This is a genomic window from Aestuariibaculum sp. M13 (genome assembly GCF_024723255.1).
Taxonomy (GTDB): domain Bacteria; phylum Bacteroidota; class Bacteroidia; order Flavobacteriales; family Flavobacteriaceae; genus Aestuariibaculum; species Aestuariibaculum lutulentum.
The window spans coordinates 1-57,671 of the sequence record NZ_JANIAC010000006.1 but is presented as its reverse complement, the minus strand read 5'-3'; the positions used below and the strand labels follow the sequence as shown (position 1 = coordinate 57,671).

47 protein-coding genes, 1 tRNA gene and 1 rRNA gene (1 of these 49 running past the window's edge) are annotated in these 57,671 nt (G+C 35.5%); 26 read left to right on the top strand and 23 right to left on the bottom strand.

Annotated features, from left to right (window positions below; genetic code table 11):
• The 3 genes in view from NO995_RS17310 to NO995_RS17300 are tightly spaced (at most 43 nt apart) and all read left to right on the top strand, a layout consistent with a single transcriptional unit that may run on beyond the window.
• On the top strand, nucleotides 1-462 hold the final stretch of the coding sequence (locus NO995_RS17310; RefSeq protein WP_240575176.1) for a chloride channel protein. 1,332 nt of this gene lie to the left of the window's left edge; only the last 462 of its 1,794 coding nucleotides appear in the window; its start codon lies off the left edge, out of view; it ends in the stop codon at nucleotides 460-462.
• A 43-nt stretch (nucleotides 463-505) separates the two neighbouring features.
• Complete coding sequence (locus NO995_RS17305) at nucleotides 506-2,296, top strand: chloride channel protein (RefSeq protein WP_240575175.1); 1,791 nt, start codon at nucleotides 506-508, stop codon at nucleotides 2,294-2,296.
• Nucleotides 2,297-2,299: 3 nt separating this feature from the next.
• A complete protein-coding gene (locus NO995_RS17300) occupies nucleotides 2,300-2,536 on the top strand; it encodes a hypothetical protein (protein WP_258228585.1) in 237 nt (78 codons plus the stop codon).
• A gap of 44 nt (nucleotides 2,537-2,580) precedes the next feature.
• Here the strand turns inward: NO995_RS17300 and NO995_RS17295 are convergent, their stop codons facing one another.
• A complete protein-coding gene (locus NO995_RS17295; protein WP_240575173.1) occupies nucleotides 2,581-3,030 on the bottom strand; it encodes a nucleoside deaminase in 450 nt (149 codons plus the stop codon).
• A gap of 76 nt (nucleotides 3,031-3,106) precedes the next feature.
• On the opposite strand from NO995_RS17295, the gene NO995_RS17290 reads away from it, so the two are divergent.
• The 4 genes from NO995_RS17290 (at nucleotide 3,107) to NO995_RS17275 (ending at nucleotide 7,319) form a co-directional block, all read left to right on the top strand.
• Nucleotides 3,107-4,069 (top strand): energy transducer TonB, encoded by a 963-nt coding sequence (locus tag NO995_RS17290; protein ID WP_258228584.1) that lies wholly within the window; start codon nucleotides 3,107-3,109, stop codon nucleotides 4,067-4,069.
• Nucleotides 4,070-4,087: 18 nt separating this feature from the next.
• Entirely contained in the window at nucleotides 4,088-5,869 is a 1,782-nt protein-coding gene (gene dxs / locus NO995_RS17285; protein WP_258228583.1) for a 1-deoxy-D-xylulose-5-phosphate synthase, read from the top strand.
• A gap of 159 nt (nucleotides 5,870-6,028) precedes the next feature.
• On the top strand, nucleotides 6,029-6,265 hold the full coding sequence (locus tag NO995_RS17280) for a thioredoxin family protein (RefSeq protein WP_240575171.1): 237 nt from the start codon (nucleotides 6,029-6,031) through the stop codon (nucleotides 6,263-6,265).
• Between the two features lie 76 nt (nucleotides 6,266-6,341).
• Nucleotides 6,342-7,319: a permease gene (locus NO995_RS17275; protein ID WP_258228582.1), complete on the top strand. Its 978-nt coding sequence runs from the start codon at nucleotides 6,342-6,344 to the stop codon at nucleotides 7,317-7,319.
• 36 nt (nucleotides 7,320-7,355) lie between these two features.
• Here the strand turns inward: NO995_RS17275 and dgt are convergent, their stop codons facing one another.
• On the bottom strand, nucleotides 7,356-8,696 hold the full coding sequence (gene dgt / locus NO995_RS17270) for a dGTP triphosphohydrolase (RefSeq protein WP_258228581.1): 1,341 nt from the start codon (nucleotides 8,694-8,696) through the stop codon (nucleotides 7,356-7,358).
• 191 nt (nucleotides 8,697-8,887) lie between these two features.
• Between dgt and NO995_RS17265 the strand changes: the two genes are divergently transcribed.
• The 3 genes from NO995_RS17265 to NO995_RS17255 all read left to right on the top strand — a co-directional run bounded on the left by NO995_RS17265 (nucleotide 8,888) and on the right by NO995_RS17255 (nucleotide 13,734).
• On the top strand, nucleotides 8,888-9,271 hold the full coding sequence (locus NO995_RS17265) for a carboxypeptidase-like regulatory domain-containing protein (protein WP_258228580.1): 384 nt from the start codon (nucleotides 8,888-8,890) through the stop codon (nucleotides 9,269-9,271).
• Between the two features lie 280 nt (nucleotides 9,272-9,551).
• A complete protein-coding gene (locus NO995_RS17260) occupies nucleotides 9,552-12,323 on the top strand; it encodes a TonB-dependent receptor (RefSeq protein WP_258228579.1) in 2,772 nt (923 codons plus the stop codon).
• A gap of 214 nt (nucleotides 12,324-12,537) precedes the next feature.
• A complete protein-coding gene (locus NO995_RS17255) occupies nucleotides 12,538-13,734 on the top strand; it encodes a hypothetical protein (RefSeq protein WP_258228578.1) in 1,197 nt (398 codons plus the stop codon).
• A 74-nt stretch (nucleotides 13,735-13,808) separates the two neighbouring features.
• On the opposite strand, the gene NO995_RS17250 is transcribed toward NO995_RS17255, so the two are convergent.
• A complete protein-coding gene (locus NO995_RS17250; protein WP_258228577.1) occupies nucleotides 13,809-14,159 on the bottom strand; it encodes a toxin-antitoxin system YwqK family antitoxin in 351 nt (116 codons plus the stop codon).
• Between the two features lie 391 nt (nucleotides 14,160-14,550).
• Between NO995_RS17250 and NO995_RS17245 the strand changes: the two genes are divergently transcribed.
• The 3 genes from NO995_RS17245 to NO995_RS17235 all read left to right on the top strand — a co-directional run bounded on the left by NO995_RS17245 (nucleotide 14,551) and on the right by NO995_RS17235 (nucleotide 18,692).
• Entirely contained in the window at nucleotides 14,551-15,741 is a 1,191-nt protein-coding gene (locus NO995_RS17245; protein ID WP_258228576.1) for an OprO/OprP family phosphate-selective porin, read from the top strand.
• A gap of 69 nt (nucleotides 15,742-15,810) precedes the next feature.
• Nucleotides 15,811-18,117: an inorganic phosphate transporter gene (locus tag NO995_RS17240; RefSeq protein WP_258228575.1), complete on the top strand. Its 2,307-nt coding sequence runs from the start codon at nucleotides 15,811-15,813 to the stop codon at nucleotides 18,115-18,117.
• Nucleotides 18,118-18,410: 293 nt separating this feature from the next.
• Nucleotides 18,411-18,692, top strand: a complete 282-nt coding sequence (locus tag NO995_RS17235; RefSeq protein ID WP_258228574.1) for a pyrimidine/purine nucleoside phosphorylase — start codon at nucleotides 18,411-18,413, stop codon at nucleotides 18,690-18,692.
• Nucleotides 18,693-18,808: 116 nt separating this feature from the next.
• Here the strand turns inward: NO995_RS17235 and NO995_RS17230 are convergent, their stop codons facing one another.
• The 3 genes from NO995_RS17230 to NO995_RS17220 form a co-directional block, all read right to left on the bottom strand.
• Complete coding sequence (locus tag NO995_RS17230; protein ID WP_258228573.1) at nucleotides 18,809-21,295, bottom strand: ribonucleoside-diphosphate reductase subunit alpha; 2,487 nt, start codon at nucleotides 21,293-21,295, stop codon at nucleotides 18,809-18,811.
• A 202-nt stretch (nucleotides 21,296-21,497) separates the two neighbouring features.
• Nucleotides 21,498-22,478 carry a ribonucleotide-diphosphate reductase subunit beta gene (locus NO995_RS17225; RefSeq protein ID WP_258228572.1) on the bottom strand — a complete coding sequence of 327 codons (981 nt, stop codon included), beginning with the start codon at nucleotides 22,476-22,478 and terminating at the stop codon, nucleotides 21,498-21,500.
• A gap of 279 nt (nucleotides 22,479-22,757) precedes the next feature.
• The gene (locus NO995_RS17220) at nucleotides 22,758-23,324 is read right to left on the bottom strand and encodes a DUF3109 family protein (protein WP_240575289.1); all 567 of its coding nucleotides are present in this window, start codon (nucleotides 23,322-23,324) and stop codon (nucleotides 22,758-22,760) included.
• 110 nt (nucleotides 23,325-23,434) lie between these two features.
• Here NO995_RS17220 and NO995_RS17215 point away from each other — a divergent pair, with 110 nt between their 5' ends.
• Genes NO995_RS17215 through NO995_RS17205 form a run of 3 tightly spaced genes read left to right on the top strand, consistent with a single transcriptional unit; the run spans nucleotide 23,435 to nucleotide 24,852 of the window.
• A complete protein-coding gene (locus NO995_RS17215; RefSeq protein WP_240575153.1) occupies nucleotides 23,435-24,022 on the top strand; it encodes a MarC family protein in 588 nt (195 codons plus the stop codon).
• 13 nt (nucleotides 24,023-24,035) lie between these two features.
• On the top strand, nucleotides 24,036-24,239 hold the full coding sequence (locus tag NO995_RS17210) for a hypothetical protein (protein WP_240575152.1): 204 nt from the start codon (nucleotides 24,036-24,038) through the stop codon (nucleotides 24,237-24,239).
• Between the two features lies 1 nt (nucleotide 24,240).
• Entirely contained in the window at nucleotides 24,241-24,852 is a 612-nt protein-coding gene (locus tag NO995_RS17205) for an FAD-dependent oxidoreductase (protein WP_258228571.1), read from the top strand.
• On the opposite strand, the gene NO995_RS17200 is transcribed toward NO995_RS17205, so the two are convergent.
• The 4 genes from NO995_RS17200 to NO995_RS17185 form a co-directional block, all read right to left on the bottom strand.
• Nucleotides 24,853-26,445 carry a S41 family peptidase gene (locus NO995_RS17200; RefSeq protein WP_258228570.1) on the bottom strand — a complete coding sequence of 531 codons (1,593 nt, stop codon included), beginning with the start codon at nucleotides 26,443-26,445 and terminating at the stop codon, nucleotides 24,853-24,855.
• Complete coding sequence (locus NO995_RS17195; protein WP_240575139.1) at nucleotides 26,445-26,876, bottom strand: dCMP deaminase family protein; 432 nt, start codon at nucleotides 26,874-26,876, stop codon at nucleotides 26,445-26,447. Before NO995_RS17195 ends, NO995_RS17200 begins: the two co-directional genes overlap by 1 nt.
• Nucleotides 26,877-27,091: 215 nt before the next feature.
• Nucleotides 27,092-27,682 (bottom strand): HupE/UreJ family protein, encoded by a 591-nt coding sequence (locus tag NO995_RS17190; protein WP_240575137.1) that lies wholly within the window; start codon nucleotides 27,680-27,682, stop codon nucleotides 27,092-27,094.
• A 38-nt stretch (nucleotides 27,683-27,720) separates the two neighbouring features.
• Nucleotides 27,721-28,692: an NAD-dependent epimerase/dehydratase family protein gene (locus NO995_RS17185; RefSeq protein ID WP_258228569.1), complete on the bottom strand. Its 972-nt coding sequence runs from the start codon at nucleotides 28,690-28,692 to the stop codon at nucleotides 27,721-27,723.
• A 156-nt stretch (nucleotides 28,693-28,848) separates the two neighbouring features.
• Between NO995_RS17185 and NO995_RS17180 the strand changes: the two genes are divergently transcribed.
• On the top strand, nucleotides 28,849-29,367 hold the full coding sequence (locus tag NO995_RS17180; RefSeq protein ID WP_258228568.1) for a hypothetical protein: 519 nt from the start codon (nucleotides 28,849-28,851) through the stop codon (nucleotides 29,365-29,367).
• A 116-nt stretch (nucleotides 29,368-29,483) separates the two neighbouring features.
• Entirely contained in the window at nucleotides 29,484-31,577 is a 2,094-nt protein-coding gene (locus NO995_RS17175) for a M13 family metallopeptidase (protein WP_258228567.1), read from the top strand.
• 56 nt (nucleotides 31,578-31,633) lie between these two features.
• Here NO995_RS17175 and NO995_RS17170 read toward each other — a convergent pair whose 3' ends face one another.
• Complete coding sequence (locus NO995_RS17170) at nucleotides 31,634-32,347, bottom strand: hypothetical protein (RefSeq protein ID WP_258228566.1); 714 nt, start codon at nucleotides 32,345-32,347, stop codon at nucleotides 31,634-31,636.
• Between the two features lie 189 nt (nucleotides 32,348-32,536).
• Between NO995_RS17170 and NO995_RS17165 the strand changes: the two genes are divergently transcribed.
• Nucleotides 32,537-33,004, top strand: a complete 468-nt coding sequence (locus NO995_RS17165) for a CBS domain-containing protein (protein ID WP_240575120.1) — start codon at nucleotides 32,537-32,539, stop codon at nucleotides 33,002-33,004.
• Between the two features lie 122 nt (nucleotides 33,005-33,126).
• Here the strand turns inward: NO995_RS17165 and NO995_RS17160 are convergent, their stop codons facing one another.
• The 3 genes from NO995_RS17160 to NO995_RS17150 all read right to left on the bottom strand — a co-directional run bounded on the left by NO995_RS17160 (nucleotide 33,127) and on the right by NO995_RS17150 (nucleotide 35,294).
• Nucleotides 33,127-34,182 (bottom strand): NAD(P)-dependent alcohol dehydrogenase, encoded by a 1,056-nt coding sequence (locus tag NO995_RS17160; protein ID WP_258228565.1) that lies wholly within the window; start codon nucleotides 34,180-34,182, stop codon nucleotides 33,127-33,129.
• Between the two features lie 142 nt (nucleotides 34,183-34,324).
• Nucleotides 34,325-34,672: a hypothetical protein gene (locus NO995_RS17155; protein WP_258228564.1), complete on the bottom strand. Its 348-nt coding sequence runs from the start codon at nucleotides 34,670-34,672 to the stop codon at nucleotides 34,325-34,327.
• A 115-nt stretch (nucleotides 34,673-34,787) separates the two neighbouring features.
• Entirely contained in the window at nucleotides 34,788-35,294 is a 507-nt protein-coding gene (locus NO995_RS17150; RefSeq protein ID WP_258228563.1) for a hypothetical protein, read from the bottom strand.
• Nucleotides 35,295-35,482: 188 nt separating this feature from the next.
• Between NO995_RS17150 and NO995_RS17145 the strand changes: the two genes are divergently transcribed.
• Entirely contained in the window at nucleotides 35,483-35,815 is a 333-nt protein-coding gene (locus NO995_RS17145; RefSeq protein ID WP_258228562.1) for a single-stranded DNA-binding protein, read from the top strand.
• Between the two features lie 56 nt (nucleotides 35,816-35,871).
• Here the strand turns inward: NO995_RS17145 and nadB are convergent, their stop codons facing one another.
• From nadB to NO995_RS17130, 3 genes are all read right to left on the bottom strand, one after another.
• The gene (nadB, locus tag NO995_RS17140) at nucleotides 35,872-37,431 is read right to left on the bottom strand and encodes an L-aspartate oxidase (RefSeq protein WP_258228561.1); all 1,560 of its coding nucleotides are present in this window, start codon (nucleotides 37,429-37,431) and stop codon (nucleotides 35,872-35,874) included.
• A gap of 77 nt (nucleotides 37,432-37,508) precedes the next feature.
• Nucleotides 37,509-38,447: a quinolinate synthase NadA gene (gene nadA / locus NO995_RS17135; RefSeq protein WP_258228560.1), complete on the bottom strand. Its 939-nt coding sequence runs from the start codon at nucleotides 38,445-38,447 to the stop codon at nucleotides 37,509-37,511.
• Nucleotides 38,448-38,671: 224 nt separating this feature from the next.
• Complete coding sequence (locus NO995_RS17130) at nucleotides 38,672-40,483, bottom strand: hypothetical protein (RefSeq protein ID WP_258228559.1); 1,812 nt, start codon at nucleotides 40,481-40,483, stop codon at nucleotides 38,672-38,674.
• A 268-nt stretch (nucleotides 40,484-40,751) separates the two neighbouring features.
• On the opposite strand from NO995_RS17130, the gene NO995_RS17125 reads away from it, so the two are divergent.
• A complete protein-coding gene (locus tag NO995_RS17125; RefSeq protein ID WP_258228558.1) occupies nucleotides 40,752-43,340 on the top strand; it encodes a phosphoenolpyruvate carboxylase in 2,589 nt (862 codons plus the stop codon).
• A 284-nt stretch (nucleotides 43,341-43,624) separates the two neighbouring features.
• On the opposite strand, the gene NO995_RS17120 is transcribed toward NO995_RS17125, so the two are convergent.
• The 4 genes from NO995_RS17120 to NO995_RS17105 form a co-directional block, all read right to left on the bottom strand.
• On the bottom strand, nucleotides 43,625-44,851 hold the full coding sequence (locus NO995_RS17120) for an ammonium transporter (protein WP_240575107.1): 1,227 nt from the start codon (nucleotides 44,849-44,851) through the stop codon (nucleotides 43,625-43,627).
• Between the two features lie 35 nt (nucleotides 44,852-44,886).
• Nucleotides 44,887-45,225 (bottom strand): P-II family nitrogen regulator, encoded by a 339-nt coding sequence (locus tag NO995_RS17115; RefSeq protein WP_240575105.1) that lies wholly within the window; start codon nucleotides 45,223-45,225, stop codon nucleotides 44,887-44,889.
• Nucleotides 45,226-45,385: 160 nt separating this feature from the next.
• Nucleotides 45,386-46,690: an ammonium transporter gene (locus tag NO995_RS17110; RefSeq protein ID WP_240575103.1), complete on the bottom strand. Its 1,305-nt coding sequence runs from the start codon at nucleotides 46,688-46,690 to the stop codon at nucleotides 45,386-45,388.
• Nucleotides 46,691-46,802: 112 nt separating this feature from the next.
• The gene (locus NO995_RS17105) at nucleotides 46,803-47,804 is read right to left on the bottom strand and encodes a porin (protein ID WP_258228557.1); all 1,002 of its coding nucleotides are present in this window, start codon (nucleotides 47,802-47,804) and stop codon (nucleotides 46,803-46,805) included.
• A gap of 464 nt (nucleotides 47,805-48,268) precedes the next feature.
• On the opposite strand from NO995_RS17105, the gene gltB reads away from it, so the two are divergent.
• The 5 genes from gltB to NO995_RS17080 all read left to right on the top strand — a co-directional run bounded on the left by gltB (nucleotide 48,269) and on the right by NO995_RS17080 (nucleotide 57,179).
• Nucleotides 48,269-52,783 carry a glutamate synthase large subunit gene (gltB, locus tag NO995_RS17100; protein WP_258228556.1) on the top strand — a complete coding sequence of 1,505 codons (4,515 nt, stop codon included), beginning with the start codon at nucleotides 48,269-48,271 and terminating at the stop codon, nucleotides 52,781-52,783.
• A gap of 5 nt (nucleotides 52,784-52,788) precedes the next feature.
• Nucleotides 52,789-54,252: a glutamate synthase subunit beta gene (locus tag NO995_RS17095; protein ID WP_258228555.1), complete on the top strand. Its 1,464-nt coding sequence runs from the start codon at nucleotides 52,789-52,791 to the stop codon at nucleotides 54,250-54,252.
• A gap of 236 nt (nucleotides 54,253-54,488) precedes the next feature.
• The gene (locus NO995_RS17090) at nucleotides 54,489-54,743 is read left to right on the top strand and encodes a hypothetical protein (RefSeq protein ID WP_258228554.1); all 255 of its coding nucleotides are present in this window, start codon (nucleotides 54,489-54,491) and stop codon (nucleotides 54,741-54,743) included.
• 82 nt (nucleotides 54,744-54,825) lie between these two features.
• The gene (locus tag NO995_RS17085; protein ID WP_258228553.1) at nucleotides 54,826-56,418 is read left to right on the top strand and encodes a SulP family inorganic anion transporter; all 1,593 of its coding nucleotides are present in this window, start codon (nucleotides 54,826-54,828) and stop codon (nucleotides 56,416-56,418) included.
• A gap of 131 nt (nucleotides 56,419-56,549) precedes the next feature.
• Nucleotides 56,550-57,179, top strand: coding sequence for a carbonic anhydrase family protein (locus tag NO995_RS17080; protein WP_258228552.1), 630 nt, complete (start codon nucleotides 56,550-56,552; stop codon nucleotides 57,177-57,179).
• A gap of 216 nt (nucleotides 57,180-57,395) precedes the next feature.
• Here NO995_RS17080 and NO995_RS17075 read toward each other — a convergent pair.
• A tRNA-Lys gene (locus NO995_RS17075) sits at nucleotides 57,396-57,468 on the bottom strand.
• A 79-nt stretch (nucleotides 57,469-57,547) separates the two neighbouring features.
• Nucleotides 57,548-57,656 (bottom strand): 5S ribosomal RNA (gene rrf / locus NO995_RS17070).
• Nucleotides 57,657-57,671: the final 15 nt, after the last annotated feature.

Sequence of the window (57,671 nt, the reverse complement as noted above, 5' to 3'; positions counted from 1 at the left end):
GGTAGAAAAGGAGAACTGATTACTCACGATAAAGACCACGCGGTTTTAACCTTAATGGATATCGATAAAGTTATTGAAACTAATTTTATTGCCATTACACCTAATATGACTCTTGAAGAAATGATTCATGAAGCCGTGATAAAATCAAACCGAAATATTTTCCCTGTTGTTAAAAAGGATACGCAAAAACTTCAAGGCATTATACTATTAGACGATTTGCGTCCTATCATGTTCGATCAATCGCTTTATCAGGAAGTAAAAGCTACAGATATTATGCAAAAGCCACCGGCAGTTATCAATTTAGATAAAGATAAAATGACTGACATTATGCAGAAATTTCAAGATAGTAGCGCATGGAATTTACCGGTTACAAAAAACGGCATCTACTTTGGTTTCATTTCAAAATCTAAATTATTAACGGCTTACCGTCGTCAACTAATTACGCTACAGGTAAATTCTTAATATAGAATAGCTTCAAAAGCATTTATTTATTAACTTTATAAATATGTCCTTTGAAGCTAAAAGCCTGCTACGAAAATTTTTAATCTGGAAATACAAACACATTTCCGAACGACAATTCATTTATATTTTAAGTGTACTGGTTGGCATGCTTGCAGGTATGGGAACGGTTGTTTTAAAAAATCTAACCCATTTTATTCGGTCGCTTCTCGAACTCAATCTATTTAAAAACTATCAAAATACCTTATATTTCATCTTTCCAATAATTGGATTGGTTTTAGTTTTCATTATAAAGCAAACCTGGCTAAAAAAACATATTGGCCATGGCATTTCTACAACACTATATGGATTATCTAAACTTAACGGTATTCTCCCCAGCTATAATATTTATGCCGCTTTAATTACTGCTCCGTTAACAGCCGGTTTTGGAGGATCGGTAGGTTTACAAGGCCCTGCGGTAAGTGTTGGTTCGGCATTAGGATCTAATACCGCTCAGCTCTTTCATATGAATACTAAAACCCGGTTACTTTTAATAGGTTGTGCATCGGCCGGAGCCATGGCATCCATGTTTAAAGCACCCATTGCAGCCATAGTTTTCGCCGTTGAAATTTTTAGTCTCGATATTGCATTTACCTCATTAGTACCATTACTACTGGCATCTGTTTCAGCGGTTATAACTTCGTATATGTTTTTAGGAACAGATGTTTTGCTGCATGTTATTATAAAAGATTCCTTCAATTTTAACGACATTCCTATTTACATCCTGTTGGGTGTTGTTACTGCGTTTACATCGGTTTACTTTTCAAAAGTCTTTTTTGGCATTACAAACTTTTTCAAACAGTTTGAAAGCCGAGCCAAACGCTTATTAATTGGCGGACTTGCTATTGGCACCATGCTATACTTTATTCCACCACTTTATGGTGAAGGTTATGGCATTATGAACAACCTCTTAAAAGGTGATCATCTTTCTGCAATAAATACCACACCATTTAAAAGTTTAGACCTCGATAATATCTGGATTGTGATTGCTATGCTTTTGGGAATTACGATATTTAAAGCCATTGCCATGACCACCACTTTTGGTGCCGGTGGTGTTGGCGGGATCTTTATTCCAACACTTATTATGGGTAGCGCCTTAGGCAACGCTTTTGCTAAAATTGTAAATAATATTGGACTTGGGTTCTCGGTTAACGAAGCTAATTTTACCCTTTTAGGGATGACCGGACTCATGGCAGGTGTACTTCATGCACCGTTAACGGCTATATTCCTAATTGCCGAAATTACAAGTGGCCACGAGCTATTTGTGCCCTTAATGATTGTTGCTGCTATTTCGTTTGCCATTACAAAATATTACGTATCGCATTCTATTTACACCATGAAACTAGCCGAACGCGGCGAACTCATGACGCATGATAAAGATCAAAATACCCTCATGTCATTAAATATCGATAAAGTTATAGAAACCAACTTTGTTAAACTAAAACCCGAGATGTCTCTGGGGTATATTTTAAATGAAGCCGTGGCGAAGTCTTCAAGAAACCATTTTCCTGTAGTAAACAACGAAAATGAATTTTTAGGTGTAATAAGACTCGATGATATACGACATATGATGTTTAATGCCGATCTTTACACCAAAGTTAGCGTAGCCGATTTGATGCATGCCGATGCCGGAATCATTAATTACGATGAAGATACCATGAACGACATTATGGACAAGTTCAAATCTACCGGAGCCTGGAATTTACCCGTAGTTAAATCCGGAAAATATTTCGGTTACATTTCTAAATCAAAATTATTAACAGCCTACAGAAGGCAACTATTAAAATTCACACAATAACCCATGAAATATGCCATCATTATCATATTTATTCTAGTATTTGCAAGCATTATTACCGGCTTTGTATTGGACACGCCATATTCTCAAAAACTTATTGGTTTCGGCGTTATGGGTCTCTTTTTTATAGCCTTTCCCCTATTTGCCTATTACCGTTGGAAAGACAAAAACATAAAAGACTACATGCTCACTAAAGAAAATTTAGAAGAAATGCGTAAGTCGCAAAAAGACAATAGACTTTAATTATTAAGGCGTTACCCTTCGGGTCAGGCCATTCGCCTAATCTATCAATTCAAATTTCGTTTTTCAATAAAAAAACGTTTCATTAATTCAGATGCTTCAGCTTCTAAAACACCGCCTTTCATAATAGTTTTCGGGTGTAATCTGGTATTTAAATTAATGCATCCACGCTGCTCATCTCTGGCACCATAAACTATATTAGAAATCTGACTCCAGTACAACGCGCCTGCACACATCTGGCAAGGCTCTAAAGTCACGTATAAGGTACAATTCTGAAGATACTTGCCCCCTAAAAAATTAGCCGCCGCTGTAATAGCTTGCATCTCGGCATGTGCCGTCACATCGTTTAAGGTTTCAGTTAAATTATGACCGCGAGCAATAATTCTATTATCAATAACAACAACAGCTCCAACAGGTATTTCACCTTTATCAAAAGCCAACTCTGCCTCCTGCAGGGCTTTTTTCATAAAATACGTATCATCAAACGGGTTTTCCATAATTCAAATATACGATTTCAAAACACTCAAAAATGATTCGGCAAGAATTTTGATGCTATTCAAAAAAACTTCCATCATGCAAAAACACTATTCTATATCCATTCCAAAACCTTGCCATGAAGACTGGAATAAAATGTCTCCCAACGAGAAGGGCAGATTTTGTAATTCCTGTGTTAAAACGGTTGTGGATTTTACAAAAATGAATTCCGAAGAAATACAACAGTACATAAAATCTAATAGTCATAAACATATTTGCGGACATTTTAAACAAACCCAGATAGACAGTATTAACCTGCGGATTTCTTCAAAAACAATCACCGCAACCAAAAGCTTTCATAAAACTTTTTTACTGGCCTTACTTTTAGTTATGGGAACTACTTTAATGAATTGCACCAACAACATAGGCTACAAACAAAAAATTGACAGTATAGAAGTTTTCGATACGTTACAAAATAAAGTTTTGGATTCTGTAAAATTTATAAACGCAGTAACAAAAAATGACACTATAATTAAAAATTGCATAAAAAACACAAATATACCAGCTCCAAATCCAACAGGTTTTGTTGAAATTGAAACACTTGGTGAAATTATTACAAGCCCTGTTTCTCCGGATGACGACATTGAAGATGAAATTGACATTTTATGTAAAGGGTTTTCCGGTGAAAACATTGAAGAAGATTTAACATTTGGTATGATAGTAATAGAAGACGTTCCCAAATTTAAAGACTCGCCATCCAACTTAAATTATGCTGAGAAAAAAGAACTTTTTCAAAAACGTATTTCTAAAATAATACAGGATAACTTTAACACTTCGGTTTGTTCAGAATTAAAAGGAATACAAAATATTGCCACAAGATTTAAAATTAATAAAGAAGGTAAAATAGTCGATATTCAAGTCAGAGCTCCACATCCCGATTTAGAAAATGAAGCCATTCGGGTACTTAAACTTTTACCCGAATTTATTCCCGCAACACAAAGAAATAAACCTATAGATGTACTATACAACCTCCCTATTATTTTTAATGCAGATGACCAATAAAATCTGTACTTTTGCCACGTGCAAAACACCTTATTACATAGCATTAATTCTCCTAAAGACTTACGTCTTTTAAAGCCCGAGCAGTTGCCTCAACTTGCTCAGGAATTGCGTGAGTTTATTATTAACATTGTCGCGACTAAAGAAGGACATTTAGGTGCTAGTTTAGGTGTGGTAGAATTAACCATTGCACTGCATTATGTTTTTAATACCCCAGAAGACCAACTCATCTGGGATGTTGGTCACCAAGCTTACGGACATAAAATATTAACCGAACGCAAAACGGTTTTTCATACCAACCGACAATTAGGTGGTATTTGCGGATTCCCTAAACGCGACGAAAGTATTTACGATGCCTTTGGTGTCGGGCATTCGTCAACTTCCATTTCAGCAGCTTTAGGCATGGCGATTGCCTCTAAACTAAAAGGTGAAACCGAAAAACAACACATTGCCGTTATTGGCGATGCTTCGATTGCAAGTGGTATGGCCTTTGAAGGTTTAAATCACGCGGGAGTGACCGATGCTAATCTGTTAGTTATTTTAAACGACAACGCTATTGGCATTGACCCAAGTGTTGGCGCTTTAAAAATGTACTTAACCAATGTTAAGAAAGGAACTCAAAAACAGGACAATATTTTTGAAGCCTTGAATTTTGATTATTCCGGACCGATTGATGGTCATGATTTAGATGCCGTAATTTCGGAGTTAGAGCGATTAAAAACAGTTAAAGGCCCAAAGTTTCTGCACGTTATTACCACCAAAGGCAAAGGTTTACGTCAGGCCGAAGAAGATCAAGTAAAATACCATGCCCCAGGAAAGTTCGATTCTGAAACCGGAGAATTGATTCCTAAATCTGCTTCAAAAATCCCTAAATATCAGGATGTATTTGGACACACTATTGTAGAGTTAGCCAAACAAAATAAAAACATTGTCGGTATCACACCAGCCATGCCAACAGGAAGTTCATTAAAATACATGATGGACGAACTACCTGATCGCGCTTTTGATGTTGGTATTGCCGAACAGCACGCGGTAACACTTGCAGCAGGTATGGCAACACAGGGCCTAATTCCTTTTTGCAATATCTATTCTACGTTCTTACAACGCGCTTACGACCAGATTATTCATGACGTGGCTATACAAAATTTACCTGTAATTTTTTGCTTAGATCGTGCAGGATTGGTTGGCGAAGATGGTGCTACACATCATGGGGTTTACGACTTGTCGTATTTACGATGCGTCCCGAACCTGATTATTTTCGCGCCGCGAAATGAAATGGAATTACGCAATATCATGTACACCGCCCAATTAGGACTGAACCATCCTATTGCCATTCGTTATCCTAGAGGCAGTGGTATTACAGCAAACTGGAAACAACCTTTTGAAACCATTGAAATTGGAACCGGAACAATACTGAAAGAAGGTGATAAAATTGCCGTTTTAAGTATAGGAACTATTGCTAAAAATGTTACCGATGCCATAAATGGCTGCAATAATCCAGAAACTATTGCTCACTACGATTTACGCTTTGTTAAACCTTTAGATGAAGCCTTACTACATCAAATATTCAAAAAACATAATGTGATAATCACCATAGAAGACAACTCGGTTAAAGGTGGTTTCGGGTCGGCGATTTTAGAATTTGCTTCAGCCAATAATTATAAGAATAACATTAAAGTTTTAGGTATTCCTGATGTAGTTATTGATCATGGTAGCGTAACAGAACTGCAACAACAAATAGGTTTAGATGCAACACATTTAGTAAAACTATTAAACAACATATTGATTGTAAACAATCAATAATGTTAATTAGAAACTAAATTCCACACAAAAGTTATTCGTTTCCTCTTCCGCAAAAACGTCTAAAACGTGACAAAAGTCACCTATCATTTTAAATCTCTATCGTAATTTTACAATTGATCGATATCCCTGTATCTATCATCCAAAATAATACATTTAATCATGAGTAAAGTAATTAAAATTTTAGGAACCGGTTGCCCTAAATGTCAATCGATGACCAATGTTGTTAAAGACGTGGTTACCACCAATAACATTGATGCAACCATTGAAAAAGTTGAAGATATCGTAGAAATTATGAAATTCAATATCATGACGACACCTGCTTTGGTAATTGATGATGTTATTACCATAAAAGGAAGAGTCCCTTCAAAAGATGAAGTTCTTGCACTTTTAAACTAGAAAAAACAGCAATGCATTATTCTAATAAATCATGGTACATAGAAAATTGTAAAACAATTTTCGAATAGGAGTAGCTATGTTTAATTGGTTACAACAAATAGCAGATTGGTTGGTTTATGATGTCTTGAATTTAGACCAGAAACAACATCTGGCTGAAGCCTTAAACTTCTTCATTTACGATACTGTTAAAATTCTAATCCTTCTTGTTATTGTCATCTTTTTTATGGGCATCGTTAACAGTTATTTCCCCATAGACAAGGTTAAAAATTATCTGTCAAGAAAAAAACTATACGGACTGGAATACCTTATGGCAAGTCTTTTTGGAGTTGTCACTCCGTTTTGCTCTTGTTCATCGGTTCCGTTATTCATTGGTTTTGTAAGAGGCGGTATTCCGTTGGGAGTTACGTTTGCTTTTCTAATTACCTCTCCTTTAGTTAATGAAGTCGCCATTGGCCTTTTTATAGGTTTGTTTGGTATAAAAACCACAATTATATATATCATTAGTGGCGTATTGCTTGGCACCATATCCGGAATCATTCTTCAAAATCTTAATCTGGAATGCTACCTGACACCTTGGGTCAAAGACGTTTTAGCAAATGCTAAAAAAGAACAAGATATATTTGAAGCTGAAAAGCAACCTTTCACGAAGCGTTTACCAGTAATATGGACTGAAGTTGTAAACATTCTTAAAGGTATTATACCTTATGTAATTGTTGGAATTGCCATTGGCGGATTCATGCACGGATATATTCCTGAAGGTTTTTTTGAAAAATTTATGGCTAAAGACAATCTTTTTGCTATTCCTCTTGCCACCATATTATCTGTTCCCATGTACTCAAACGCATCAGGTATACTTCCTATAGTTCAGGTATTAGTTTCTAAAGGTATACCATTAGGCACAGCCATCGCCTTTATGATGGGGGTTGTTGGCCTATCACTACCGGAAGCCATGCTCTTGAAAAAAGTTATGACTTTTAAACTTATTGCTATATTTTTTAGCGTGGTAACTCTATGCATTATCATTTCAGGATATCTATTCAATATTATCTTATAACTTGAGTAATGCAACAGACAAGCCTGCATTGCAATTCTAGAAAGTAATACCCTTTATCTTTTTATAATCTAAAATAGCTTTACTATCGGATAACAATGACACATAGTAACACACACTTGATAAGCGTGCATATAAACTGGAACTATCGATCTTTATATTTTTAGGCAAACCTTTTAAAATCAGTTTATCGTAATTGGAAGCCGTACCGTTAAAACTATTATTTACCGCTGCAGTATAGGTTTCTAACAAGGTATTAATAACGCCATAACCCGCAATTTCTTTATCTATGACTTCGGTTGATTGATATATATTTTCGATACTTATTTTTATGATATCATTAATCTGCGCTTCGTATTTGCATTTATCCATTAATGCACAGTCGAAATCGCCATTTAAAATAGCTTCTTCATTTTCCATGAAAATATGGACCGCTTCGTTAATTAAAGAACCGATGGCCAGTGCTCGCAAATACCCAATTCGGTCGGCTTTAGTCGATAACGCATAATAATTTTCAGGACGGATGGTATGACGAATAATTTTTGACAAATACTCCAAGGCGTATTCCTCCTGAATAAGCCCAAGATTGATACCATCTTCAAAATCGATAATGGTATAACAAATATCGTCGGCTGCTTCTACCAAAAATGTTAGCGGATGGCGCGCGTAACTAACACTGTCTTCACTACGCTTTATCAATCCGAGTTCTTCGGCAATATCAATGTAAGCTTCCTTTTCACTTTGGAAAAACCCATACTTTTTATCTGCAATATGAGCTGTTGGCTTTTTGGGTAACGATTCTTTTGGATACTTAGTAAACGCCCCAAGAGTAGCATAACTTAGTCGTAATCCTCCAATACGTCCAGCACGATCTTCAGTTAAAATTTTAAAACCATTGGCGTTTCCTTCAAAATCACATAAATCCTGATACTCCTTTGCGGTTAATTCGTCTTTATATTTTAATCCTTCTCCGGTTTTAAAGAATTCTCCAATAGCCTTTTCACCTGAATGTCCAAATGGCGGATTACCAATATCGTGAGCTAAAGCTGCCGCAGCCACAATAGCACCAAAGTCGTTAGCCTGATAGCCATGAACATTTTGTAAATGCGGATGTTTTTCAAGTAATTTTTTTCCAACCAATCGCCCTAAAGAGCGTCCAACAACACTAACTTCCAGACTGTGTGTTAGGCGGGTATGAACAAAATCGGTTTCCGATAAAGGAATAACCTGCGTTTTATCTTGTAAACTTCTAAATTCTGATGAAAATATAATACGATCATAATCAACCTCAAAACCCAGACGCGTTTCGTCCTGCTCTTTTCTAAGTCGTTTATTAGTATCACCAAATCGCTTTAAAGATAATAGTTGTTCCCAGTTCATAGTAAATTATTAATGCATGGCAAGATAGTTAAATTCACCAATATTTACGGGGCTTTTATTCGCTACAAATATTCTAAACCTCACTTCTATTAACATTAAGATAACATTAAGTAAATATTCTTTAATATTGAGATAACACAATACTTGTATTTAAGCTTTTAATTTGCAGTCTATTAAAAAAACACATATAAATGAAACGTTTATTTTTTGTAGCCGCAATGTTAATTTCAGCAATATCTTTTAGCCAAAACACTGGCTTAGTTGTTGGAAAAATTATGGATGCCGAAGTAAATAATGCGCCTTTAGTATTAGCTAATGTAACTATTAAGGGTACTGAAACTAAAGTTGATACAGATCAAACAGGTTTATTTGTATTTGAAAACTTAGAAGCAGGAGATTACACCTTAGTATGTAGCTTTGTGGGTTACGAAACAAAAGAAATTAATATTCATGTTGACGCTTTTGAACCTACAGAACTTAAATTTTCATTAGCAGCAAGCACCATTTCATTTGATGAATTAGCGCTTCTTACTGCCACTGCCGAAAACAATAATAAAACCTTACCTCAAGGATAAAAAATATAAATATATTAGGGATTAATATATTCGAGTAGTCTGCAAAGCCAATAACCAAGTTATTGGCTTTGCTATTTTTAAAACAAAACCTTTCACCAAAAAACAAGCGTACCTATAGAATTTCATTGATTTGTTTCCATACTTCAATGTTAAGTTAACGTTTACAAACATTAAATCTCATAACATTAACATAACGCTTTTATTACTATTGTTTAACTTCTAGATAACGATGCGTTCATACAACGTAACGTTCTTTGCAGCAGATAAAAACTAACATTTTATGAAAAAATTTACTGTATTGCTAATGCTATTAGTAGGAGCAATATCATACGCACAAACCACTGGTTCTGTGGTTGGTAAACTTACTGATAAAGAATATAATGACGAGCCATTAGCCTTTGCTAACGTCCTTATTAAAGGAACCACAACCGGTACAACTTCAGACTTTGACGGACTATATAGTCTTGAAAATCTAGAAGCTGGTAATTACACTTTAGTTTTCAGTTTCGTAGGTTACGAAACTCAAGAAATTGCTGTTACAGTAACAGCTGGAAAAGTAACAGAAGTTAATGTACCTATGGGTGCCAGCGCTGCTTCATTAAGCGAGGTTGTTATTACAACTACTACAAAACGTGAAAGCGAAACTGCCTTATTATTAGAACAAAAGAAAGCGGTAGAAATCAAAACTGCTATTGGGGCTCAAGAATTAAGTAAAAAAGCTGTTTCTGACGCTGCTGATGCAACTCTAAAAGTTACTGGTGTTAACAAACAAGAAGGATCTAGTAAAATTTATGTAAGAGGATTAGGTGATAGATATAACTCCACCACACTTAACGGTTTACCATTACCTTCAAACGACCCTAGAAACAAAAACATCGATTTATCATTATTCAGTTCAGATATTATAGAAAGTGTTGGTATTGGTAAAGCATTTTCTTCTTACATGTCTTCTGATGTTGCTGGAGCAAGTATCGATATCGTAAGTAAGGCTACAAACGAAAAATCCTTATTTAAAGTTAGTCTTTCTTCTGGAGCTAACACTCAAACAACATTTAAAGATTTCAAAACTATTGATGGAGCAAATTGGTTTGGAGTAAACTCAAATACACACCACAAAGTTAGAAATCTTAATACTTATAGCTTCGACAATAGCTTTACTCCAGATTCTGGAACAGCAAATCCTAACATGGGATTATCAATCAACTATGGTAGAAAAATAACTTTGTCTGATGATAGTAACATTAGCTTCTTTTTAGTTGGGTCTTTCGATAACAAATATGCTTACCAAGAAGGAACATCTGATGCTATTGTGGACGTTTATGATGATGGTTCTCTTAACGTGGGTTCTATTTTTGACACAAAAACCTATAGTTATAGCGCTTCAAAAATGTTAATGGGTAATGTATCTTACAAAATTAACAACAACCACAAATTAAGTTACAATCACTTATTTGTACACTCAAATTCTCAAAAAATTGAGGATTTCCTTGGAACAACTACAGATATAGGTAGACCTGAAGACGACAACAGATTAGTAAACCTTGTTTTGCAGACAGAAGTACAAAACAAACTTTTTGTTAACCAATTAATGTCTGAAAATCAATTTGGAGAATCATTTGATGTTAATGCTGCTGTAAGTTATAATGCTATCTACAACGATGAACCAGATAGAAGAAAAAACACATTCATTATTGATAATGATGCTAACACAACTAGAATTTCTCAAAATGCCGTAAGGGATAACAGTAGATTTTACGGAAATCTTTTTGAAAACAGCATTGCAGGAAACTTAAGCGCCGTTAAATATTTTGGTGAGCGTTTCGAAAATAAAGGAAAAGTAACTTTGGGATATAATGGAAGTGTTACAGACAGAAAATTTGATGGTATCTATTTCGATCACAACTTCACAAATCCAAGAACAACTTTTGTTGATGTAAATAATTTAGATGCAACCTTCAATCAAATCAATTTAGACAATGATGTATTTGGTGTAGAAACATCACGTGGTAGAAACAGTGACGATCCTGAAACTTACTTGCCACAATTGTATGATGCAACGAAAACAATTCATGCAGCATATATTGATGCCGTATATAACTTTAGCGATAAATTCACTGCAAATATAGGTTTACGTGCTGAGGATATTAAAATGGATGTTGAATGGGATACCAACATTAGTTTCCCTGGTTTCTCAAACAACAGTCAAATTGCATTAGATAAGCAATACGTTTTGCCTACACTTAACTTAAAATATCAAGTAAACGATAAAATTAATTTAAGAGCATCTGGAAGTATGACTTATACTTACCCTCAGTTTAAAGAAATTGCTCCTTTTACTTACGAAGGTATCAACTATCAAGAAAGTGGTAATCCAGCATTACTTCCTTCAGACAACTATAATGGAGAACTTAAATTTGAAATGTTCCCTAATAAAACGGAGTTAGTGTCTATAGGTGTGTTTGGTAAATTAATCCAAAATTCTATCAACCGATTAGAAAGAAACTCAGCGATTGAAAGAGACTTTACATTCGACAACTCTGGAGATGCTACCGTATTTGGTTTAGAATTAGAAGGAAAAGTAGACTTATTATCTATAGAATCTGATGATGACAAATCACAGAATCTTACTTTAGGTGGTAATGCCACTTTAATGAAAACAAAGCTTAAATTCAATAAGGCAAATACGTTATTCAACTATACTGGCGATAGTTCTGAATTAGAAGGAGCAGCACCGTTTACAATTAACGCCGATGTTTCTTACAGATTTAAAGTAAATGAAAAAGAAACCATGTCGACTTTAGTTTTCAACTACCAAAGCGATAAAGTTTATAGTGTTGGTACTAACTTTAAAGAAAATATTATTGAAAAAGGTGTGCCTTTATTAGATTTCGTTTTCAGCCACAAATTCAATAAAAACTTAGGAATGAAATTCAATGTTAAAAATATTTTAAACCCAAGTTTCGACAGATACAGAGATATACCAGAAAAGCTAACCATGAATTCATACAAAAGAGGAACATCTTTCTCAGTTGGAATCGCTTACGAATTATAATCTCAAATAAAATTCAACTATTAGCCCCTCTATTATTAAAAATATACTAGAGGGGTTTTTATTAAAATAAAGCACTTAAAGCCATAGTAAACATTAACTTAACATTAATCAAATTTCTTAACCTAATACTAATGTTAGCTTCAAACTAGATTTAAACTAACGACTTTAATTTGCAGAACAATAAAAACTAGGAAACTAAAAAATAGAAAACAAAATGAAAAACTTTAGAAACTTATTAATCGTTGCAGTTGCCGCTTCAATTTTCTCTTGTTCAAGTGATGATGACAACAGAACTATAGACCCAGGAACTGGAGGAGGAGTTATCACTGATAATGAATTAAAAGGTGAAATTTCTGAAAATGCTACTTTATTAGCATCTGTTGAATATACATTAACTAGCTCTTTAACTGTAAAAGAAGGAGCAACTTTAACTATCGAACCAGGAACTGTAATTAAAGCGAAGAGCGGAAGAACTGATGTGTTTTTAGCTGTTGAAAGAGGTGCTAAATTAATCGCTAAAGGAACTGCTGCATTGCCAATTACTTTCACTTCAGATGCAGCGTCTCCAAAAGCTGGTGACTGGGGAGGATTAGTTCTTGCCGGTAAAGCTAAAACAAACAAAGGAACAGACGTACAGTCTGAGGTTGCTGGATTACTTTATGGCGGTACTGATGATGCTGATAGTTCTGGTGAATTAAGCTATATTATTGCTGAATATACAGGTGCTAAAATTAACGGAGAGCAAGAATTTAACGGAATTTCTTTCTTTGGTGTTGGTAGCGGAACAATCGTTAACAACATTGTAGTAAACAACGGAAATGATGACGGTGTTGAGTTCTTTGGAGGAACTGTTAATGTAACAAACGTTTATTGTGCTAATATTGCAGATGATATGTTTGACTGGACAGAAGGTTACTCTGGAACAATAAACAATGCTTTTGGTGTTCGTAATGATGGTTTTGACGCTGCCAGTGAAGATCCAAGAGGTCTTGAAGGAGATAGCAATAGTTCAGATCCAACTGCTGCACCAATCTCTACTCCTTCTTTAAAAAATGTAACAATCTTAAACCTTAATCCAGACGTTGCTTTAAAAGCTGGTGCTGAAATTAGACGAGGAACTGTTGCTACTGTAAATAACATATTGTTTGCCGCTTATGGTAATGCTTCTTTCGGAAACAGAATTGATACTGACGATTCTTCTGGTAACGGTACGGTAACTATCACTAATGCTGTTGCTCAAGGAAACGTAGGCACCGATAAAGTAGGTGGAGACATCAATGGTACTGTTACAGAAATTACAGATGGAATCACTGTTACTGCTGACAATACAATTTCTACTAAGGCTGGTGTTGGAGCTGACTTATCAGTTTTCTCATGGGCTAACCAAAGCTTTGTGGTAATCAAATTATAAGAAAATTTCAACCTTATAAAACATAAAAAAAGCATCTCAATTGAGATGCTTTTTTTATGTTTAGTATTTACGTTTTAAAGACCCTTATCGTTCTTCACGTTTGTTTCTTTTAAACTTGCTATTTCATTAGCGTTGTAATCTACTTCTTTTATAGTTTCACCAGTATAGTAAAACCATTTGCCGACTTTTTTCCCATTATCATAATTACCTGAAACTGTTTTCGTGCCTTCTTCGTTGTAGCTTAACCATTCACCTTGTAATTTACCATCTGTAGTGTAAAACCCTGTTTGGGCTACCACTCCATTGTCATGATAGTAAGTTACCTCAATTAAATTAGTATCTTTATTAAGCTTTAAGTCTCTTTTTTGTTGTCCAAAAGAAACCACAGTAACTAAAAAGGCCAGAGATAAAATAAACTTCTTCATAATCATGGGGTATTAAACATTTATACAGTAAATATACGCATTTCATAACATTTAATCAACAGTTAGATAACATTAATTTAACATTGAATACATTTAACACTGAATACCAATCCGTTATATGTTAAAATTTAACATACGTGAATTAATAATTACTTAATATTACCGTTACATTTAAATCATGCAATTACGTTTTATTTGCGTGAGTCTTAAGACAACATTTAGTATTTCATATAATCTATTAGTTTTTGTCGACTACATTATTATGATTTCTATGGAGACTACCTTCGGCCAAGGTAGTCTCTTTTTTTTTACGTACATTTAACATTAAGGAAACATTGAAATCGTTTTAAAGTTAGACTTTTGCCGGCGACAAAAACTTAGAATAAAATTTATGAAATTTAGATGGAGCCTGGTAGCTATTTTAATGTTAGCTACAAGCACTTATTATGCGCAAGAAACTAATGCCCCAAAGTTTGGCAAAGGACTTTTTAATCTAGTTGGCAAGGACAGTTCATTTACAATGAAAGTTGGATTTCGTATGCAACTTTTAGGAACTTCAACATGGCAGGATGGAGAATCTTTAGAAACCAGCATGTTAATTAGACGTTCGCGTTTAAAATTTGACGGTTTCGCCTTCTCTCCAAAACTTCAGTATAAAGTAGAGTTAGGATTAGCCAACCGCGATATGTCTGGCGCTTCCCAATACACCAGTAATTCTCCAAGATACGTAATGGATGCTGTTTTAAAATGGAATTTTGCAGGAAACTTTGTATTATGGGCGGGACAAACCAAATTACCAGGGAATCGCGAACGTGTAATCTCATCTGCAGATTTACAATTGGTAGACCGTTCGTTAGTAAACAGCCGTTTTAACATTGACCGTGATATGGGACTTCAGTTAAGACACCATTTCAACCTAACAAATAAATTTATTGTTAAAGAAATAGCTTCTATTTCTCAAGGTGAAGGTCGTAATGTAACAACAGGGAATGAAGGAGGTCATCAATATACCGGACGTGTAGAATTATATCCTTTTGGAGATTTTCAAAGTAAGGGAGACTATAAAGGTTCTGATTTAAACCGCGAGCAAACTCCTAAATTAGCTGTAGGTGCTACGTATAACTTCAATAACAACGCCGTAAGAGACCGAGGAAATCTGGGATCTTACATGGAAACTAATGAAGGGCTGTACGAAACAAATATTTCTACTATCTTTATAGATGCCATGTTTAAGTATAAAGGATTCTCTTTTATGGGTGAATATGCCGATAGAACAGCTGATGATCCAATAGCTAAAAATGCCGATGGTAGTTTAACAGGAGCTGAAGTACAAGTTGGTAAAGGTTTAAACCTTCAATCAGGCTATTTATTCAAAAATAACTGGGAAGTTACTGGTCGTTATACCAACGTAGAATTAGATAAAAATATTACAGGTAAAAATCCTGAAACACAATATACATTAGGACTGTCTAAATTTATTGTAGGACATAAATTAAAAGTACAAACCGATATTAGCTATTTAGATGTACCAACCAACAACGGTCAGGTGATGTACAGACTACAGTGCGATATCCATTTCTAAAAGTTAACATTAATATAACATTACATACAGAAACACTAAAGATATTTGCAAACTATTTCTAATTAAAAAATGGAAAATATTTATTTATTTATGATTATTGCCCTGGCCATTTTAGCCATTGCCGATTTGGTTGTTGGGGTTAGTAACGACGCGGTAAACTTCTTAAACTCCGCTATCGGTTCGAAAGCCATTTCGTTTAAAACGATAATGATTGTTGCCAGTATTGGTATTGCCGTAGGAGCTATTTTCTCAAGCGGTATGATGGAAGTTGCCCGAAAAGGGATTTTCAATCCGCATGAATTCATGTTCAATGAAATTATGATCATTTTCATGGCGGTAATGATTACAGACATCCTCCTTTTAGACTTTTTTAATACGGTGGGTATGCCTACCTCTACAACAGTTTCTATTGTATTCGAATTACTTGGAGCTTCTGTTGCTATGGCCCTTATTAAAATTGCACACCAAAACGGAAACTTTTCCGATGTTGTAAACTACATTAACACCTCGAAAGCGACGTCCATTATTTTTGGTATTTTACTCTCGGTAGTAGTTGCTTTTTCAATAGGAGCCATTGTGCAGTGGATTACCCGTTTATTATTGTCATACAACTTTTTAAATAAAGCTAAATGGGTTGGTGCTGTTTTTGGTGGTTTAGCCTTAGCTTCAATTACCTACTTTATTTTCTTAAAAGGAATTAAAGGAACTGCATTTGCCAGTCAGGAATTAGAAATGCTTGGCGGTATGAAAATCAGCAAGTTCTTAGAAGAAAAAGTACTACTTATTGTGTCTTTAAGTTTTGTGTTATGGAGTTTAATTTCATACGCATTAATGACCTTCTTAAAAGCTAATATTTATAAAGTAATTATTGCTGTTGGTACCTTTGCGTTAGCATTAGCTTTCGCTGGAAACGATTTAGTAAACTTTATTGGTGTGCCTATCGCTGGTTACCAGTCTTACAACGCCTGGGTTAGTTCTGGTGTTGCTGCCGATGCATTTAGCATGGGTGTATTAGCTGAAAAAGTACCTACGCCAACCATTATGCTTGTTATTTCAGGTTTAGTAATGGTAGCTACGTTATGGTTCTCTTCAAAAGCGAAGAAAGTAACTGAAACAGAAATTAATTTATCTAGAGAAGGTGAAGGGAAAGAGCGTTTTCAACCAAACTTCTTATCTCGTGGTTTCGTAAGATCGGCTATTGCTATGTCGCAAATGTCATCGTTTATCTTACCAGGATCGTGGCAAGAAAAAATTGAAAAACAATTTGAAAAACCAGAAGTGTCAACTTCAAAATCGAAAGCAAAAGATTTACCGGCTTTCGATATGGTTAGAGCAGCCATTAACTTAACAGTTGCTGCAGCTTTAATCTCTTTAGCGACTTCTATGAAATTACCACTTTCTACAACTTATGTAACCTTTATGGTGGCCATGGGTACCTCTTTAGCCGACAGAGCCTGGGGTAGTGAAAGCGCTGTATATCGTGTTGCCGGAGTATTAAACGTTATTGGAGGTTGGTTCTTTACCGCATTTATCGCCTTTATCGCTGCCGGATTAATTGCATATTTAATTAACTGGAATGTATCAGTAATGGTACCGGTTTTATTATTATTTGCTATTGTTTTATTAGCGAGAAACTATATTTCACATAGAAAATCATCTGCGGAATCTAAAACTGAAGACAGCTTAACCCTTTCTGAAAACAGTTCTATTCAAGGTGTTATTCACGAAAGCTCTAAAAACATTGCCAATGTTGTAAAACGCGGAAACAAAATTTACACCAATGCCATTAACGGTTTAGCAAAACAGGATTTAGTTTTATTGAAAAAGAACAAAACTCAAATTATCAAACTATCGAATGAAGTTGATGAATTGAGAGATAATATCTTCTATTTTATTAAAAACTTAGATGAATCTAGTGTTGGCGCAAGTAACTTCTACATTCACATTTTAGGTTATTTACAAGATATGGTTCAGTCTTTAGAGTACATTACTAAAGTGAGTCATAAACACATAAACAACAACCATAAAAAGTTGAAGTTTAATCAGATTAAAGAACTTAAAGAAGTAGATGAGCGTTTCGAAAGATTATTCACTAATGTTCACAATGCATTTAACACAGAATCTTTCGATCAACTTTCTGTAATTTTAGGAAGAAAATCTGAAATCACTTCTTTAGTTACAACTAAAATTCAAAAACAGGTTGAACGTACTCGTACTGAAGAATCGAGTCCGAAAAACACAACCTTATACTTTAGCTTACTTTTAGAAACTAAAGATTTATTAAATGCAACTATGAATCTTTTAGAAGAATACGACCAGGCACACGACGCATCTGTAGCTCCTGCGACTATTAAAGCTGAAGAAACAAAAGCATAAGTAACATATTACTTCATATAAAAAAAGCCTGTGAAAATTTCACAGGCTTTTTTGTTTTATGTCTTTTATAAATAAGATAAAACTATCTTAATACTAAACCCCTATTTACTTAACATAATGCACCTAATTTGGCGCTCACAAAGTAAAGGGAAATCCTTTTCCATAACATTTGAATCGTTGAGTTAGATGAAAAGCACCTGTTCTGGGTGCTTTTTAATTTTTATAACATCCTAAACACGAATACTATTTAATTCCTACCTATTTTGTATACATTTGCAAAAAACAAACCAATTATGATATCAGAAAACAGTTATTTTAACAATAATGTAAAATCCTTAGGCTATACCACAGCTGAAGGAAAATCAACTTTAGGCGTTATGGAACCGGGAGAATACGAATTCTCAACCTCACTACATGAAACTATGACCGTCATTGAAGGTGAGATGACCGTAAAACTTCCTAATTCAAATGAATGGGCAACATATAAAGCAGGTGAAGCCTACGAAATTGACGCAAATAAAAGCTTTTTAGTAAAGGTTAGCACACAAACCTCATATTTGTGTCAGTACCAATAAAACCAGACCTTAATCAAACTAAAAAAGCACCTCCAAAGAGGTGCTTTTTTTGTAATATAACACTTAATTAAAAAATCATTCTCAGCCAATTAAAAGCTCATATAGAATGCATATTATTATGAACCACACATCACACAATCGTCGTCACCTTGACCAGCTTTAGCTTGTGCAATTAGGGCTTTCATTTCTTCTGGAGTCATTGGTTGAACATCAACCTCTGCCTGTGTTTGTTTTGAAAATTTAGCTGCATTTTTTGCTGCTACATTTTGCTTTTGATCCTGCTCCTGAACATTAACCTCTTTAACTTCTACAGTCTGAGCAACAGGTTCTTCTTTTTTAGTGGTTTGAAGCGTAAATTTAATGGCATCAACAGCACTCTTAGTACGTAAGTAATACATACCTGTTTTTAAGCCGCTTTTCCAGGCATAGAAGTGCATCGATGTTAATTTAGCCATGGTTGCACCTTCCATAAACAAGTTAAGCGATTGCGACTGATCGATAAAGTATCCACGTTGACGAGACATATCGATAATATCTTTCATACTTAACTCCCAAACCGTTTTATAAAGTTCTTTAATATGCTGAGGAACATCAACATTTTGTACTGAACCATTAGCACGCATTATATCTTGTTTTAAACTTTCATTCCAAAGACCAAGTTCTACCAAGTCTTCTAATAAATGTTTGTTTACAACGATAAATTCACCCGATAATACACGACGTGTATAAATGTTAGATGTGTAAGGCTCGAAACACTCATTATTTCCTAAAATCTGAGATGTTGAAGCTGTTGGCATTGGTGCTACTAAAAGCGAGTTACGAACTCCGTGTTTTAATACCTGCTGACGTAATTTATCCCAATCCCAGTTACCGCTTAATTCTTCATCTTTAATATTCCAAAGATTGTGTTGGAACTGACCTTTACTAATAGGAGAACCTTCGTAAGTCTGGTACGGTCCGTCTACCTTAGCTTCTTCCATACTTGCCGTTACTGCAGCATAATAAAGGGTTTCAAATATATCCTGGTTTAATTGTTTTGCTTCATCACTAGTAAAAGGCATACGTAATTTAATAAACGTATCTGCCAATCCTTGTACTCCTAATCCAATTGGACGGTGACGCATGTTTGAGTTTTCAGCTTCAATTACCGGATAGTAATTTCTGTCGATTACTCGGTTTAAGTTTTTTGTTACACGTTTTGTAATACGGAATAATTCCTTGTGATCGAACTCTCCGTTTTTAATAAACATTGGTAACGCAATCGATGCTAAGTTACATACGGCAACTTCATCTGGAGATGTGTATTCAAGAATCTCTGTACATAAATTAGAAGAACGAATGGTACCTAAATTCTGTTGGTTCGATTTACGGTTCGCTGCATCTTTATACAACATGTACGGTGTACCCGTTTCGATTTGAGATTCTAATATTTTCTCCCAAAGTTCACGTGCCTTAATCGTTTTACGACCTTTACCTTCGCTTTCGTATTTTAAATATAATTCTTCAAATGCTTCACTGTGCACTTCGTCTAATCCTGGACATTCGTTAGGACACATTAAGGTCCAAGATCCGTCTTCCTGAACACGTTTCATGAATAAATCTGAAATCCACATCGCGTAGAATAAATCACGCGCACGCATTTCCTCCTTACCGTGGTTTTTCTTCAGGTCTAAGAAATCCATAATATCGGCATGCCAGGTTTCGATGTACATCGCGAAACTTCCTTTACGCTTTCCTCCTCCTTGATCTACATAACGTGCTGTATCGTTAAATACTTTTAGCATTGGAACAATACCATTTGATGTTCCGTTGGTTCCGGCAATATAACTTCCTGTTGCACGGATATTGTGAATAGCTAAACCAATTCCTCCGGCAGATTGAGAAATTTTGGCCGTTTGTTTTAATGTATCGTAAATACCATCAATACTGTCATCTTTCATTGTTAAAAGAAAACAAGACGACATTTGTGGTTTTGGCGTTCCTGAATTAAATAAAGTTGGCGTCGCGTGGGTAAAGTATTTTTTAGACATCAACTCGTAAGTTTCTACTACCGATTCGATATCGTCTAAGTGAATACCAACTGCTACACGCATTAACATATGTTGTGGACGCTCAGCAATCTTTCCGTTTAATTTTAACAGGTAAGAACGCTCTAAGGTTTTAAATCCGAAGTAATCGTAACCAAAATCGCGGTTGTAGATAATGGTAGAATCTAACACCTCTTTGTTATCCATAATCACTTTGTATACATCATCAGCTAAAAGCGGTGCTTCCTGCCCGGTACGCGGATTGATGTAAGTATAAAGATCGTGCATAACATCACTAAAACTCTTCTTCGTGTTTTTATGTAAGTTAGACACAGAGATACGTGCCGCTAAACGTGCATAATCTGGATGTGCCGTTGTCATGGTTGCAGCAATCTCAGCAGCTAAATTATCAAGTTCGCTCGTGGTTACACCATCGTAAAGTCCTTCAATTACTCGCATTGTTACTTTTAATGGATCTACTAACTCGTTTAATCCGTAACATAATTTTCGCACCCTGGCGGTGATTTTGTCGAACATCACTTGTTCTTTTCTGCCGTCTCTTTTGATTACATACATAGTTTTACACGTGTTTTGGTTTTCCTGATTACAGCTTCAGAAAAAGGGTTAATTAGATATTTCCAAATACCGATCAATAAAAAGATCAATACTTAGATGATTTAGTTGGCTATATAAAATCTTACTTAAACCCCATTCCCCAGAAGGGAATGAGATGATACTTTTATGGATTAATAAGTTGGTTTTTCAACCGGATTTTTAATTAAAAATCTTCGTCGAAAGAGAACTTATCTTTGTCTTCTTCTTTGTTAAGAACACCCGCTTTTTGATATTCGGACACACGTTTTTCAAAGAAATTTGTTTTTCCTTGTAACGAAATCATATCCATAAAATCAAACGGATTGCCCACATTGTAAACTTTCTCACAGTTTAATTCCACCAGTAATCTGTCGGTAACAAATTCAAGGTACTGGGTCATTAATTTAGAGTTCATACCAATTAAACTAACTGGTAAAGACTCTGTGATAAATTCGCGCTCGATATCTAAAGCATTAACAATAATGTCTCTGATACGTTCTTTTGGCACTTTGTTTACTAAGTGATTGTTGTGTAGGTGCACCGCAAAATCGCAGTGTACACCTTCGTCTCTTGAGATTAACTCGTTAGAGAAGGTTAAACCTGGCATTAAACCACGTTTCTTTAACCAGAAAATAGAACAGAACGCTCCGGAGAAGAAAATACCTTCTACTGCTGCGAATGCAATTAAACGCTCTGCAAAACTTGGTGATTCAATCCATTTTAAAGCCCAATCTGCTTTTTTCTTAATCGCCGGGAAATTTTCAATAGCATTGAATAAAATGTCCTTTTCTTTTTCGTCTTTTACGTAAGTATCAATTAATAGGGAGTAGGTTTCACTGTGAATATTTTCCATCATGATTTGAAATCCGTAGAAAAATTTGGCTTCACTGTACTGAACTTCATTAACGAAGTTTTCAGCTAAATTCTCATTTACAATACCATCGCTTGCTGCGAAGAAAGCAAGAATGTGTTTAATAAAATAACGCTCATCATCAGTTAACTTATCTTTCCAATCGGTTAAATCCTGATGTAAATCGATTTCCTCTGCGGTCCAGAAACTTGCTTCTGATTTTTTATACCATTCCCAGATGTCATGATGCTGAATTGGGAATATTACAAAACGATCTTTATTTTCTTGGAGAATGGGTTCGATAGCCTGAGACATTGTTTTTGAGAGTTTTAATTTTAAAGTTTAACGAAAATTTTTAATCGATTTGGGAGTAACAAATATTGGAAAATGATGTTAAAAATGAAAGCTTTAGTTATAAACATTGTGCAAAAGTTTTTAACAATAATGAAAATTACTGAGTATAAGAAGTTTACAAATAAAAAACACTTAATTACTGATTAACAGTGTTTTACGTTTTTTGTTTTTTCAAAAAGTTTACAGAAATTAAAAGTTTTCCGACCGGAAAACCCTTTATTTTACAGGTGTTTTAAGCAATTATTTAGCCTCGGCGATTTTCTCTAACTCAGCATACCAGTCTTCACCAAATTTTCTTATCAAAGCATTTTTAACAAATTTGTAAACAGGCACCTGTAATTCCTTTCCAAGAGAGCATGCATCGTCACAAATTTGCCATTTATGATAATTAACAGCCGAAAATTCACTGTAATCCTGAACACGAATTGGATACAGTTCACAAGACACTGGTTTTTTCCATGACACGTCACCATTTCGATAAGCCGCTTCAATACCGCAAAGTGCTACGTCCTTCTCATCATAAATAACATAAGCACAGTCGGCACCATTAATAAGAGGCGTTTCTAATTCACCATCATCTTCCGACGTCACAAAAGCACCTTGCGCTTCAATAGCATCAATACCCTCCTGACGTAAGTAAGGTTTCACCTTTGGGTAAATATCTTTTAAAATCTGAGCTTCTTCCTTATCCAGTGGTGCTCCTGCATCACCATCAACACAACACGCTCCTTTACATGCCGAAAGATTACACACAAATTCTTTTTCTATAATATCTTCAGAAACAATTGTTTTCCCTAATTGAAACATACCTTTACTACCATTTTTCGGGTGCAAAAATAACGAAACTTTATGTTTAAAACACTATTGTAATTTATGATATTGCTATACATTTGTTACGAAATTTAAAACATGAACTTATGCAATTCAACTTTAAAGAAATATTTACTGCCTTTATGGTTCTCTTCGCTGTTATCGATATTATTGGAAACATTCCAATTATTATCGATTTAAGAAAAAAAATGGGACACATTCAAAGTGGTAAAGCTTCCATTATTGCAGGAGTTATTTTAATCATGTTTTTATTTTTAGGTAAAAGCATTTTGAATCTGGTTGGTATTGACGTTAATTCCTTTGCGGTTGCCGGTTCATTTATACTATTCTTTATTGCTTTAGAAATGATTTTAGGCATTACCCTTTACAAGGAAGAAGAGCACAGCGCTATGTCTGCCACGGTGTTTCCTTTAGCTTTCCCATTAATAGCAGGCCCGGGAAGTTTAACCACATTATTATCGCTAAGAGCAGAGTTTAGCACCGAAAATATAATTGTTGCGGTACTGTTAAATGTTATTATTATTTTTGTAGTGCTTAAAACATCAAAAAAGATTGAGCGCCTTATAGGGCAAAACGGAATTAATATTATCCGTAAAGTATTCGGGGTTATTTTATTGGCTATTGCCGTTAAATTATTCGCTCACAACATTAAAGCCTTATTCGCTTTAACCTAAAAACATTCTTAAAATGAAAATAGCAACCATAGTTATAAGTGTATTAGCATTAGCCCTTGTGGTTTTTAATGCTACAAAAATTAATTTCAGCGCCCCATTACAAGGCGAAAGTTCTGTTGCGATAATTACCATTTTAGCTTCGCTTTGTGCCATTCTTATTATGCTTATTTTATACACCTCTAAGCGCATAGAACAAAAAGTAAAAGAACGCCGTTAACATGGAGTTCGACGCATTTATTATTGGAGGTGGCGCAGCTGGTTTATCCTGTGCTTTAGTTTTAGGCTCCGCAAAGAACAAAGCCTACGCTAAAGACAAACACATTGGCATTGTTGTTCACCAAAAAACATCGCATCTGCAAACCGCCTTATTCAACAATGTTCTGGGATTAACGCCTGGAACAACCGGCGAATCTATTCTTGAAAGCGGGAAACAGCAACTTACGGAGCTTTATCCGCATGTAGAACAAATTGAAGGTGAAAAGGTTCTTGAATTAGAAAAAATTAAAAACGGTTTTAAAATTAAAACCAACAAACACACCTACCAATCTAGAATTGTTGTTGTTGCGGTTGGCTATACCAATTTAATGCACATTAAAGGTTTAGAACAATATGTTGAGCCTCACCCAAGATCTGCAATTGAAAAAGACCGTATATGGCTAAAAAACACCGACCATTTAATTGAAGAAAATCTTTATGTTGCCGGATCTTTAGCAGGATGGCGCAGTCAGTTTGCTATTTGTTCAGGCAGTGGCGCTCATGTCGCTACAGACATTCTAACCCTTTGGAATGATGGAATTCATGCTAAAGTACACGATAAAATAGAAGAGTAATTACTCCCCTACCTCACTTAACCGAATTACCTCATCAATCATAATATCACTCTGATTGATAATTTGCTCAAATGCACCATCACCATACAATTGATCGGCTAAAGCAGCTTTAATGTATTGCTTCACCTCGTCGTGATAAGCCACAAAAGTAATTTTAGTATTGGTACGAAGATTTACATAATCCTGAAAGTCGAAAACCATTTCATCGCTCACCATGTAGCTATCAATAAAATCTTCTCGAGACATAATGCCATAAGCCTTTCGATCTTTATCCAACTCTACGAACACAAAATTACTTATAAAACCACTGCGCTGTAAAAAGGTTAAGGTTTCGTTTTGTAAGCTTGTATCGATAGGAACAAATACATCAGGAATAATACCTCCGCCTCCATAAACCACTTTACCTTTTGGTGTTGTAAATTTTAGGGAATCGGCTACTTTAATCTTATCGGAATCAAATAACTCTCCACTCTCAATACGATCGAAATAATCATGATAATAATCGTCGTTTCCTTTGTTATAAGAACGTTGAATAGAACGTCCTGTAGGGGTATAATACCTAGAAACTGTTAAACGCACAGCACTGCCATCACCTAAATCCATTTCACGTTGCACCAGGCCTTTACCGTAACTTCGGCGACCAACAATAGTCCCTTTGTCGTTATCCTGAAGCGCTCCGGCCACAATTTCACTTGCCGATGCCGAATTCTCATTAATTAATACAAATAACTTACCGTCTTCAAAATCGCCTTTGCTGGTTGCAAAGTTTTTTTCAATATGACCTCGTTTATTTTTAGTGAATAATATTAGCTTTTCATCTTCTAAAAACTCATCAACAATTTGCTCGGCAATCCCAAGAAAACCACCCGGATTATCACGTAAATCTAAAGCGATTTCTGTCGCGCCTTCATCCAGTAATTTATCTAAAGCTGTTTTAAACTCTTTATAAGTCGACTCCGCGAAGCGGTTAATTTTTATATAACCCAGCTTACCAGTTAACATATAAGCCGCATCAACACTTTTAATAGGAATCGCAGAACGCTTCACTGTAAAATCTAAAAGTTTCGATTCGCCCTTTCTATAGACCGTTAATTTCACTTTAGTGTTTTCAGGTCCTTTTAGCTTATCGACCATATCACTATTGTTCAGCTTCGCTCCAAAAAGTGTATCGCCATCGGCCATTAAAATACGATCACCGCCTTTAATACCAGCCCTTTCACTTGGTCCGCCTTCAATAGCACGAATAACTGCAATACTATCTCTAAACGGATAAAAACTTACGCCAATACCAATAAAATCGCCTTTCATGTTTTCTGAAACGCGCTGCATATCTTCTTTTGGAATATACACCGAATGCGGATCGAGATTCTCCAGAATGCCATTTACTGTAACATCTACAATGCTATCGGTGTTAATGTCATCAACGTAATCGTAATCGATATAATCGATAAGTCGGTTAAGCTTATCTTTTTTGCTGTTTGTAGAAAACAACCTGTCCGGCGAATCGCTAAAATTTAACTTTCCGCCAATAAAAATCCCTGCCGCAATAGCAACACCAAGTATTAAGGGCAAGTATTTTTTATTATTAGACATTAAGCTTCTATATCTTCAATTTGTTTCAGTTCGATGCCAGCTTTAGCTAAAAATTTAAGACCAGAATCGTCTTTGTAAGCATCCTGATAAACCACTTTTACAATACCTGCTTGGTGTATAAGTTTACTACATTCTTTACACGGTGACATGGTAATGTATAAGGTAGCACCTTTACATGATTGTGTCGATGCCGCAACTTTTAGAATCGCATTGGCTTCGGCATGCAAAACATACCATTTTGTGTAGCCTTCATCATCTTCACAAAAATTTTCAAACCCCGATGGCGTACCATTATACCCATCAGAAATTATCATTCTATCCTTTACAATAAGCGCTCCAACCTGTCTGCGGTTACAGTAAGACAATTTTCCCCACTCTTTAGCAATTCTTAAATACGCTTTATCGTACTTAAGCTGTTTAATCTTCGGCATGAATCTGTATTTGTTTTTGGCGTGTTGCTTTTAGCAACCAGGCTTTCGGTAGTCGCTTTTATTTTTACAAAATAAAGAGCTCCAACAACTACCTCAATCCTTCACGCGAAATATTATAACGAATATACTTGGTTCGTATTTTAATTACAACCCTACTTCGTTAAACTTTTACGAAAGTTTATATAATTTTAGATGTTAAGTACTTAATTTTTAGATTAAGCCAAGAAATCGCTGTTTAAAATCATAGGAATAACGAGCCCAACCACAATGGCCGAAATCACCATAATCCAGTCGCGTTTTGAAAAACGGAAAATGGTTTGCACCAAATACCCTAAAAACAACACGATAAACACAATAATAATCTGTGCGATTTCTATTCCTAATGCAAATTCTAATAACAATACAAGTTTACTATCAGAATCTCCAAGTAACATTTTAAACTCTCTGGCAAAACCCAATCCGTGAATTAATCCAAAAAATAAAGTCGATAAAAACAAGACACCAACTTTTTCCTTCTGCGCGCCTTTACCTGAGGTAAACACATTAAACAAGGCGACCACTAAAATGGTAATAGGTATTAAAAATTCAACAATCGTAGCATTTACACTCACCATCCCATAAGATGCCAGAACCAAAGACAAAGTATGTCCTAGGGTAAACATAGAAACCAATAAAAACACACGCTTCCAGTCTTTAAACAGATAAGGAACCGTTAGTACGATAAGAAACAAAACGTGATCGTAGGCTTTGATATCAAGGACATGGTTTATACCATACTCTACGTTAAACCAAAAATTCTCTAGCATAATAATTAATTAAGATATGGGAAATGTCAAAGATACAATTAATTCGATTTTTTCAGAGGCGTGTTATACTTTTTATCCAACTGAAAGAGCATCTCTTTAGTAATATCCTGAAGATCAAAACTATGATTCCATCCCCAGTCTGCTCTGGCACGCGAATCATCAATACTTTTAGGCCAGCTATCCGCAATGGTCTGCCTGTAATCCGGACTGTAGGTTATTTTAAAATCGGGATGCGATGCCTGAATACTTTCTGCAACGTCTTTTGGTGTAAAGCTAATAGCCGATAAATTATAAGACGATCTTATTTTTATTGCTTCGGCAGGTGCTTCCATAATATCAACAGTTGCCTTTATAGCATCATCCATATACATCATTGGTAATTTTGTGTTTTCAGACAGAAAACATTCATAAGCCCCATCGGTTATCGCTTTATGATAAATTTCAACGGCATAATCGGTAGTTCCTCCACCAGGCATGGTTTTCCAGCTTATAATTCCAGGGTAACGTAAACTCCTGACATCTACCCCAAATTTATTAAAATAATACTCACACCAACGCTCGCCCACCTGCTTGGTAATACCATAAACGGTTGATGGCTCCATAACAGTATACTGAGGTGTATTTTCAACCGGAGTTGTGGGTCCAAACACCGCAATACTCGATGGCCAGAATACTTTTTTAATCACATTGGCTTTCGCCAGATTTAGCACATGAAACAGCGATTCCATATTTAAATCCCAGGCTTTCATTGGGAATTTTTCTCCCGTAGCGCTAAGCATAGCCGCCATAAGATAAATCGTGTCAATCTGATATTTATCGACACATATTTTAATACTGGAATAGCTTCGCGCATCGACCACTTCAAAAATACCTGTATTAACAACACCTAAATTGCTGTAACTAATATCGCTTGCAATAACATTCGTACTACCATACAAATCACGTAGCTTAAATGTTAATTCTGAACCAATTTGTCCGCAAGCCCCTATTATTAATATTTTAGGTTTCATTTAACCAAGGTTTTATGTGTACTACTTAAAATTACTAAGATTTTATTGAAAACTTTTCATTTCTACATGAAAACATTTTAAACTTCATCACCATCTATTTTAAAGATTAATAAACTATTCCTATATCTTTGTCGTTGTATTTATATTTAAAAACCTATGAATTTTAAATTTTTAAGTCTTTTAGGCATTTTCATCATAATCATGAGTTCTTGTAAACAATCTGAAAACCAGGAACAAAATACCGATAGTTCTAAAAACACTAACGAAGTGACCGAAAGTGATATTGCCAAACTTAAATACACCGAATTCTTATTAGATAATCAAACAGAAGAAGCCATACAGAGCTGGAACGAATACACACAAATTAACGATGTTGTTAACAACGTAAAAAAAGGCGACCTCAGCTTTTTCAATGACAACGATGAAGCCATCACTGTTCTCCTTAAAGATTTTAATAAAAATATTCCCGAAAAAGTAAATACCGATGCTGTTAAAGCACGTATTACCGCTTTTGAAACCAAACTTTATAAACTACAAAGTTTTTCCGGGTTATCAACAACCAAACGAGATGAGTTGCTTGCAACGATTAAAGAATTTCTAGTTTCATTTTCAAATTTAAACCTTCAAATGAATAAAAAAATGGAGGCCGACAAAAACGTTTTTGAACGTCCTTAATCTACTTTTCATTTTAACAGGTTTGTTCTTTCAATTTGTGTTAAGATTTTCATAATCAACCCCCTGTTAATAGACAAGTATGCTACCTTGGGCTCATTATTTAACCAAATCAGCATATGAAAACAAACTTAAATCTTAAGCCTTTCTTAGGCTTATCGTTGGTCTTGGCTGTAGCTTCGTGTAAAAACGAAACAAAAACCGAAACCACCGAAGTTGCCCAGACACCTGGCATTAACCTTGAGTTTATGGATCCTTCTGTAAAACCACAGAACGATTTCTTCAAATTCGTTAATGGTAAATGGTTAGCAACTACCGAAATTCCGGATGACCAAACCCGTTGGGGAAGCTTTAACGAATTAAGAAAGAAAACCGATGAAGACGCTCTAACCATCTTAAAAAATGCCATGTCTGACAACAAAGACATTAAAAAGAGTGAAGTACTTCCGGGATCTGACCAACAAAAAGCTATCGAACTTTTTAAAACCATAATTGATACTGTAAGCAGAAATAAAATGGGTATCAATCCCATTAAAAAAGACTTAAAAAAGATTGATGCCATTCAGAATATAGAAGACCTTCAAAACTTTTTAATTGAAATGGAACCTACCGGAGGCATTGGTTTCTTTGGTTTTCATGTAGGTACCAACCCAAAAAACAGTAATATTAACTCTGCCTTTTTAGGTTCGGGTCGTTTAGGACTTCCTGATAGAGATTATTACGTTAAAGATGATACAGACTCTAAAGAGAAAAGAGAACTTTACGTGGCACATGTTACTAAAATGCTTCAATATTTAGGAGATACCGAAGCCGAAGCTAACGACCAGGCTAAACGTATTTTAGCTTTCGAAAAACGACTTGCCGAACCAAAAATGGATAAGGTAGAACGTCGTGATGCCCGCAAACGCTACAACCCTAAATCTATCGCCGAATTACAAAATATGGTTCCCGCTATTAACTGGAATACTTATTTTAAAGGTATCGGCGTTAAAAGTATCGACACCATTATTGTTGGCGAATTAAAATATACCGAAGCATTACAAAACATTCTTGCTGAAAATAATGTAGACGACTGGAAAGCGTATTTACGTTGGTCTTTATTCAACCGATCGGCAGGTGCATTAAGTACCGAAATAGAAACTGCTAACTGGGAATTCTATGGCAAAACATTACGTGGTGCAAAACAACAACGTCCTTTAGAAGAACGAGCGCTTTTAACTGTTAACGGTGCTGTTGGCGAAGCCTTAGGCAAACTTTATGTAGATGAAGTTTTTCCTCCTGAAGCTAAACAGCGTGCAGAAAAAATGATTGCTAATGTGATTAAAGCTTTTGAAAATCGCATTAGAAATGCAGCCTGGATGACTGAAGAAACGAAAGAAAAAGCTGTCGAAAAACTTTTAGCTTTAACCGTTAAAATCGCTTATCCTGATAAATGGAAAGATTACTCCGATTTGGAAATCAGTTCAACAGATGAAAACGGATCCTTTTCTCAAAACATGCTTAACGTTAGCGCCTGGAACCATAAAAAGAATTTAGAAGATTTAGGCCAGCCAGTAGATAAAAGCCGTTGGGGTATGTCTCCACAAACGGTTAATGCCTACTTCAATCCATCGTTTAACGAAATTGTATTCCCTGCAGCTATTTTACAGCCACCATTTTTCAATTTTCAGGCAGACGATGCTGTTAACTACGGTGGTATTGGTGCGGTTATAGGTCATGAGATTTCACACTGTTTTGATGATTCTGGTGCGAGATATGATAAAAACGGAAACCTGAACAACTGGTGGACAGACGAAGATTTAACACAGTTTGAAGCTTTAGGAAAAGATTTAGCAGATCAATACAGTGCCATTGAGGTGTTACCTGAAACCAATATTAACGGTCCATTCACACTTGGCGAAAATATTGGGGACCTAGGTGGTGTAAATGCAGCTTACGATGCTTTACAGCTTAGCTTTAAAGACAATGGAAGACCAGAAGACATCGACGGTTTTACTGCCGAGCAACGTTTCTTCATGTCTTGGGCGACTGTTTGGAGAACCAAAATGCGTGATGACGCTTTAAAAAATCAAATTAAAACCGATCCGCACTCACCGGGTATGACCAGAGCTGTTCAACCTCTTTTAAATGTTGATGCCTTTTATCAGGCTTTTGATATTAAAGAAACCGACAGTTTATATTTAGAACCGAGTAAACGAGTAAAAATCTGGTAATAAAAAAAGGGTGTTTTCAAAATTAGAAAACACCCTTTTCTTCTTTAACACTAAATTTATTTTTTCTCTTCTGTAGCCTGTGCCTGAAGCATTTGTTTTTGTCTTAACAACTCATTCTTCGTAATTTGAATCAGATTAAAATTAGGCGCTTCTTTAAATGCTGCATCTAAAATATCTACAGCTGCATCAATATTTGCTTTTCGGTCTTTATTGTAAAGCGATAAAGCCTGTAAATACATAAATGCAGATTTTAAAGACACCTCGTAAGGCTGTTGAGTTTCGTAAAACGCCTTTTTCATATCATCTGTAGCATTTGCTAAACCATAAGTAATATTTTTATCAGCTTCCTCAATCTGTTGTGTTTGTAAATTAAGTTCAGCTAATTCATAAGCTAAATGAGCATTCGGGTCTCTTTTAAAAATTTCCTGAAAAAATCCGATAGCCAATTCAGGACGCTTCACTGCTTTTAATGAAATCGCCTTTACTTCTAAAGCCATATCCGAATCGTCCATTTTTTTATCAATACCAATGGTGTTAAGCGCCTGAACATATTGCCCCTCTCTCATGTATATGTAAGCCAAAGTGTCTAAGCGTTCAAACGATGGCGATAATACATTTAGATGCGTTAAACCATTTATGATTCCCTGCACATCACCCTGCTTTTGCATTTGCTTATAATAAGCTTCAAAATGTTTTATTAAATCTGAGTTACTCTGGGCTCCCATTGTCATGCCACAAACTAATAAAACCAATACTAATATTCTTTTCATGCGTCTTTGTTTTTCTAGGATGCTAAAACTATAAAAATTTAACAGTTACACAAGTAAAAATTTACCAATAATCTTATTAAAAAATTAAAACACTTCACTTAAACTTTAATAATTGTTAAAAACGAAAAATGGCATTCTTAGGATTACTAGAAAAAAAGAATTATATTTAGAACTACTAAATTAAATATTATGGGGATAAAAAGTTTTCAAGGAGCGAGGAAACATCAAGCACAGATGGTTGATGAAACACCTCTAAAAGTGAGTGATTACATGTCTACCGATTTGATTACGTTTACTCCCGATCAAACCATTGAAACTGTAATTGAAGCGTTAATACATCATAGAATTTCGGGTGGACCAGTAATTAATGATAAACACGAATTGGTTGGCATCATTTCGGAAGGAGATTGCATTAAAAAAATTAGCGAAAGTCGCTATTACAATATGCCTATGCAGGATAAAACCATTGAACACTACATGGCTAAAAATGTAGAGACTATTGATGGTAATATGAATATTTTTGACGCCGCCAGTAAATTTTTAAACGCAAAAAGACGACGTTTTCCTATTGTGGAAAACGGCAAACTGGTAGGACAAATTAGTCAGAAAGATATTTTAAAAGCAGCCATGCAATTAAAAGGACAAAATTGGAAGTAGAAGAGAGATAAGCAAAAAATCTTCCAACATTAAAGCTTTTGGTTATTCATTTTCCAAAAGCTTTTTTGTTTGTATCATCTTTACGATTAATAAAAGTATAATTCTAATAACAGCATTGCAAACTAAGCCTTTAAAGATGCCATATCAATTACAAATCTATAATGAACATCGCTTTTCAACATACGCTCGTAAGCTGAATTAATATCTTGAATATTGATAACTTCAATTTCTGAAATTATACCATGCTCTCCACAAAAATCCAGTAGTTCCTGAGTTTCAGCAATGCCTCCAATTAACGAACCCGCAACGGTTTTACGTCCCATAATCATAGGAACAGAATTTAACATTGGATCTAATGGCCCTAAATACCCTACTAATACTAAAGTTCCGTTTGTAGCCAAGGTTCCGACATAAGGGTTTACATCATGAATGTATGGTACCGTATCAATAATAAGATCGAAATGTCCTTGAAATGTATTCATTTGGTCTTTATCTGTAGAAATAATAACCCTGTGCGCTCCCAAGTTCATAGCATCCTTTGTTTTATCAGGAGATCTTGAGAATAAGGTTACTTCGGATCCCAAAGCATTCGCCAACTTTATAGCCATATGCCCGAGTCCACCCAAACCAATTACAGCCACTTTGCTACCCTTCCCAACTTTCCAGTGTCTTAAAGGAGACCAGGTCGTAATTCCGGCACAAAGCACTGGTGCCACGGCAGCCGGGTTCAGGTTAGTGGGCACTTTTAATACAAAATGTTCATCGACGACAATACTTTCGGAATACCCTCCAAAAGTCTGCATATTAAAATACTTGTCATGACCGCCATAGGTACCAACCCATTCCGGACAATACTGTTCTAAATCATTTTCACAATTAGAACACGACCTACACGAATCTACCAAACACCCTACAGCCACGAGGTCACCAACTTTAAAATTTGTAACCGCATCCCCCACATTAGTAACTTTTCCAACAATTTCATGACCGGGAACTACCGGGTAAACCGAAAAGCCCCAATCGTTTTTTGCAAAATGAAGATCGGAATGACAAACTCCACAATACTCTATATCTATCTCAACATCTTTCGCTGTTACTCCCCTTCTTTTAATGCTTAGTTCTCCTAAACCAGCATCACTGGCTTCTGTACCATAAGCTTTAACTTGTTTAACATCCATAATATTCAAATTTTAGATTACTTTAATATTACCATGATTTAGAGCAACTTGCTTTATAAAGATAAGCATAAAATTTAGAATTAAAATATCAAGGTTAATCCATGTTAGACCATGTCTCAGACAAAGCTAATTACAACAGATTCTAACTTTCACGTTTAACCAAAGCATAATAATCTCCTTCTAAAGGCAAGTATCCTTGATCGTAAACAAAGTAATAAACAGTACCCGTTTTTGTAGTGTAGATACTGGTAAAATAATTAAAATCGAAACCAGCTTCAATTAATTTTGCTCTGGAAGTTTTGGTTTTCTGATTAGGATTCAACTGTTCTAAAATTCTGTGATTCTTTCGAAGTCTGTTATTGGTATTTCGAATCAGGTTTTTACTATCCTTATTTACCCGATTGTTATAAGCATTCCGGCAACCATCGCTGCAGAATTTCTTGTCGATGCGACCTACAATTTTTTCACCACATTCTAAACATTGTTTCATAGTATGTGTTTTACGGTTTAGGTTGTTTTTGGTTTTGCACTCTTGTTAACAATTAAGTTGATTGACACAATTGAAAATATTATAATTACAGTTATAGTGTTGTGGCCAACCCCTTTTACAAATCCGTAATCTCATCTAAGATTGCAAAAAGATCATTGAAATCACAATAGGGTTCTGTAACTTTTCTTTGACCTTCTTCTTTTGCTTCGAATTCGTATTCATCTATCAAGTCATTAAATCCAATTACATAGACTTGCATTTTGAATTGACTACTTAAATCCGAATAATCAATTTCATTATTTTTAAATTCAAAATTTTCTTCAAGTTCAACTCCCTTTATTGGTTTATTATTTTTCAAATAAATTAATCTTGTGCACCTACCATAAGAAGCTTCAAATTGTTCTTCGACTTTAACTATTTGATTTTTTGTCTTCCATATTCTTAATATTGCTCCATGATCAACATGACTTTCTGTAATTTTATTCCAGTCATATTCACTCACTTTTAATTCAGAGTTTGAATCAATACTCTTAACATATTTATCAATTTCGTCAGTCAGTTTATTTTGAGAATAACCAATTAAAGTATAAGTAAGAAGTATTAATATTAAATTATATTTCATAGGGACTAGGCAAAATCATATTCAACATCTACTAAATATACAAATTATTCGTTTACAAACGACTACAAACATTTACAAACGAATTTAAACAAGTAATAACCGACTAACATTTCTACCGTATCGCACCTTTGCCTTGTCGAAACATAAGAACTCGATAGTATTAACTGTTTAACCTTAAATTTAAAATTATGAATACGCTTAGAAACAGAGTACAGTTGATTGGAAACTTAGGAAATGACCCTGAAATTATGAATTTAGAATCTGGCAAAACACTGGCCAAATTCACTATTGCAACTAACGAAAGTTATACAAATAATAAGGGAGAGAAAATTACCGACACCCAATGGCATAATGTAATAGCCTGGGGACATACCGCTAAGATTATTGAAAAATATGTAAGTAAAGGCAAAGAAGTAGCTATTGAAGGCAAGTTAACATCACGAAGCTACGACGATAAAGAAGGCAATAAACGCTACATTACAGAGATTGTTTGTAACGAACTTTTAATGTTGGGAAAATAATTAACTGCTACGAATTATTTTCATAAAGTCAAGGCCGTTTAAATAAACGGTCTTGATTATTTTTTTACGTTATCGATATTGAAATAACCGCCTTTATTTTCCTTTCGTTCTAAAGACTGGCTTACAATAAGGTGAGCAACATTAATCATGTTTCTTAGTTCACAAAGCGACGAGGTGATTTTCGATTCTTTATAAAATGCTTCAACCTCATCATGAATTAGCTCCAAACGCTTCTTAGCACGATTTAAACGCTGGTTACTTCTTACAATACCCACATAATTACGCATCAACGCCTGTAATTCTTTTAAATTATGCTGAATTAACACATGTTCTTTAGTAATCGCCGTTCCCTCATCATTCCAATCCGGAATATCTACATCGGCAGATTTATACTCATGTTTCACATGATACTTATAGATATTATGCGCATAAACTAAAGCTTCTAATAACGAATTAGAAGCTAAACGATTCGCACCATGTAAGCCTGTTCTTGTACATTCGCCACAAGCAAATAAATTATCAATGGTCGTTTTTCCTTTTTTGGAAACCTTAATACCTCCACACAAATAATGAGATGCAGGGACTACAGGAATCCAATCAGTTTTAATATCGATATGATTATCTAAACATTTCTGATAAATATTCGGAAAGTGTTTAATGAAGGCTTGAAAATCTAAATGGGTACAATCTAAAAATACATGAGATGCTCCCGATTTTTTTAATTCCCTGTCAATACTTTGCGATACAATATCTCGTGATGCCAATTCAGCACGATCGTCATATTTTAACATAAAACGTTCGCCTTCACCATTTCTCAAATAAGCACCAAAACCTCGAACCGCTTCAGAAATTAAAAATGAAGATTCCCCTTTTGCATCGTACAATGCCGTTGGATGAAACTGTACAAACTCCATATCTTTAATTCGAGCCTTAGCTCGGTATGCCATGGCAATTCCATCGCCTGTAGCAATTACCGGATTTGTAGTATGCCCGTAAACACAACCAATACCTCCGGCCGCTAACAAGGTACTATTTGCCTTTATTGTTGAAATCTCTCCGGTCTCTTGATCAAAGACATAAGCGCCATAACATTTCAACTCTTCAGGATCCGCACCTTCAATATGGTGATTGGTGATTAAATCTAAAGCAAAATGATGGGGTAAAATAGTAATATTTGGCAACTGATGCACACGCATTAATAAAGCACGCTCTATTTCATATCCTGTGATATCTTTATGATGTACCACACGATATTCGGAATGCCCACCTTCTTTACCTAAATCGAATTCTCCCTCGGCGTCCAAATCGAAATTTGCACCCCAAAGTAACAACTCTTCTAGGCGTTCTGGCCCTTCTTTAATCACCATTTTAACCACGTCCTCTTTACAAAGTCCGTCACCGGCAATTAAAGTATCTTTTATATGCTTTTTAAACGAATCGTTTTCCTTATCAAGCACTATGGCTACACCGCCTTGCGCATATTTAGTATTCGATTCGTCTTCGTTTGCCTTAGTAACAATAATGACCTTTCTTTCAGGAAATTTTTCAGCAATTTTAACTGAAAACGTTAATCCGGCAACACCCGAACCAATAACTAAATAATTTGTAGTAACCATGGTTTTACTCGACAATCGAGAATTAAATACTTCGAGTTAACCTCGAATTCAATACTATTTTATATTAAAATTATTGTCTATTTAGACAATTCCAACATGCGTTCAATAGGCAGTAACGCACGCTCTATAATGTTATCCGGTACGTGAATTTGAGGCGATTCGTTTAACAAACAATCGTACAATTTCTGCATGGTATTCATTTTCATAAAATGACACTCACTACAAGCACAAGTGTTATCTTCAACCGCAGGCGCAGGAATTAAATCGGCCGTAGGGATTTCTTCCTGCATTTTATGTAAAATACCTGCTTCGGTAGCTACGATAAACTTTTCGTTTGGATGTTGTTTCACGAAATTAATCATTCCTGAAGTCGACCCGATATACGCCGCCGTATCTAAAATATGTGTTTCAGATTCCGGGTGCGCAATAATCTTATAATCCGGGTGTTTTTTGTGAAGTTCAATTAACTTATCTATAGAAAAGGCTTCATGAACCACACAACTACCATCCCATAGTAGCATATCTCTACCGGTTTCTCTCATTATGTAACGACCAAGATTTTTATCTGGCGCAAAAATAATAGGTGTTTCTTCTGGTATAGACTGAACAATTTTTAATGCGTTTGAAGACGTACAAACAATATCACTTAATGCTTTTATTTCTGCTGAGCAGTTAACATAAGTAATCACGACATGATCTGGATGCGCTTTAGTAAAAGCCTCAAAACTATCAGGAGGACAAGAATCGGCTAACGAACAGCCCGCTTTTAAATCTGGTAACACTACCGTTTTATTCGGGTTTAATATTTTAGCAGTCTCGGCCATAAAGTGCACGCCTGCAAATACTATAATATCGGCATCGGTTTCGGCCGCCTTTTGTGACAAGCCTAAACTATCTCCTACATAATCTGCAATATCCTGAATTTCCGGCACCTGATAATAGTGGGCAAGAATTACAGCATTTTTTTCCTTTTTAAGACGATTTATTTCTTTTACTAAATCTATTGTTTCACTCATATCTTCTCAATTTCATCTACAATCGTACACCGGTGTAAACGCATATTTTTTGCAAATATCATAATTAAAATTATAATGCATTGTGTTTGCCTTAAAAAATAAAGCGGAATTGAATACAAATTATCTATTCTATAAATCTTTTAATTCTTGTTAAAGAAAAAGGCGTTTCTTTAATAAAATTGAAACGCCTTTTAGGAAACTACTAACCATCAATAGCTTAATATTTAACTCACTAGAACCTCATTTTCAAGTTCTAATTCTAAACTTTTTAATGTAAACTCACCTCTTTCCAACTGACTCAAAACATCATTCTTAACATCCTGAAACTTGTTCTGAATATTTAAAAACATGATTTTATAATAAGAAACACCGGCTTTCATATTTGTCAAAAAGGTCTTTAGGTACTTCTCCTCTTTCGCTGTCATATCATTTTTAGCTGCATCCACCTTTTGTTTTAGATAATCGATATAGATAAAAAGCTCCTTAACAAACATATGAGGTCTGTCTGTTCTGGAAATCATATTATCCCGACCATAAATGTGATCGGTCATATTTTCAAGGCTCATAACTTTAGAATAATACGCCATATTAGGTCCCGGACAAATAGAAACGCCTTGGCCTTCTGTTTTTGTATCCAAATTATATTTCAACAACGCAGAAGTCCCTAAACCAACACAAGTACAAGATTTTTCTATAATCTTATTATATTCTTCATTATAAACCTGATCAGACAGATTTAAATCATCTAAAGCTTTAATTTTTAAATGCTGATATTCACGGGATGCCGTACAAACCCCTGTGTCCTTAAATTCTTTATTGAGAGCCACAAACTTTTTAGGACAAGCACTACCCGGACGCCCTTTATTTATCAAGGTTTCCTTTTCTAAATCTTTAGTGTTATTCTTTAGGTTATTAAACGGAATTCCTAATGGCGAGATATCACTTAAATACAAATCGTCTTCTTTAGCTAAAAGCAGCTTATCTATAGTTTTCTCATCAACTGTTGTCGCTTCTGGAACCAATAAAAAAGGCGTTCCCCAACCTATGGCATCTAACTCATATTCATCCAATAAAAACTCATGCTCTTCATGAGTTCCCACACCGCCTTGTGCCGAAATTTTTATCGATAAAGATTCTTCTGGAATAACCCTATTTTGATTTTCCAATTCCTGCTTTAAAATAGATTCAATAGAGCTTCTTAACGTTTCTCGGTTTTCTTTGAATTCAGACAATACAGGTCCCAGCAAATAACCATCGGTAGCAAATGCATGACCTCCACAGTTTAAACCAGATTCTATGCGATACTCTGATACCCAGAGTCCTTTTTTAGCTAAAAATTTCCCCTGAATTAATGCCGAACGATAATCACTTACTTTTAAAATGATTTTCTTTTTAAACTCGCCTTGCTGATTAGGAAAAAAATCTTCAAACGAACTCATATACGCATACAACCGTGGATTCATACCAGCCGAAAGTACCACCGAAGAATTTAATTTGCTATTAGCAAAACCTCTAAATGCCGCATGTGCATCGTTATATTCTACAGGTAGTTTTTCATCTTTATCATAATTATCTTTATCAACTTTGGTCATGATGTTCACATCAATACTCCCTTTAACCAATCGTTGATCTAACCATGATTTAATATCCGATTTTGCCACACCTTTTTCAATTAATGCCTGAAACTCAGTTTTAAGATTACTATGGGTAGGCAGTAAATCTAAATACGTTTTAAAATCATGACTCATTTCGAGCGCTGATTTTTTCATCGCTTCAAACTTTTTATCAACCACATCATGAATTAAATTCAGATAAGAGGTAATACGTTTGGCTCTAAAATCGTCAACTTTATTTGTAATTTCCTGATAAGGTAATTCAAACTTCTCACTATACATTTTTCGTAACTTCTCGATAAGAATATCGTCTACCAGAGAAATCACCGAATCAATTCCATATTGCGCAACTTTTAGGGGTGAATCTATAGTAAAACCAATCCCCATAACCGGAATATGAAACGAATGTGCCTTTTTATTCATAGTTGAATTTTTGGTTACTTTTTTAAAAGGTTAAAAGTAAAGTGTTCATATTTCACTATTTATGACATTTATCATAAAACCAATATTAACCAAGATAAGTAACCATAAGGGTTTCGGGATTATAAAGATTTGTAAGAAACTCTTCTTTTATTTAATTATTCACAACAAGAAATCGATAAATAGAAAATTTTAATAAAACTTTAAGACGATTGCACTTGTTTCTTAGAGCTTCATTACTTTTATGCTTAATTTTCAATTAGAACGATATATGTCTGTAGAACCAAAATTAACGCGATTCAAACAAAACGTATTGTCTAAATACCAAATATACAACAGTATATTTATGACATTACCTTTTGATTCGATCACAAAAACAGGAGTCTTACTCCCATTATTTCATGAAACTTGTAGAAAAGGATTTGCAAACGGAGACGATCCGACCACGATTGTAGACACCTTCTTCAAAAAATATCAGGCAAGGCGTAATAAAGAAAGTCAAATTAATCTGTTATTCAGATTTATACAATACATAGAGCGTCAGGTTGTATTATTTGATGCTATTGAAGATGCCGCCTTCCCGATTGTAAACAACATGGAAGGGATTGGAACTTTAAGAAACCTGAAAGAAGCGTCGAATTCTGAAAACAAACTTGAAGAATTACGCGCGTACCTGGAAGAATTTAAAGTGCGTATTGTATTAACTGCGCATCCAACACAATTTTACCCGGGTTCGGTTTTAGGAATTATTACCGATTTAACCGAAGCCATTAAAAGCAACGACCTGTCTCAAATTAACAATTTATTCGGGCAGTTAGGTAAAACGCCTTTCTTTAAGCACACCAAACCTACGCCTTACGACGAAGCAATTAGCTTAATATGGTATTTAGAGAATGTATTCTATCATTCATTCGGACAGATTTACAACTACATTCAAACCAATATTTACGACGACAGTAAAAAACATAACGAGATTATTAATATTGGATTCTGGCCAGGTGGTGACCGTGATGGAAACCCATTTGTTAAGCCAGACACAACACTTAAGGTAGCTCGTAAGTTAAAGCAGTCTATTTTAAAGAAATATTACGCCGATCTTAAAAATTTAAGAAGAAAACTAACCTTTAGAGGAGTTGAAGATCGTATTATACGTTTAGAAACCATTATCTATAATTACAGTATCGATTTAGACACGCCAGATAAAATTTCGGCAAAAGAGCTACTTACCGAATTATTAAGCATAAGAAACGTTGTCGTTGAACAACACCAGTCGTTATACGAAAACGAAATCAATCAGCTTATTAATAGAATTCACATGTTCAGATATCACTTCGCTACATTAGATATCAGACAGGACAGTAGAATTCACCATTCGGTATTTACAAGTGTAGTCGATCATTTAATTGCTAAAGGAAGTAAGTCTATCCCAAGTAATTATCACGATTTATCGGAAGCTGAACAAATCGATATTTTATCGAAAGTTTCTAATGAAGATATCGATTTTAATGCCTTTGAAGATGAAATGGTTTATAATACTTTAAAGACTATTGAAGCCATAAAAGAAATTCAGGCCACAAACGGAGAAAAAGGTGCTAACCGTTACATTATTAGTAACAACCAGACCGCATTAAACGTGATGCAGCTATTTGCTATGCTAAAAATGGTTGCTTTTAGCGATAATTTAACCGTAGATGTGGTACCTTTATTTGAAACCATTACCGATTTAGAAAATGCACCAGCCGTTATGGAGCAACTTTACAGCAACCCACAATACATGGCGCATTTAAAAGAAAGAGGCATGAAACAAACCATTATGCTTGGGTTCTCAGACGGAACTAAAGATGGTGGTTATTTAATGGCAAACTGGGGTATTTACAAGGCCAAAGAACTGTTAACCGAAATGTCTAGAAAATACGATGTTACCGCCATATTCTTTGACGGTCGTGGTGGACCGCCAGCACGTGGAGGAGGAAAAACGCATCAGTTCTATTCTTCATTAGGTCCAACTATTGAAGATAAAGAAGTACAGCTAACCATCCAGGGACAAACCATTAGTTCTAATTTCGGAACTTTAGACTCATCGCAATACAACCTTGAGCAATTAATTAGTTCTGGTATTAAAAACAGGCTAACCGAGAAAAACATGCTTTCTGATGAAGATCGCGTTGTTATGAACGATTTAGCTGAAACAAGTTATCAGGTTTACAAAGACTTTAAAGGACACGAGATGTTCATTCCATATTTAGAACGCATGAGTACTTTAAAATACTACGCGAAAACGAATATCGGAAGTAGACCTTCAAAACGTTCGAAATCTGACAAATTAATTTTCTCCGATTTAAGAGCCATTCCTTTTGTTGGATCCTGGAGCCAGTTAAAACAAAATGTACCAGGATTCTTTGGTGTAGGTACTGCTTTAAAGAAATATGAAGAGCGTGGAGAATTCCACAAAGTGGAACAACTTTACAACAACTCTAAATTCTTCAAAACGTTGTTAGAAAACAGTATGATGTCGTTAACCAAATCGTTCTTCGATTTAACTAAATACATGTCTAAAGACGAAGAATTTGGCGCGTTCTGGAACATCATTTATACCGAGTATCAAACTACAAAATCGTTGCTTTTAAAGCTAACGGGATACAGCGAATTAATGGAAAACGAACCATCTGGCAAAGCTTCAATTGAGGTAAGAGAATCGATTGTTCTTCCTTTATTAACCATACAGCAATATGCCCTTAAGAAAATTCAGGAGTTAGAAAAACAAGGAGTTCCGGTTGATGATGAAGAAAAGAAAATTTTCGAAAAAATCGTAACACGTTCACTTTTTGGTAATATTAATGCCAGTAGAAATTCTGCTTAAAAATAAATTACATTTTACACAAATAGAAAAAGCCTTCGATATCGAAGGCTTTTTCATTTCCTTAATAGATCACCTCAACTATTCTGGTTGATTATTTTAAAAAATTTATCGGGTAATTTTACATTGAGAGACTGGCAAATAATCTGTAGTATCAACGAATCAGCCTCTTCTTATTACAACAAAACTTCGGCAGACAACTTAACTATTAATTAAAATAAAAAAAGGATAGCTTGCCATTTACATAACAAACCATCCTTTTTCACACTAACTAAAACGATATATAATTAGTTGTCATTTAACCTGAAATCCGGATAAGCATCCATTCCATGTTCATGACCATCTAACCCTTCAATTTCTTCTTTTTCAGACACTCTGATACCTACAGTTTTCTTAAGTACATAAATAATTACAAACGATGACACTACACAAATAGCAGCATAACAAAGCACACCTATTAATTGCGTTAAGAAACTATGATCTGGGTTTGTAGAAAAGATTCCAACTGCTAAAGTCCCCCAAATACCACATACCAAATGCACTGCAATAGCTCCAACAGGATCATCTAGTTTTAACTTATTATCTACAAAGCTTACAGCCAACACGATTAACACACCTGCAATAACACCAATAATGATTGCACTGGTTGGAGAAACCACATCAGCTCCAGCAGTAATACCTACTAAACCTCCTAAAATACCATTTAAGAACATGGTTAAATCCATGTTTTTATACATAGCAGTAGATAACAACATAGCTGATACTCCACCTGCAGCAGCGGCTAAACAGGTTGTTACCAACACTAAAGACGTTAATCCAGGATCAGCTGAAAGTACAGAACCACCGTTAAATCCGAACCATCCTAACCAAAGAATTAATACTCCGGCAGTAGCTAATGGAATACTGTGTCCTGGAATCGCCTGCGCTTTTCCTTCTTTAAATTTACCAATTCTAGGCCCTAAAAGACAAACCGCTACAACAGCAGCCCATCCTCCTACAGAGTGCACTAATGTAGAACCTGCAAAATCATAGAAGCCCATAGCATCCAAAAATCCGCCACCCCATTTCCAAGAACCAGCAATCGGATATACTAAACCTACATATATTAAGGTAAAGATCATGAAAGGAACAATTTTAATACGCTCTGCTACAGCTCCCGACACAATCGTTGCTGCGGTTGCCGCAAACATCCCTTGAAATAAGAAGTCTGTCCAGTACGTATACCCTTCATTATATGTTAAATCTAAAGCACCCTCAGCTGTTAACGGCGAATCTAATCCGAAACCGGCAAATCCTATAATACCATTAAACTCTCCCGGGTACATTAAATTAAATCCAACCAAGCAGTATAATAACAACCCGATTGTGATGATAAATATGTTTTTAAATAATATGTTTATTGTATTTTTTTGTCTAGTTAAACCAATTTCCAAACATGCAAATCCCAAGTGCATGAAAAAAACCAGTGCTGTACAGATCATCATCCATACATTATTTGTAGTAAGTAATTCCATTGTTATTAGTTATTTAATCTTTTAAGATGCTATTATTATTTTAATGTTTCTCCTCCCTTTTCTCCTGTTCGTATTCTGTAACATTCTGTAATGTCTGAAACAAAGATTTTACCGTCGCCTACTTCACCTGTTCCTGCTGAACCCAAAATAGCCTGAATGGTAGCCTCTTCAAAATCATCATTAACAACAATAGATAAATACCTACGCTGAATATCTGAAGTACTGTAACTTATACCTCTGTAAACATGTCCTTCTTTTTCATTACCAATACCAGTAACATCCCAATACGAAAAGAAGTTAACACCTACTTCGTGTAAAGCTTCCTTAACCACACGAAATTTAGATTTTCTAATAATTGCTTCAATTTTTTTCATAATATCCTCTTATTTGTTTAGTTAGTTAAATTTAGAAAAATATCTTTTCTCATAATTCCATCCATCTTCATAAACAGTTAAAAAGATGCCTTGTGAACACAAGACATCTTTTAAACAAAACTCTAATTTCTATAAAGAAATCGTTCTTATAATTTTTTTACTATTCTATTTCTCTTTGTCTCTTACCTGCGTAAGCAATAGATCCGTGCTCAGAAATATCAAGACCTGCAATCTCTTCAGCTTCTGTTACGCGTAAACCACCACAACACTTACTAATAATGGTCAAGAATATCCAAGATGTTGCTAATGCCCACACAGCATAAGCTACAACTCCGATGGCCTGAGCAGCTAATTGAGCTACACCTCCACCATTTAAGATACCAATACCTGCATCACCATCGATACCCCAAAGACCTATTACTAAAGTCCCCCAAGCACCAGCAATACCATGTACAGAAATGGCACCTACAGCATCATCTATTTTTAATTTACTTTCTACAAGTCCAATAGAAATCACCACTAAAATACCACCTATTAAACCAGCTAAAACAGCTCCCCATTCGCTCATATTACCACATCCTGCAGTAATACTAACAAGACCAGCTAAAGCACCATTTAAAGTCATACTTAAATTTGGTTTTCCATTTTTAATCCAAGTGAATAATAAAGCACTTAAAGCACCAGCAGCTGCAGCTAAGTTAGTTACTAATACTACTTGAGAAGCAGCAGTAGAATCGTCGCCACCCCAAGCTAATTGAGAACCACCGTTAAACCCGAACCATCCTAACCAAAGGATAAACACCCCTAGTGTAGCATACATCTGGTTGTGACCATGCATTTCAATTGGTTTACCATTTAAGAATTTTCCAATTCTAGGTCCTACCATCCAAGCAGCAACAAGTGCAGCCCATCCTCCAACAGAGTGAACGATTGAAGATCCTGCGAAATCGATAAATTCAGCTGGCATCCATTCAGCGTTTAACCATCCGCCATTCCATTCCCAACCACCAGCGATTGGATAGATTAGAGCTGTAATGATAATACTAAAAATAGCATACGTAGTATACTTTGTTCTTCCAGCTATTGCTCCAGATACAATGGTTGCAGCTGTAGCAGCGAATACTGTTTGGAAGAATAAATCGGCAGCTCCTTGTGAAAACACAAAACCACCCCAGTGGAAAAATCCACCTCCCGAAACATCAGCTCCGTACATTAACGAATACCCGATAAACCAGAATGCCAACGACCCAACAGCGATGTCAAGGAAGTTTTTCATAGCAATATTTACAGCATTCTTAGAATCTGTCATACCAGACTCAACTAAAAAGAATCCTGCTTGCATAAAAAATACTAAGATACCAGAGATCAGCATCCATAGCATCCCCATATCGCCCTTGATTGATTCTGCTAAAGCATCAACCGCAGCGGTATCCTGAATTAAAAGAGGCATGTTTAATAAAGACATATTATATAATTTTTAAGGGTTAGATTGTTTTGGAAGGTGAAGTAAGTTGGTTAGTTAGTATGTACCCCACCCTCCATTATAGTTTATTTAAAATTTATTGCATGCTTTTATATTAGAATGAATAGATTGCTGCAAGAGTAAAAGCAGCTAAGTTATCTGTTGCAGCACCATCACTATCAACATATGGCATAGCATCAGTCCAAGAATCTAATCTAATCTCTGGCTTGATGATTAGGTTATCAACTGAATAACTTCCAGTTAAAGTAAGAGCTAATACACTTTCTTCATCTGGATTAGCATCACCATGTAAACCAAAATACTCACCTCTTAACCCTAAGCTAAAAGAATCAGACATTCCATATTGAGGATATAATGCAGCTCCGTAGAAACCAGAACCATCATTATCGTTGTACGCAGCATTGATACCTAAATAAAATGCATCAGATAAATCAAAACCACCAGTATAATCAACTTCGAAACCTAAACCTCCGTGCTCTCCGCTGTCATAATATAAGTTTAAGAACTGACCTGAATACCCTAACTGAGCACCAAATGCATATTCTCCAGTCCAAGATGTATCGTTAGTATCCCATGGATTAGTTACAGCTAACATTAAGCTTAAATCATCAGATAAAGCAAAATCAGCTTTTAAACCCATATGTGAGAAAGGCCCATTTGAAAATAAGTAAGAACAGCTGTAGTTAAAGTTTGCCGCTGGAGCGATAACCTCGTATCCTAAAAACGTATTCCATCTACCAAATGTTAACGTTGTACTTTCAGATACATTCCAGTATACATACGCCTGGTTAACGATACCGTCTACGATATCAGTATTAAATGTAGCACCAGCTCCTCTAGGCCCGGTAACTAAGTCAAGAACAGCTCCTACTTTTTCACCTTCGTAGCTAGCTATTAAATTTCCCATACCTAATGCAAAACCAGACTGACCTGCGAAAGCTGTTCCAAACGATTGTCCCATATTGTCTGAAGCTGTCAAATAAGTTTGGTAGTAAGCATCTACGCTACCTGAAATAGACAAAGCAGGTTTTTTGTCCTCCTGAGCAAACAGTGTCGTAGCTGCAAAAAGCATTGAAAGAGTAAGTAGTTTTTTCATAATGTTTAATTTAAGTTATTAATGTTTTTTGGTTAATTTTTCCTTAAGAACGTCGTAAACTTATGTTAAAAAAACTTAACCCCCATAAAAAATAGGGGTACAACTTAAACTTTTATAGATATTCTAATTTTATCCCTTTTTTTTTAAGGGTACTGTTTTATTTTTTTGATTTTTTTGAATTTTAACAACTCGACATATTGAATTATCATCAATATTTAATGTTTTTTAATGCGTTAAATTCTATTTATTGAAATATTCATTAAAATAATTTCAGTTATCTCAATTAAACACTGATAATAACACTTTGAGTATTTATTAAAAATTTAGGTATTTATTAACATATAATTATTTTTATCTTCACTTCTCTCCTAATATCGAAATAATGAAATCGTCATTATTTTTATTTAAAATCTATACATATATTCGCTTATTAAGTCACTTTTCAAAACCAAAATTTGTTGATTATGCTGAAGAAACAAGGAATGTATTTACCTGAGTTTGAACATGAAAATTGTGGTGCTGGTTTTATTTGTAATCTTAACGGTGAGAAGACAAATCAAATCATACACGATGCATTAGAAATTCTTGTAAAACTAGAACATAGGGGAGGCGTTAGTGCCGATGGAAAAACTGGTGATGGTGCCGGTTTATTGATTGATATTCCTCATGATTATTTTAAGCGTGTATGCAGCTTTAGTTTACCAGAACAAAGAGAGTATGCCGTAGGTATGGTTTTTTTACCAAAAAACACCAACCAATATAAATTCTGTAAAGATATTTTCGAGAAGGAAATAAAAGCTCAGGGGCTTTCTATTTTAGGATGGCGTAAAGTACCTGTAGATTCGTCTCAATTAGGTGAAATCGCATTAGCGTCTGAACCTACTATTGAACAGTTATTTGTAGGTAAAACCGAAGAGATTTCGGAAGATACTTTTAAAGCTAAACTATATGCTGCTCGTAAAATTACCGAGCACACGATTAGAACATCAAAAATTTCTGAAAGCGGCTATTTTTATGTACCAAGTTTATCAACAACAACATTGATATATAAAGGTATTATCATGCCTGAAGATATCGGACCATACTACACCGATTTACAACAAATCGATTTAGTAACCCGTCTGGCTTTGGTACACCAGCGTTTCTCAACCAACACCATGCCAACATGGGAACTGGCTCAGCCATTCCGCTTCATGTGTCAAAATGGTGAAATCAACACCCTTCGTGGAAACGTAAGTAGAATGCGTGTTCGTGAGGAAATTATGAAGAGTGAAGTCTTCGGACCTCAAATTGATAAATTATTCCCAATCATATTACCAGGAAAGTCAGATTCTGCCTCTATGGATATGGTTGTTGAATTATTAACACATACCGGAAGATCATTGCCAGAAATTATGATGATGATGATTCCTGAAGCCTGGGAAAAACACAAAACCATGTCGCCAGAGCGTAAAGCATTTTACGAATACAATGCTTGTATTATGGAACCATGGGATGGCCCTGCTTCTGTACCATTTACCGATGGTGATTATATTGGAGCCCTTCTTGATCGTAACGGATTAAGACCATCGCGTTACACCGTAACTAAAAGTGGAAAATTAATCATGTCTTCTGAAGTTGGTGTTGTAGATATCGAACCAGACGATATTAAAGAACACGGTCGTTTAGAACCAGGAAAAATGTTCCTGGTAGATATGAACGAAGGCCGCATTGTTAGTGACGAAGAAATTAAAAATAAGGTGGTTTCTGAACGTCCTTACCAGGAATGGTTAAACAAAACCAGACTACATTTAAGAGATGTAGCCTATACCAACGAAACCTGTCCGATTGAGACAATAGACATTAAAACAAGACAACGTTTATTCAATTACACGTTCGAAGACATACAAGAGGTTATTACCCCTATGGCCATTGACGGCAAAGAAGCCTTAGGGTCTATGGGTATCGATACGCCATTAGCAGTGTTGTCAGACCGACCTCAACTTATTTCAAATTACTTTAAACAATTATTCGCGCAGGTAACCAATCCGCCATTAGATGGTATTCGTGAAGAAATTGTAACCGATATAGCTCTAAACTTAGGTAAAGACCGTAATATTTTTAGCATTACCGAAAGACAATGTAGAAAGTTACGTATTCAAAATCCGGTGATTTCTAATGCCGATTTAGAAAAAATAAGAACCATTTCTGTTGAAGGATTCAAGGCAGAAACTATTCACATGCTTTACCCAAAAAGTCAAGGACTTAATGGTTTAGAAAATGCTTTAGAAGATATTATTGTACAGGTTACTAAAGCCTTGGAACGTGGCACAAACATCATCATCTTATCAGATCGTGGTGTTAACAAAGACTTCGCTCCTATTCCTGCTTTATTAGCATGTTCTTATGTTAACCACCAGATGAACCGTTTACGTAAGCGTTCGTACTTCGATATCATCATCGAATCTGCAGAACCTCGCGAACCGCATCATTTCGCAACCTTATTCGGTTACGGAGCCAGTGCCATTAACCCGTACATGGTTAACGAAATCATTAGAATGCAGGTGAAAGAAGGTTTCATTGAAGGCATGGATGAAGATAAAGCTGTGACTAACTTCAATAAAGCTATCGGCAAAGGACTTCTAAAAATTATGAACAAAATTGGAATCTCTACATTACACTCGTACAGAGGTTCTCAAATTTTCGAAATTGTTGGTTTCAACTCACAATTTGTTGAAAAATATTTCCCATACACTGCTTCAAGAATTGAAGGTATCGGACTTTACGAAATTGAAAAAGAAATTAACGAACGTTACAAGCAAGCTTACCCTGATAACTTAATCGATAAGAAATTAGGTTTAAATATTGGAGGCGATTATCGTTGGAGACGTAATGGTGAACGCCACATGTTTAACCCGACTACCGTTTCTAAATTACAACAAGCTGTTCGTTTAAGCGATCAGAAAAGCTACGATGTTTACGCTCAGGCTGTAAACGATCAGGCTGAAAACTTAATGACTATTCGTGGATTATTCGAATTCGATAATTTAGATCCAATTCCACTTGAAGAAGTAGAACCATGGACAGACATTGTAAAACGTTTCAAAACCGGAGCGATGTCTTATGGGTCGATTTCTCGTGAAGCACACGAAAACTTAGCCATTGCAATGAACCGTATTGGTGGTAAGTCGAACTCTGGTGAAGGTGGAGAAGACAGACGTCGATTCCATCCAGATGTAAACGGTGATAGCCGTAACTCGGCCATCAAGCAGGTAGCTTCTGGACGTTTCGGTGTAACATCGCACTACTTAACCAATGCAAGAGAGATTCAAATTAAAATGGCCCAAGGTGCGAAACCTGGAGAAGGTGGACAGCTTCCTGGTGAAAAAGTTTTACCTTGGATTGCTTCTGCCCGTAACTCAACACCTTTTGTTGGATTAATTTCACCACCGCCTCACCACGATATTTACTCTATTGAAGATTTAGCTCAGCTTATTTTCGACTTGAAAAATGCAAACCGTGAAGCGCGTATTAACGTGAAATTAGTATCAGAAGTTGGTGTAGGTACTATCGCTGCCGGTGTAGCAAAAGCCAAAGCTGATGTGGTATTAATTTCAGGATATGACGGTGGTACTGGAGCTTCCCCACTAACCTCTTTAAAACATGCAGGTTTACCTTGGGAGCTTGGTTTAGCTGAGGCACAACAGACTTTAGTACTTAACAACTTACGTAGCCGTATTGTTGTAGAGTGCGACGGACAATTAAAAACAGGACGTGACGTAGCTATCGCTGCCTTATTAGGAGCTGAAGAGTTTGGATTTGCAACTGCACCGTTAGTAGCTTCAGGATGTATCATGATGCGTAAATGTCACTTAAATACATGTCCTGTAGGTATTGCAACTCAAGACAAAGAATTACGTAAAAACTTTAAAGGTACGCCTGAGCACGTTATTAACTTCTTCTATTATGTTGCTGAAGAGTTAAGAGGCATCATGGCTCAGTTAGGATTTAGAACACTTGCTGAAATGGTTGGTCAAACACATAAAATCAACGCCAATAAAGCGATTACACACTATAAAGCAAAAGGTTTAGATTTATCTGCTATTCTTCACAGACCGGAAGCATACAGCAAAATGACCGTAAGAAATACTGAAAAACAAGATCACAATTTAGATGAAGTTTTAGATTTCACGATCTTAAAAGATTCTCACCGCGCTTTATATAGAAAAGAGAAAATGGATTTAGCTTACCCAATCCACAATACAGATCGTACGGTTGGTGCTATTGTAAGTAATGAAATCTCTAAAATATACGGGCACTTAGGGTTACCTGAAGACACCTTAAACATCAGTTTTACAGGATCGGCAGGACAAAGTTTCGGAGGATTTGGTGCTCATGGTTTAACTTTCAAACTAGAAGGAAATACGAACGATTACTTAGGAAAAGGATTATCCGGAGCGAAATTAATTGTTAAGAAACCTGCCAAAGCCGACTTTATTGCTGAAAACAACATCATCGTAGGAAACGTTTGTTTATTCGGAGCTATTGAAGGTGAAGCTTACATTAACGGTATTGCCGGAGAACGTTTCGCTGTTAGAAACTCTGGAGCGAAAGCCGTTGTAGAAGGTGTTGGAGACCACTGTTGTGAGTACATGACAGGAGGTAAAGTGGTAGTTCTTGGTAAAACAGGAAGAAACTTTGCAGCTGGTATGAGTGGTGGTATCGCTTACGTTTACGACCCAGAAAATAAGTTTACTAACGGATTATGTAACACGGAGACTATTGAATTCGAAGAGTTATCTGCTGAAGATGCTAACGATTTAAAATCAATGATTCAAAAACACGTGGCTTATACAGATAGTAACAAAGGAAAAACACTGCTTGAAGACTGGGAAAACAGCTTAGCAAACTTTGTAAAAGTGATGCCAACCGAATACAAACGTGCACTTAAGCGTTTAGAGACTGAAGAACAAATGGTAGAAGAATTAGAAATAGCATAATTGTCATGGGAAAAGTAACAGGATTTAAAGAATTTGAAAGACAAGATGAAGGTTACACGCCTGTAAAAGACCGTGTACAACACTATAAAGAATTTACAGTTCCGTTAAGCGACGTCGAAATCACAAAACAAGGTTCTCGTTGTATGGATTGTGGAATACCGTTTTGCCACAGTGGCTGTCCGCTTGGTAACTTAATTCCGGATTTCAACCATATGGTACACCAAGGTGAGTGGCAAAAAGCCTCTTGGTTATTACACTCAACCAATAATTTCCCTGAGTTTACAGGTCGTTTATGCCCTGCTCCGTGTGAAAAAGCATGTGTATTAGGTATTATTGAAGATCCGATTTCAATTGAAAACATTGAAAAAAACATCGTTGAACGCGCCTTTAAAGAGGGATGGATTAAACCGCAGCCACCTAAAACAAGAACTGGTAAAACAGTTGCCGTTGTAGGATCTGGTCCTGCTGGTTTGGCAACTGCTCAACAATTAAACAGAGCTGGTCATACCGTAACTGTTTTTGAGCGTGATGATGAAGTTGGAGGTTTATTACGTTATGGTATTCCTAACTTTAAATTAGAGAAAGAAATCATCGATCGTCGTTTAGCGATCTTAAAAGCTGAAGGGATTACGTTTAAAACCAATGTCAATGTTGGTGTAAACTACGACGTTGAAAAACTTCACGAATTTGATGCCGTTGTGCTTTGTGGTGGTGCTACCGAAAGACGCAGCTTACCAACTCCTGGCATTGACGCCGATGGTGTAGTTCAAGCTATGGATTTCTTAACACAACAAACTAAAGTAGTTTTTGGTAAAGAAGTTAAAGATCAGGTATTAGCTACAGGTAAGGATGTTATTGTTATTGGTGGTGGAGATACCGGGTCAGATTGTATTGGTACGTCTAACCGTCATGGAGCAAAATCGGTTGTAAACTTCGAGATTATGCCGAAACCACCAGGACACCGTTCTCCAACAACGCCTTGGCCTTTCTGGCCTTTACAGTTAAAAACATCGTCTTCTCACGAAGAAGGTGTTGAACGTAACTGGTTAATTAACACCAAAGAATTCGTTAAAGATGAAAATGGTAAATTAATCGCGTTAAAAACGGTTAATGTTGAATGGAAAATGGTTCCGGGAGAGCGCCCACAATTAATAGAAATTGCAGGCACCGAGAAAACCTGGCCATGTGACTTAGCCTTATTAGCACTTGGATTTACAGGTCCTGAGGCAACAATAGCTCAAAAATTAGGCATTGAAACCGATGCCCGTTCTAACTACAAAGCAGAATATGGTAAATACCAGACAAATATCCCAAATATATTTACTGCCGGTGATATGCGTCGCGGACAATCATTAATAGTTTGGGCCATTTCTGAAGGTAGAGAAGCCGCAAGACAAGTTGATATTTATTTAATGGGTAAGTCAGATTTACCTACTAAAGATGCCTCTGGAGATTTAGTAGCTCTTTAATTATCAATAATTTAAAAATTAACAAAACCCTCTTACAGATAATTGTGAGAGGGTTTTTAATTATTACCTCCTCAATTTTTAATATCGTTTATTTTCAAATTTTAAAAAATACCTCCCTTTTAGTTCATTTTTAAAAATAATTAACTTAAAAAATAGCATAGAATGTTATATTTGTTTTAAACAACTGTATTTAGATGTTTAAAAGAGCAATAGCAATATGTCTTACTACAATTTTCATGGCGTTAATTACAGCGCCATCGGTAATTGCTGTTCTGGACGATTCTATTGATACTTCTATTTTTTATTCTATGGCAGAAGAAGAAGAAAATGGTAAATGTAAAAGTTTAGTTTCTCCCTTCTCATTACAAACACATGAAGGTTTAACAAACTTTTCAATTAATAACTTTCAGTTTTATACCTATCGTTTTAAAACCTATCCGAAACCACATTTAAATTTGGTTTCACCACCTCCCGAACAATACTTATCATAATCTTATAAGAGTTCTTGAACTCTACCTTTATTGTAAATATTAACATATTCCTTCTTAACAGTTGGAAAAAATTATTAATGATATGTTTAAAACTTTAAAAAACGACTTGCCTGCAAGTATCGTAGTATTCTTTGTTGCATTACCTCTTTGTTTAGGTATTGCTTTAGCCAGTGGTGCGCCGTTATTCTCCGGATTAATTGCCGGTATAATTGGTGGAATTGTTGTAGGAGGTCTTAGTGGATCTAAAATTGGCGTTAGTGGTCCCGCTGCCGGTTTAGCAGCCATAGTATTGACTGCAATTGGCTCTCTTGGTGGCTACCAAAACTTTTTGGTTGCCGTTGTTATTGCCGGAATCATTCAAATTGTATTTGGCGTTTTAAAAGCGGGAGTTATTGGATACTATTTCCCTTCTTCGGTTATTAAAGGTATGCTTACCGGTATTGGTATCATCATTATTTTAAAACAAATTCCACACTTTTTTGGATACGATGCCGAACCTGAAGGTGCCGATAGCTTTATTGAAGCATCAGGAGAGAACACTTTCTCTGCTATTCTACACATTGTAGACAATATTACTTTAGGCTCAATGATTGTAGGGTTTATTGGATTGGCAATTATTCTGTTTTGGGACAAAGTTTTATCTAAAAAAGCAAAATTCTTTCAGGTTATTCAAGGCCCATTAGTAGCTGTTGTTGTTGGTATAATTTATGTTATTCTTACTTCAAGCTCAGATAGTATCTCAATTCTTGATAAACACCTGGTAAGTGTTCCAGTTCCGGAAGACACAACGTCTTTTTTTAATCAGTTCAGCTTTCCAAATTTTTCTGCAATTACAAATACAGAAGTCTGGATTGTAGCCTTTACCATGGCTTTGGTTGCAAGTTTAGAAACCCTGTTATGCGTGGAAGCTTCCGATAAAATTGACCCTGATAAAAACGTAACCCCAACTAACCGCGAACTTTTAGCTCAAGGTGCAGGAAATATTGTTTCCGGTCTTATTGGAGGTTTACCAATTACACAGGTTATTGTTAGAAGTTCTGCCAATGTTCAGTCTGGTGGTAAAAGCAAATTATCGACTATCCTACATGGTTTTTTCCTGTTAATTTCGGTAATATTAATTCCTAGATTATTAAATATGATTCCTTTGTCGGTTTTAGCAGCCGTGCTATTAGTTGTAGGTTACAAACTGGCTAAACCTTCATTATTTAAAACCATGTACGCCTTAGGTTGGAAACAATGGCTTCCTTTTATAACAACAGTTCTGGGTATAGTTTTTACAGATTTATTGGTCGGCATTAGTTTAGGACTCTTAGTCGGTATTGTTGTCGTTTTACTAAAGAGCTATCAAAACTCACATTTCCTACATATTGAAGATAAAAGTAATGGCAAACACCAAATAAAAATGACATTAGCAGAAGAGGTTACCTTCTTTAACAAAGGTGCCATTCTTAAAGAATTAGACAGTTTACCAATAAATACTATTTTGGAAATCAATTTAATTAAAACCCGATATCTGGATAATGATGTCATAGAAATTCTAGAAGATTTCTTATTTAAGGCCAAAGAACGTCATATAGATATCAAACTGGTTTCTAAACGTGGTACTGTTCATAACCCTGAAAGCTTTATTCAATTCTTTAACGAAAGGCCAAAATCTGATTTAAGCCTAAGTTAGATCCAATTGCCTAAACAAAGATAAAATCTTAAATTTGGCCCGTTTATTATAACATTTTCAATTACAACATCAATTTCAAAGCTAATATTATTTGCTTGAAAACAACATATTACTTAAACGTTTAAAATACTATGAAAGCACATACTAGAGAAACCCAAGCAACAATGACTCCTAAAAAGTCATTACAATTCCTAAAAGAAGGAAACCTAAGATTCCAACAAAACCTTAAAGCAAACCGAAACCTTTTAGAACAAGTAAACGATACCAGTGATGGACAATTTCCTTTCGCTACCATTTTAAGTTGTATAGATTCTAGAGTATCTGCCGAATTGGTTTTCGACCAAGGTCTTGGAGATATTTTTAGTGTTCGTATAGCAGGAAACTTTGTTAACGAAGACATTTTAGGAAGCATGGAATTTGCTTGTAAACTAGCAGGAACCAAACTTATTGTTGTTTTAGGTCATACCAGCTGCGGCGCAGTAAAAGGTGCTTGCGACGATGCTAAATTAGGGAACTTAACAGCAATGCTTTCAAAAATTAAACCTGCGGTTGAAGAAGTAACAGAACCATCAGACCCAAGCTTAAGAAACTCAAAAAACTCAGAGTTTGTTGATAATGTAGCTCAGAAAAACGTTTTACTTACTATCGACAGAATACGTAAAGAAAGTGAAGTTTTAAACGAAATGGAACAGAAAGGAGAGATTATGATTGTTGGTGCCATGTACGACATTAATACAGGCGAAGTAACATTTAATGAGTAAATTAAATATCATATTAAAATACCCTCAAGCGTTCATTTAATTATGAGCGCTTTTTTTATGACTTAAACCGTCTGGTATTGCATTTGATATAAATAGTATCCAAAACCAATAAAAGCGTCGTGTAAAGCCTTTAAAATAACTCTCCGGTAGTGAACGTATACTAAACAAAAAAGCCTTTATCGATAATGATAAAGGCTTTTGTTATTTGAAGTTTTGTGACCAGGCTGGGGTTCGAACCCAGGACCCTAACATTAAAAGTGTTATGCTCTACCAGCTGAGCTACCTAGTCTTTCATAGCTTGCATATCTGTCATTACACAAGGCATATAATAAAAAATCCTCAGTCTATTCTATAAGACTGAGGATCAAAAAAGGCAACGACCTACTCTCCCACAAATGGCAGTACCATCGGCGCTAACGGGCTTAACTTCTCTGTTCGGAATGGTAAGAGGTGAGCCCCGTCGCTATAATCACCTTAAATTTTAGGTTGTTG

Coding starts and splice junctions, on each gene's coding strand:
- NO995_RS17305 (WP_240575175.1), top strand. CDS start 506: ATGTCCTTTGAAGCTAAAAGCCTGCTACGAAAATTTTTAATCTGGAAA.
- NO995_RS17300 (WP_258228585.1), top strand. CDS start 2,300: ATGAAATATGCCATCATTATCATATTTATTCTAGTATTTGCAAGCATT.
- NO995_RS17295 (WP_240575173.1), bottom strand. CDS start 3,030: ATGGAAAACCCGTTTGATGATACGTATTTTATGAAAAAAGCCCTGCAG.
- NO995_RS17290 (WP_258228584.1), top strand. CDS start 3,107: ATGCAAAAACACTATTCTATATCCATTCCAAAACCTTGCCATGAAGAC.
- NO995_RS17280 (WP_240575171.1), top strand. CDS start 6,029: ATGAGTAAAGTAATTAAAATTTTAGGAACCGGTTGCCCTAAATGTCAA.
- NO995_RS17275 (WP_258228582.1), top strand. CDS start 6,342: ATGTTTAATTGGTTACAACAAATAGCAGATTGGTTGGTTTATGATGTC.
- dgt (WP_258228581.1), bottom strand. CDS start 8,696: ATGAACTGGGAACAACTATTATCTTTAAAGCGATTTGGTGATACTAAT.
- NO995_RS17265 (WP_258228580.1), top strand. CDS start 8,888: ATGAAACGTTTATTTTTTGTAGCCGCAATGTTAATTTCAGCAATATCT.
- NO995_RS17260 (WP_258228579.1), top strand. CDS start 9,552: ATGAAAAAATTTACTGTATTGCTAATGCTATTAGTAGGAGCAATATCA.
- NO995_RS17255 (WP_258228578.1), top strand. CDS start 12,538: ATGAAAAACTTTAGAAACTTATTAATCGTTGCAGTTGCCGCTTCAATT.
- NO995_RS17250 (WP_258228577.1), bottom strand. CDS start 14,159: ATGAAGAAGTTTATTTTATCTCTGGCCTTTTTAGTTACTGTGGTTTCT.
- NO995_RS17245 (WP_258228576.1), top strand. CDS start 14,551: ATGAAATTTAGATGGAGCCTGGTAGCTATTTTAATGTTAGCTACAAGC.
- NO995_RS17240 (WP_258228575.1), top strand. CDS start 15,811: ATGGAAAATATTTATTTATTTATGATTATTGCCCTGGCCATTTTAGCC.
- NO995_RS17235 (WP_258228574.1), top strand. CDS start 18,411: ATGATATCAGAAAACAGTTATTTTAACAATAATGTAAAATCCTTAGGC.
- NO995_RS17230 (WP_258228573.1), bottom strand. CDS start 21,295: ATGTATGTAATCAAAAGAGACGGCAGAAAAGAACAAGTGATGTTCGAC.
- NO995_RS17225 (WP_258228572.1), bottom strand. CDS start 22,478: ATGTCTCAGGCTATCGAACCCATTCTCCAAGAAAATAAAGATCGTTTT.
- NO995_RS17220 (WP_240575289.1), bottom strand. CDS start 23,324: ATGTTTCAATTAGGGAAAACAATTGTTTCTGAAGATATTATAGAAAAA.
- NO995_RS17215 (WP_240575153.1), top strand. CDS start 23,435: ATGCAATTCAACTTTAAAGAAATATTTACTGCCTTTATGGTTCTCTTC.
- NO995_RS17210 (WP_240575152.1), top strand. CDS start 24,036: ATGAAAATAGCAACCATAGTTATAAGTGTATTAGCATTAGCCCTTGTG.
- NO995_RS17205 (WP_258228571.1), top strand. CDS start 24,241: ATGGAGTTCGACGCATTTATTATTGGAGGTGGCGCAGCTGGTTTATCC.
- NO995_RS17200 (WP_258228570.1), bottom strand. CDS start 26,445: ATGTCTAATAATAAAAAATACTTGCCCTTAATACTTGGTGTTGCTATT.
- NO995_RS17195 (WP_240575139.1), bottom strand. CDS start 26,876: ATGCCGAAGATTAAACAGCTTAAGTACGATAAAGCGTATTTAAGAATT.
- NO995_RS17190 (WP_240575137.1), bottom strand. CDS start 27,682: ATGCTAGAGAATTTTTGGTTTAACGTAGAGTATGGTATAAACCATGTC.
- NO995_RS17185 (WP_258228569.1), bottom strand. CDS start 28,692: ATGAAACCTAAAATATTAATAATAGGGGCTTGCGGACAAATTGGTTCA.
- NO995_RS17180 (WP_258228568.1), top strand. CDS start 28,849: ATGAATTTTAAATTTTTAAGTCTTTTAGGCATTTTCATCATAATCATG.
- NO995_RS17175 (WP_258228567.1), top strand. CDS start 29,484: ATGAAAACAAACTTAAATCTTAAGCCTTTCTTAGGCTTATCGTTGGTC.
- NO995_RS17170 (WP_258228566.1), bottom strand. CDS start 32,347: ATGAAAAGAATATTAGTATTGGTTTTATTAGTTTGTGGCATGACAATG.
- NO995_RS17165 (WP_240575120.1), top strand. CDS start 32,537: ATGGGGATAAAAAGTTTTCAAGGAGCGAGGAAACATCAAGCACAGATG.
- NO995_RS17160 (WP_258228565.1), bottom strand. CDS start 34,182: ATGGATGTTAAACAAGTTAAAGCTTATGGTACAGAAGCCAGTGATGCT.
- NO995_RS17155 (WP_258228564.1), bottom strand. CDS start 34,672: ATGAAACAATGTTTAGAATGTGGTGAAAAAATTGTAGGTCGCATCGAC.
- NO995_RS17150 (WP_258228563.1), bottom strand. CDS start 35,294: ATGAAATATAATTTAATATTAATACTTCTTACTTATACTTTAATTGGT.
- NO995_RS17145 (WP_258228562.1), top strand. CDS start 35,483: ATGAATACGCTTAGAAACAGAGTACAGTTGATTGGAAACTTAGGAAAT.
- nadB (WP_258228561.1), bottom strand. CDS start 37,431: ATGGTTACTACAAATTATTTAGTTATTGGTTCGGGTGTTGCCGGATTA.
- nadA (WP_258228560.1), bottom strand. CDS start 38,447: ATGAGTGAAACAATAGATTTAGTAAAAGAAATAAATCGTCTTAAAAAG.
- NO995_RS17130 (WP_258228559.1), bottom strand. CDS start 40,483: ATGAATAAAAAGGCACATTCGTTTCATATTCCGGTTATGGGGATTGGT.
- NO995_RS17125 (WP_258228558.1), top strand. CDS start 40,752: ATGTCTGTAGAACCAAAATTAACGCGATTCAAACAAAACGTATTGTCT.
- NO995_RS17120 (WP_240575107.1), bottom strand. CDS start 44,851: ATGGAATTACTTACTACAAATAATGTATGGATGATGATCTGTACAGCA.
- NO995_RS17115 (WP_240575105.1), bottom strand. CDS start 45,225: ATGAAAAAAATTGAAGCAATTATTAGAAAATCTAAATTTCGTGTGGTT.
- NO995_RS17110 (WP_240575103.1), bottom strand. CDS start 46,690: ATGTCTTTATTAAACATGCCTCTTTTAATTCAGGATACCGCTGCGGTT.
- NO995_RS17105 (WP_258228557.1), bottom strand. CDS start 47,804: ATGAAAAAACTACTTACTCTTTCAATGCTTTTTGCAGCTACGACACTG.
- gltB (WP_258228556.1), top strand. CDS start 48,269: ATGCTGAAGAAACAAGGAATGTATTTACCTGAGTTTGAACATGAAAAT.
- NO995_RS17095 (WP_258228555.1), top strand. CDS start 52,789: ATGGGAAAAGTAACAGGATTTAAAGAATTTGAAAGACAAGATGAAGGT.
- NO995_RS17090 (WP_258228554.1), top strand. CDS start 54,489: ATGGCGTTAATTACAGCGCCATCGGTAATTGCTGTTCTGGACGATTCT.
- NO995_RS17085 (WP_258228553.1), top strand. CDS start 54,826: ATGTTTAAAACTTTAAAAAACGACTTGCCTGCAAGTATCGTAGTATTC.
- NO995_RS17080 (WP_258228552.1), top strand. CDS start 56,550: ATGAAAGCACATACTAGAGAAACCCAAGCAACAATGACTCCTAAAAAG.